Here is a 57671-nt window from a genome sequence, read left to right on the forward strand (position 1 = left end):
TAATCGGCGTAAACTCTGGTTCTCACGGCACCGTAACGGTGAGCGGAGCGGGATCCCAATGGCAGGCCACTGGGGAGTTCAAGGTTGGCAATGCTGGAACGGGTGATTTGAACATTGCCGATGGCGGAACCCTTGGTGGGGCGGGTACGATCAACGATTCAACAACAGTCACGAACGGTACCATCGCTGCCGGAAACAGCCCCGGCACGCTGACTATTGATGGCGACCTCGATCTTACCTTCGCATCAGTTATGGATTTTGAGCTTGGATCTCCATCCAGCACAGCGGGCGTAGACAGCGATCTGATCCGGTTGTGGTTAAGTTTTTCCGATTTTTCACTCTCCAGGGATAGACGCACATGCAACGCTTGATCTTTGCATACAAAAACACATCAGCCCTAGTTTCACATAGGCTTGCGATTTCAATCATTGCAGGGGCGCTGACGGCAACTCCCCAAATTAGTCGTGCAGATGTTGTCTTTACCGGCAAAAACTACGGCTCCTTTGGCAGTGGCTATATGACCCTCGGCGATGGGGGCATTGGCACGCTCACAATTTCTGGCGAGGACAAACATGGCGATAAAGAAGATAGAACCATTACCGGCGACTTGAATTTTGCAGAGCATTATGTTCTTTATCCTGAACCTGCCCGCGGTGAGCTTAACGTGCTTGACGGTGCGCGTCTGACTGTAAACGGCAATCTTGATCTTGGTCATAGCTTCGAAAGCCCACCAGCACCAACAGAAGGAGGCCGTATCCTTGTTTCGGGCGAAGGATCTATACTTTCATCTATAAAGAGACTAAACTTCCGAAATGGAACGAGTGCGCTCACCGTTTCTAATGGCGGTACTTTTTCCTCACCCAATTGGATCAGATTTGGTGATTCTAGCTCTTTAGATAATTCTAGCCATTTTGCCGTCAATATCGGTGCCGCGAAAGGTGAAGCTGCTCAGGCCCCGGGAATACTGGATATTCCAAGCATTTATTTTCGTTTTTCCAATGGCGAGCTGAACCTCAATCACACTGATGACGCCTATATTTTTGATGTCGATATCGGGTCGATTTCTAACACTCAGGGATATCGCCACACAATCAATCAGATCGCGGGCACAACGATCTGGACCGGCGGCGTGGGCGAATTCTATGGTAGTTACAACAGTTTTGCTGGCACGACGAATATCACTGGCGGTGCATTGATCGTTAATGGCGAGCTGCCTGGGCAGATCAAGCTGACGGGCGGAACACTTGGGGGCACGGGTACTGTCGGCAATGTCGAGGCTACAGGTGGCACGCTCTCTCCAGGCTATCAAGGGAGTGGCACTTTGATGATCGGCGGCGATCTTGTACTGGATGAAAATGCGACACTCGCTTTCGGTCTAGGCACACCTGATGGCACTGTTGGCCTCGATAGCGACCTGATCACCGTTGGTGGCGACCTCACGTTAGATGGCACGCTTGATGTAACCGATACCGGCACGTTTGGTGTAGGTGTATATACATTAATCACCTATGACGGGGGCCTGACAGACAATGGCCTCACAATCGGAGATGCCCCGCTTGATTACGATTTTGCCCTGAGCACCACTGTAACGCCTGGCACTGTGTCATTATTGGCGTCGACGCGGGATTTACTGTTTTGGAACGGCACTTCAACCGCTGACGGCACCGTGCATGGCGGCGCGGGCACATGGAATAGTTCAAGCCGTAACTGGACCAACTCTGCCAGTTTCACAGATCTGGCCTATGACCCTGATAGCTATTTCGTTTTTCAAGGTACGGCGGGTAATGTCACGGTCGCTGTTGAAGGTGTCTCGGTTGCATCTGGCCTGCAATTTGCTGTCGATGGCTATCAAGTCGCAGGTGGCGAGATTGCGCTCGATGGCAAAACCTCGGTCCGTATTGGTGATGGCACGAATGCTGGTGCAGACTTCACTGCGACCATCGCTTCTGACATTACAGGGACCGGATCTCTAGATAAAACCGACCTAGGCACACTTATTCTAGAGGGCAATAACAGCTATGCAGGTGGCACAACCCTGACAGCGGGCAAGCTGGTTGTTAATGGTTCCATCGGTGATGTTACAGTCAATGGCGGTAGCCTTGGTGGTTCGGGGATTGTAGGGGCTGTTGCTTTCAATTCAGGTGCTGTGGTTGCACCTGGAAACTCCGTCGGGACTTTGAGTGCGACTTCTCTCAGTTTCAATAGTGGCTCAACCTTTGAAGTTGAGTTGAACGATGGGGGCAACGCGGCAGGCATCAACAACGATCTGCTGGCTGCCAGCGGTATTGTGACTATCAATGGTGGTACGGTGCACGTTAAGCCGGAAAACGGAACCGACGATGGTTCAACCTATGCCGCCAATACGGTTTATACGATTCTGAGCGCTGTAGGGGGCGTCTCCGGAATGTTTGATTCGTCCACCCCAATAGATGACTTCGCATTCCTTGATTTCGCGCTCTCTTATGATGCCAACAATGTTTATCTGGGTTCCCAAATGGCATCCAGCACGTTCTGCATTTCCGAGATGAGTGCTAATCAGTGCGCTGCGGGTGAGGGTGCATTCTCACTTGGCAGCGGAGGCTTGTTCAATTCCGTCTTGAACCTGTCCAACTCAGATGCACCAGGAGCACTCGATCAGCTTTCAGGCGAAGCCCACGCCTCAATAAAAACAGCGCTGATTGAAGATAGCCGCTTTGCCCGCGAGGCTGCCCTCAGTCGTGTGCGCATTGCAATGGATTCCGTTGCAGCGGATGGACAAGAGCAAGTGGAAAAGCGTGTTGGTGAGAGTTTCGCGTTCTGGGGGCAAGGTTTTGGGTCCTGGGGACACTGGAATGGAAACAGCAATGCTGCAGGGCTTGATCGATCAATTGGCGGTTTCCTTCTTGGTGGAGATGTCCAGATCGGCGAAAGTTCCCGTCTTGGCTTTTTCGGAGGCTATGACAACAGCAGTTTCGAAGTGAATGGCAGAACGTCCTCTGCGACGGCAGACACGCTGCATCTTGGTGCTTATGGTGGCACAGAGTTTGGGCCTCTGGGAGTGCGCGCAGGTGGTAGCTATGCATGGCACGATATCGACACGACCCGTTCGGTTGCCTTTACTGGCTTTGCCGAGAACCTGTCAGGATCCTACACAGTGCGAATTGCGCAGATCTTTGGTGAAGCGGGGTATCGTTTTGATTATTCTGCGACCAGTCTTGAGCCTTTTGCCAATATATCCTACATCCAGTTGTCCGGCGATGGGTACTCCGAAACCGGTGGCTCTGCTGCGTTGAAGGCTGGTCGCCAGACAATGGACAGCACCTTCACCAGTATTGGGTTGCGTGCAGAGACACGGGCGAACCTTGGCCAATTCACCGCGAAGCTCTCAGCTCAAGCTGCCTGGCAGCATGCGTTTGGCGATGTAACACCTGTTGTCAATCACGCCTTTGCCGGAGGCGATGACTTCTCCGTTGCCGGTATCCCGATTGCCAGAGATGCTCTTCTGCTGAATCTGGGAGCATCGGTGGATCTGGGATGTAACACGACCTTGGATCTGGCATATGATGGCCAGTTTGGTTCCGGCTTCATCGATCAGGGGCTCAAAGCAAACATTGCTCTGAAATTCTGACGGCTCTCCTGCCTGCGTAAGGCCACCTACCCAACATAAACCTGCCCGCCACCTGAAAACTTAAGTGGCGGGCAAATGCTCTCCACCTGTCGAAAATCCATATGCACCAATCCCGCTAATTTATCCCCGCCCAGAACACGGCCTTCTGCCATCTAGGCTGCCTCAACTATTGATTGATCTGTGTGAATGTCCGGTAATGGCCCTCGACGCTGGCAACGGCCTCTCACTTGCCGGAGTTTTCGCAGTGCATTGAACGTCAGCAAAGTCCGCATCTTACCAGTTCATACTCCGAGTTACTACCGACAGCTACCCAGCATGTTCTTTAATTGTTCTGATTTTTGGTCACTTTTCAGCTTGGGGCCTTTAAGGTCTACGCAGGAGCTTTTATGACTTTCGCAAAAATGGTATTTTTTGCCCTGCTTGGGATGAGGTAATCAAAATGCCAAGCCGTTTCAGCCGTGTTTCTTCTTTCTTGGCACTCATGACCCACCAGATAGAATCACGTTTATAGGAAGGTGCCAAACTCGTAAGGAAGCTCCAAGCAGAATGGTTAGCCTTGATTTGATCTTCATAGGCCTTTGTAAGCGGCACACTTCGATCCTCTGAGGTGTAGCCTTGTGCATCTGATCTGTTGTTAAAGACTTCCATCCCGGCTGATTCCATCTTTCCCAGCCGTATGAGTGCATTGACCTTCTTCACGTTCACAGCACTCCAAACACTTTGTATTTTGCGCGGCGTAAAACGGATCTTATAGCTCTCTTCGTCAATGGTTTTTCGAATGCCGTCGATCCATCCAAAGCAAAGTGCGACATCGACCGATGAGGACCACGTAAGGCTAGCTCGCCCCGAACTTTTCCTGAAATAGCCCACCCAAAGTTCACGAGCTTCAGGATGTTCTTTCAACCAATCGCTAAACTCTTCCTGTCTCTTGAAAAAGATTACTTTGACCATCCTCTACGCCTTCAACTCAAGCCATTCTGATAGATTTTAGGGGAACACCCTCCGACATGGCCGGAGGGCACGCGTACCTTGAAATATCGAAGGGACTAGGCGGTAGCCTGTTGTTCCAGCCATTTCATAATTGCTTGGTTTGTTTCCTCCGGCATTTCCTGCTGTATCCAATGGCCGCAGTCCAGATTGACCTCGTCCACATTCGGCACAAACTCCGATAATCTCTCAAATTTTGGGATCACGTCACGGTCACCATAAATCATGAGAGCAGGCTGTTTTATGATTGGGTTCGCGTCCGCCAATATATACCAGTTGCGATCAAGGTTTCTGTACCAGTTTATGCTGCTTGTGAACCCTGTGGCTTTGAAAGCGGAGACGAAGACGGCCAGTTCGCTGTCGCTCATAATTGGCTCACCAAGCGGTGCTTTTGCTTTGGCGAGGTTGAGCACGTCTAAACTCAGCTCGGGCGGTACATTTTTGCGGAACAAGTTGCGAAGGAACTGGGATGGATTTTCGTCTAATACAGCATCCGCAATGCCTGGCTGCCGGTTGAAGTGAACCATATAATAGTCGCTTCCGAGTAATTCTTCCAAGAACTCGGTCCATAGTTTTTCTCCGCGCTCCTGGTAGGGCAAGGCCAGATTTATTAGGCTTTTGACCCGCTCTGGATGCAATAAAGTCAGCCCCCAAACGACAAATGCCCCCCAATCGTGACCGATAAATGTAGCGGTTTCGTACCCGTAGTGATCGAGCAGTGCGGTGAGATCCCCCGTCAAGTGCGCAATGTCATAATCTGCAACTTCTATAGGGCGCGATGAGTTGCCGTAACCGCGTTGGTTTGGGGCGATGACATGGTAGCCAGCTTCGACAAGAGCGGATATCTGATGACGCCAAGTATAGGCATGTTCTGGCCACCCATGGCAGAGTACGATGGGGTTTCCTGCATTTTCACGACCTGCTTCAAAGACTTCGAGTTCCACACCGTTGACGGCGATTAGGGCGGGTTTGGGAAAATTGTCGGGATCAAACATAACACTCTCCTTGTAGACATGTTCAAGGATCGTTTAGTTTTCAATAGTGCCAAATTCTGTCACCATTGAATGGTAGCTTTGCAAAATGAACACTCGCCTCCGTCATGACGCAATCGTGCGCAGCCTGCGCCGGAACGGTACTTCGACAATTGCTGACTTAGCTGAGGAAGTTGGCGCATCCCGCCGCACCGTTTTGCGTGACATTAGGGCCTTGCGGGATGAGGGCTTTGTCATTCATTCTGAACCTGGGCGCGGCGGTGGCCTGCAACTCGATCCACGCTCAGTTCAGACCACAGCGCGGATTTCGGTTGCTGAAGTATTTGCACTTCTTATCAGCGTGGCGTGCATGCGAGCCGTTGGAAACCTGCCTTTTTCGGCTCTTGCAGATGCCGGACTAGCCAAAATTGAGAAGGCTCTGCCGTCGGACAGAGTCCGAGACTTACGCCGATTTCTGGATTGCTTGTATGTAGGGCAGCTTTCACCGCAGGTAGATATATCCGATATGGGAGCAATGGAGCCTGCGCTGCTGCCTGCATTCGAAACAGCTTTTCTTCAACAGCTCCACTTGCGTTTCCAGTACTGTGACGCAAAAGGGGTAGTAACCAGCCGAGTTGTTGAGCCGCAAGCTATGCTGATCTTGCCACCACTATGGTATCTGGTGGCCTGGGATCCTGCGCGCAAGGACTTCCGTCATTTTCGAATGGACCGGATTTGCAGGCCAAACTACGTCCAGAACACAACATTTCGGAGACGACATGTGCCGTTTGAGGATAACGTTCGCCCAATTCGCGATTCACCTCGCTGACCCTCATAGATAAAGTACTATTTCTCTTTGCGTATTTACGTTTGTACCTGCAAATATAGCGGCCATCTGGTCGGCTTCGACAAACCCGATAATTGCTGCGGTGCTAAAAATCCGCAACTTGGGCTCAGCGAACTCACCTTGTGGCCTGCTTGACTGATCGCCTTACTCGATGAAAAACTGCCCACTCGGATACTCAAAAAATCCGCTATGTAGATTGTATCAACCCTTGATAGAAATATTCAAAGGTTCGCAGTTGGTCACGCGCGACGCGTCAGGAATGGCTAGAATTTCGGGCCATTAGCCGCCGTTGGGGCGTTTTTAGCAAGGGTTGAACCAGTTCCACCAAGAAGCTTCTGTAAACGATCTGTAACTACTCAAACGGCCCCTTTGCTGACATTCAGCCCACTTCAAAATCTACTTACTCGCCTCCCGAAAGTTAACATTGGTCGATGGCGCAGCATTTCGGGTTCGTAAGTGACTGTGAAGCGGGACAGATAGCTAACGTTCGCATCATACTTTCCAATAAGCGTTTAGTGACCGAACGCCCCGAACAGTACGGCCTCCAATTTTCACACATTTTTGGATGTTTTCTACTTTTTAGAACTAGGGGTGGAGCCTAGGCTAACAAGGATCCGCCGGTTGAAAGATTTTATTGATCACCTGATACCCACAGCGCCAGTTTACCCTTCACATGTCCTGTCTCCAGCTTTTCATGCGCACGAACCACATCGCCCAATTCGAAAAACTCGGTATGAGGAAGGCTCAACTCGCCAGCCTCAACCAAATTAACGATTTCCCGAATTTCCGCGCCGAAACTTGCATCGTCGACAAAAGCCAAAATTTTCTCGACACCGCGTTCTTTCGCTTCAGCGATTTGAGCTTCGACATCTCCGTCATCCGTCAATGTTGCGATATTAACGAGCCGACCGCCTCGCTTTAACAAGGCCACAGGATCAGCAAGCGAGTCGGCGCTTATGGTGTCGACGATCAAATTCAAGCCATTTGGAGCCCATTTGGAAATTTCGTCGCTAATACTTTGAGTTTTGTAGTCAATCGGGAAATCGGCTCCCAGGGACTTAACATAGTCCAAATTGGCGCCACTGCAGGTGGTGGCTACCTCTGCGCCAGCCCATTTTGCCAATTGAACGGCAAAACTGCCCACACCACCCGAAGCACCATTGATGAGTATCTTCTTGCTCTCACCCTTCCTGAGCGCACCTTTTTCAGCCCCGAACAGTGCCTGCCAGGCCGTCACACCTGCAGTCGGAATGGTCGATGCAGATTCCAAGGTCATATCTGCAGGGATCAGCGCAACCCGGCACTTATCGACCACAAGGTACTCTGCATAGGACCCAGGTTTCCCCGCAGAAAACATATTGGTTGCGGAAGCAACTCTATCGCCCTCAGAGAACTCGGTTACGTTTTTGCTTGTCGCCACCACGACACCCGAAGCGTCCACCCCGAGAACCAAAGGGAACTTGGCGTTTGGCATCGCCGAGGCGAGGTGTCCTTCTCGCATTTTCCAATCTGCCGGATTGACCCCCGCGTAGGCCACTTTGATCAGCACGTCGTCGGCTTCAAGGTCTGGAATGGGGAGTTGCGCGATTTCGAACATTGCTGCACCGCCCCATTGCTTAATTACTGCTGCTGTCATTGATTTTGTCATATGTCTCTCCGAACATTATTCATCTCGATCTCCAAGGGGATTGGTTTCAATCAACTGAATTTTCAATTGGGTCTGTGATTGCGCCAAGGGTCCGCTGGTGATCACGTCGAACTAGCGGTTCTTTCCTTGGCGCATTGTGACGGTTACCTGTCAGAACCGCGTCAACCACTCGGCTAGAGCCTTGCCGATTTCATCGGGATAGTCCTCTTGAACGAAATGCCCCCCTTGGCCAAGAAACGCCGTCTCAAGATTTTTCAGGTTCTTCTGCAAATACTCGGCTTGGGCCATCGGAAGTATCGCGCCTGGATCGACGTGGAACATCAATTTCGGCAGATCACTGGCCAGCAACCACGCGTTATTTGCCGTCGCCACCTCATAGACATCTGCCGGTTCGCCAGCGATTGGAATTTCGCGTGGCCAGTCTAACAATATTTTCCGGCTCTCGGCTGTTGGGTAATAGCGGTTATACTCTGCCATAACTTCATCCGAGAGCGGTCCATTCGGGCTGCCGTATCGCATAAATTGATCCAGTAAAATGTTCTGGTTCATAATCATTTCTTCGCCAACACCGGGCGTGTTCACATTGCGTACGAATTCCGCGAAATCGCCCAGTGACTCGTAGCTTTCGTAGGGAATAAAGCCCGGCGTCATCGCCTCCATAAAGGCAATTGCGGACACACGTTCGGGACGCGTGCGCGCATAGTGCCAGCCCAGACCCGACCCCCAATCATGGATCACCAACACGGCATCCTTCAAATCCAGAGCGTCAAGAAAGGTGAACATATATTCCGCGCTGTCGGCATAGGTATTTTCAAGTGCTGGCTTGTCGCTATCGCCCATTCCGATCAGATCAGGTGCAATCACGCGGTGTGTGGCTGACAGGTGCGGGATGATGTTCCGCCAAAGATAAGAAGAGGCAGGGTTGCCGTGCAAAAGGACAACGGGGCGCCCTTCGCCCTCATCAACATAAGCGATCTTCTGGCCCAGCACTGTCATATAACTTTTGTCCTGCGCTTGATGAGTGTCCGCGAATGCGGGCAGCGACATTACGGATGCGGCTGTAACCAAGGCGGCAAATTTTAGTAAGGTTCTGCGTTTCATAGATATCTCCAGTTTTCTGTTGAGCAATATCTATGTTTCAATTACCTCTTTATAAATTGCATAATTTCGAACATAGTGTTCGCCTGATGAAACATAGGGGATGCGAAATGCGGTCCATCGACTGGGAAATGATGCCTTTTTTTCTGGCTGTTGCGCGCAAGGGAAGCCTGCGCGCTGGGGCTGAGATGCTGAACGCCAATCATGTTACGGTGAACCGCAACATCAAGGTATTGGAAGCCAGCTATGGCGTTCAGCTTTTTACCCGTTCTCGCCGCGGTTTTGAGTTAACCGAAGCGGGAGAGGCTCTTTTGCCAATGGCGGAAGAAGCCGAGCAGGTATTTCTTGGAGCGCGTCGCCGGGTCGAAGGTTTGGATAGAACCGAAACTGGAACGATTAAATTTTCTCTGCCGCCTGCTATGGCCCTTGATGTCGTCGCGCCGATACTGGCGCGGTTTCATCAGGCCTATCCAGGCATCGATGTGGAACTGCGATTGACCGACGCGCAAGAGGATATCAATCAAGCGGAAACGGATGTCTCTCTTCGAGCGGCATATGAGGTAACCGATGACGTCACCGCGCGCAAACTTTACCCCATGGCAATCGGGATCTACGCCAATCAACAGTATATTGATGAGGTTTTACCCACTGCCGGACCCGAGGGTGCCGGATTGAGTTGGGTTGGTTGGACGAAATCACGTGAAAATCCGGCGTGGCTGAAGCAATCTCAATTTCCTGCCGCCGATATTCGCTACTCCTCAAGCGAAACATATATGCACATAAGCCTTCTAAGGCAGGGATGTGGAATGTCATTTCTGCCTGTTGTTTTTGAACATATTTTCCCCGATTTGCGCCAAATGCCAAATACCGAGATTGAATTTGATCGCACCCTATTCATCTTACTGCACTCAGAATTGCGACGAACAGTTCGGGTTCGCAGGTTCGTGGATTTTTTGGCGGATGGGCTTGACGAACTGAAGCCCAAGATGCAAGGGGCACTTTATCAGAAGTAGACCAAGCGCTACGAACCTGAAAACGGCAATCAAATCTTTGCCAATGACCGGCCTGTGCGATGGCCAAAGTGCAGCTTCGGATAACAGGTCTCAAACCCGACCTTGGATGCGGCGTATCATTTTATGATACAGGCCCAACTGGACCGAGCGTGCACATTTGGGCGTTACGAACAACAACAAGGGAGCATTGAATCTCATTCACCCAAGTTTGGTGATTTTGAACTGGTAAGATGCGGACTTTGCTGACGTTCAATGCACTGCGAAAACCCCGGCCAGTGAGAGACCGTTGCTAGCGTCGAGGGCCACAAGCGGCCATCCGAGCGGTTCCAGCTGAGGTTGAGAGCAAATATTATAAACTATTATGAAACTGCCATCAGAACCGGATATCGTCCTTATCCAAGCACATGGCCGCCTTCGCCGGGTGACCCATGTTTGCCGTTCGGGCCAGTTGGAAATGTTGGCAGCAGATGGCACTTCGCAACTTCGGACATATACAGAGCATGCATTAACTGGCGATCGTTCGGCCTACGCGAAGAGCGCAAACTGGCAGGTCACTTCTGATTTTCTCCATATTCCTGAACAGCTACAGCAGGCCTCATTTCAGCTCAGGGCATTCTAAAGCCTGATTCACGGTTCGGCTGACTAGTAACTTTGGCGGATTACGCAGTGTTTGAAGTATAACGCAGCTCTTTTCAGCGGCATTGAGAAGCACTGCCAGAGATTTATCGGGAACATCTGATGAGGTTTTTATGTCAACCTCGACATGAACGCTCTGGAATCCAACAGGAATCTGATCGTTCATCATTAGTGTTCCACGGACGTCGGCCCCTAAGCTAACCTTTACCTCAAGATTTTTGAGTTCCATTTTCATCAGATTGGCGATCATTCGGATCGCGGTATCCAGACAACTCGCTAGAGCCGCTGCTAAAATCTCGCCGGGGCAAGGAAAGTCACTTTCCCCGCCAACAGCCTTATGCACAGAGATTGGCAAGTCGATGGGAACATCAACACCGCAAACAACATGGCCATGGATCGGATGGCATGCCCTCACCTGTCGGTCAATGGTTCTTGCGTGATCATCCACCCACGCAGTTTGAGGAGCTTTGGCATAGAGCGCTCGCAATCGGGCTTGCCGATCACGCACATTAATGCCTTCAGATGCCTCAAAGGATCGGATATGGTTCAAGTGTTCCGCTTGCAATGCCATTTTTAACGCTCCTTGCCAATGCCAGGGATAAAGGGACCGACCTCCCGGCGATAGGACTGATAGTCCTCGCCTAGTTCAGCAATCAGGTCTTTTTCTTCCAGTAAAAGAACGGCCATTACAACATAGATTGTGGTGACAACAGCGAAGAGCAGATGGCCAATACTCATTAACGGAGTTGCCCAGAACGCTAACAAAAAGCCAGTCATTAAAGGGTGGCGAACCAAGCGATAAAGAGCCACCCGTCTAAAACCACCTGCCACAAACTCGCGATTTCTAAGGTTCGCTAAAACCTGATTGAGGCCTAATAAATCGAAATGACTAGTCATGAAGGTTGAGCTTAGGACAATAAGCCATCCGACCCAATAAATACCCACAAGCGCTAGGCCCAATGGAGTTCCAGAAACATCCCAGACGACCCTAGCCATCGGCTGCCAATAAAAGAAAATCAGGCACAAAGCCAGAGAGGACAGCAACACATAGGTGCTCCGCTCTATAGGCTGGGGTATAATTTTCTTCCAGATGAGTTTGAAACCGGGGCGCGCCATCACACTGTGCTGAAGTGCAAAAATCGTTAGCAGCAGTAGATTGATACCAAGGCTCGGTAGAAAAGCCCCAGGCGATCCTGAATCGATCCCCTTTGGCACAACAATGTTGGCTACAAAGCCAATGGCGTAAAGAAAGGTGAGAAAAAAGACGATGTAGGATAATATTCCATAAGAAAATGCAAGAGCGCGTCCCATATTAACCTCCAGGTTCCGTACGCCGCCTTGATCGCAGACGTTGACATAAAGGTGCGCTTGCTCTCTTGATTAAGAAAGTTCGGCTTTAATAGTAATTCACTACGGATTCCATAGTTGTTTTGTAAAACGGAGTTCATTACGTTCAGATTATGAAAACTTCCCGTAAGATCTTGCCCGGCAGCTTGTGTCCTGCGATAGCTTCAGCCGATGTTATCGGTGACAAGTGGGTTCTTCTTATTCTGCGTGAATTGTTTCTAGGATCTACGCATTTCAGTGACTTTCAACGGGCAATACCACGCGTGTCACCTTCGATTTTGAGCAACCGCCTCAAGTCGCTAGAAGACGCAGAACTTATTCTACGCAAAACCACTGAAACTGGCCGAACAAAGGAATATCGGCTTACCAGATCGGGAAGGGAGTTGGGGCCGATCATCGATGCCATGGCTGTTTGGGGGCTACGTTGGCGAAGTCGCCGTATAATGGAGCAAGACTGTGATGTTGGCGCGTTCATGTGGGACTTCCATCGAACTCTGGCAACAGATGCGATGCCGGGCGGCGAAACAGTGATCCACGTGCACATTATCGATCAAAGCAGGCTCGGTAGCTGGTGGATTTTAGCGAATGGCAAAACCGTAGATCTATGCACAGATGATCCGGGCCACGATGTGGATGTCTATATCAGTGCGCGGCTTGAGTGCCTAGTATCCATTTGGATGCGCGATATTTCAATCAACAAAGCAAAAGCGAATAACGATTTATACCTTGAGGGCTCCAGAGAACTGGTTCAATCTGCTCAGGACTGGTTCGCCTGTTCTCCTTACTCGAAAATTAAACCTGCCCCGAATATTTGATCTCGGTAAACCGCTACTGTTCAATACCTGCTGGTCGTTTAAGCAGGGTACTGCAAGAAGGCGTTGAGACCTACGATCACATTCTCCACCTCCACAATCGCTCTTAATCGGCAGGAGCTTGCTTTGCGTGTATGTCTTCAAGGTTATGATTGCTGCAGCAACATTGGTAACTATCTGCTCCCCGCCGAAGCCATATGGATGAGATATGGGGCTAAACACCTCAGCAGCGAGTGCCGCTGCTGAGGAAGCGTTCAAAGATATCCCTAGCAAGGCCCGCAAGCGCTATTCCGCAGAAGACAAGATCCGTATCGTGCTTGCCGGATTACATGATGAAGACAGTATTGCTGAGCTGAGCCGGTAAGAAGGTATCTCGCAGAGCTCTACTACAATTGGTCCAAGGAAGTTTCTTGAAGTAGATAAGAAATGGCTTGCTGGGGACACCGGCAAGGGCCCTGTTGCAAAATACCTTAGCGCCTACAGAAAAAGGGCCAAATGCGGCCATTCGAGCTGTTCTATCAATGGTTGAAGCGGCCTGGATGGCAGGCTGTCAGAGTTCCCGAGACTGCTTTCATTTCCTAGACAAAGTTCACGGTACTAATGAAAAAGGCCGTGCTCAGGATGGGGGCAAATTAACAGAGATGGCGCATATGAATTTTTGATGATTGGAGAGCACTTGCCCACCACCTAAGTTTTCAGGTGGCGGGCAGGTTTATGTGGGGTAGTTGGCCTTGCTCAGGCAGGAGAATGGTCAGAACTTCAGAGCAATGTTCGCTTTGAGTCCCTGATCAGTGAAGCTGGAACCGAACTGGCCATCGTATGCCAGACCCAAGGTCGTGCTATGTCCCAAATCCACCGATGCTCCCAGATTCAGCAGGAGGGCATCTCTGGCAATCGGGATACTGGCAACGGAGAAGTCATCGCCTCCGGCAAAGGCCTGATTGACAACAGGTGTTACATCGCCAAACGCATGCTGCCAGGCAGCTTGTGCTGATAACTTCGCGGTGAATTGACCAAGGTTCGCCCGTGTCTCTGCCCGCAGCCCGATACTGGTGAAGGTGCTGTCCATTGTCTGGCGATCAGCCTTCAGCGCAGCAGAGCCACCGGTTTCGGAGTACCCATCGCTGGACAACTGGACGTAGGATATACTGGCAAAAGGCTCCAAACTGGTTGCTGCAAAATCAAAACGGTACCCTGCTTCACCAAAGATCTGCGCAGTGTGCGCCGTATAGGACCCTGACAGGTTCTCAGTAAAGCCAGTGAAGGCGACCGAACGGGTCGTGTCGATATCATGCCATGCATAGCTACCACCTGCGCGCACCCCCAGAGGCCCAAACTCTGTGCCACCATAAGCACCAAGATGCAGCGTATCTGCTGTCGCTGAGGACGTTCTGCCATTCACTTCGAAACTGCTGTTGTCGTAGCCACCGAAAAAGCCAAAGCGGGAACTTTCACCAATCTGGACATCTCCACCTAGAAGGAAACCGCCGATTGACCGATCAAGCCTTGCGGCATTGCTGTTTCCACTCCAGCGTCCCCAGGACCCAAAACCTTGCCCCCAGAACGTGAGGCTTTCGCCAACGCGCTTTTCTACTTGCTCTTGTCCATCCGCTGCAACGGAATCCATTGCAGCACGCACACGATTGAGGGCTGCCTCGCGGGCAAAACGGCTATCTTCAATCAGCGCTGTTTTTATTGAGGCATGAGCTTCGCCTGAAAGCTGATCGAGTGCTCCTGCTGCATCCGCATTGGAAAGGTTCAAGACTGAATTGAACAAGTCTCCGATGCCAAGTGAGAATGCACCCTCACCCGCAGCGCACTGATTAGCACTCATCCCGGGCATGCAGAACGAGCTAGATACTAATTGGGAACTCAGATAAACGTTGTTGGCATCATAAGAGAGAACAAAATCAAGGAATGCGAAGTCATCTGTTGGTGCGGGTGAATCAAACGTTCCGGAGACGCCCCCTACAGCGCTCATAATCGTATAGACCGTATTTGTAGTGTAGGTTGAGCCATCGTCGGTTCCGTTTTCCGGCTTCACATGCACCGTACCACCATTGATCGTCACAGTACCGCTGGCGGCCAGCAGATCGTTGTTGATGCCTGCCACGTTGCCCCCATCGTTCAATTCAACGTCAAAGGTTGATCCACTATTGAAAACAAGAGAAGTCGCATTCAGAGTCCCAACGGAGTTTCCCGGTGCGACTACAGCACCTGATTGGAAAGCAACAGCCCCTACAGTCCCCGAGCCACCAAGGGTGCCGCCATTGACCGTAACATCGCCAATGGTGCCATTAACAACCAGCTCGCCACCGGAAACAATGGTGTCGCCGGTATAGGTGTTGGTGCCGGTTAGGATAGTGGTGCCTGCAAGCTGATTGACACTGCCAGTCCCGCTAATATCTGCGGAGAAGGTGTAGTCACTATCCGTGTGGTTGAAGTTGATTACCCCGGTACCGTCACCAAATTTAACTGCTGTGGCATCCAGACTGCCTGCGGCCTGCGCGGTGTCGCCAGCGGCAGCCCCAATATTGAGCGTGCCATGAGAACCTGTCACCCTGCCCAGATAAACGCTGTTCTCCACATCAACCACGCCACCATCTGAGATCGTTAGGGTACCGTTTCCGAGCAATCCGATGTTCATATAGTGGCTGTTTTCCCAGAGAGAACCAACTCCGGTCACGACTACGTCCCCCGAAGAACCAGCTTCAGAACCGATCCCCCCTTTTTTACTGGTCACCCGACCACCTTCGCTAATGGTTAGAGTTCCGACCCCATAACGTCCCACGTAAAGGCTAGTCCCGCTTGCATCCAACCCGAAATCGTTCTTCCAATGCGACCCTTCTCCGATTACCTCCACTGTTCCGGTAGAGCCTGCAAAAGTGCCAATCTGGCCATGCATGCCGGAAACTAAACCGCCCTCCAAGATATTCAGGGTTCCGTTTCCAAAGCGCCCGACATAAAAGCCGTTGGTAGTTTGCAGGCGCGAAGAAGGCCCTGTCACTGTTGCAGCCCCATAAGAACCTGAGCTTTTCCCGAGAAAGGTTGAAAGACTGGCGGACACATCGCTGCCATCAACAACGGTCAGAGACGCTGTTTCAGGTCCACCAACGCTAATAGTTCGACCGGCCAGAGTGGCGCCATCCCTGAACTCCAGCGCTCCTTCTGAAACAGTGGTGTCGCCACTATAGGAGCTGTCACCCGTCAGGACGAGTGTTCCAAGACCAGTTTTGTCCAGTGATCCAGTCCCGGTCAGGTTGGAGGTAATGGTTGAGGTCAAACCGGTGCCCGAGCTGGTTCCGTCCCCAACCCTGAATGAAACGGTATCAGCGCCAGCACTTATGATGATATCGCCTCCAGTTATGCTGTAACCATCGGAGGCAAACTGCATGCCTTTGGAAATTGAAACTCCAGCACTATCCACTGTGACTATGCCCGTTGTTCCCTGGAAAATCAGTGTGCTGTCCGGTTGATAAGGTGCGCTTGCTGAGCCAGTGGCATCGGTCCAGTTGGTTCCCGCAGTGCTCCAGGTGCCAGAACCACCATGAACGGCTCCATCAGCACTTGTTACCGCTCCGTTCCAGAAGCTCAGCTGGTCCGGGTTCACCAGAAGGTTGACCTGTCCGGCTGTTGCTGTCTGCACGTTGTAAAGCAAGCCCGTGGGCGCGGTGCCCACCACCAGACCGTTATCGGTCAAACTGCCACCATAGGTGATCAGGTTATAGACCCCGGCGTCAAAGCCACCTGCATCGGTAACGTTGAGCGATCCATCCAGCGTCAGATCACCGCCAACGGCGATGAGGTCACTGTCTACGCCTGCTGTGCCGGATGGAGATCCAAGCTCAAAATCCAGAACGGATGCGGAGGTCAGATTAAGGTCACCGCCAATTGTCAGCGTACCCGGACTGTTTCCGGCAGAGATGGTTCCGCTTGTGACTGTTGCCGAACCATTGATCGTGCCCGAACCGCCAAGGGTGCCGCCATTGATTGTCACATCGCTAATCGAACCATCAACAACAAGCACGCCTTCCGAGACAGTTGTACCACCGGTGTAGGTATTGGCACCGGAAAGGGTGAGCGTGCCGTAATCAGTTTTTTCCAGTGAACCGGTACCGGTCAGGTTAGATGCAACGATTGCCGAATATCCCGCGCCCGCGGAGGTCCCGTCTCCGACGCGGAATCCAGCTTCTCCTGCCAGTGTAATATCGCCACCAGTCACTATATAGCCATCGGCAGCAAACTGCATGCCCTTGGAAATTGAAACCCCGGCACTATCCACTGTGACTGTGCCCGGTGCTCCCTGGAAAATCAGCGTGCTGTCTGGTTGATAAGGTGCGCTTGCTGAGCCAGTGGCATCGGTCCAGTTGGTTCCCGCAGTGCTCCAGGTGCCAGAACCACCATGAACGGTTCCATCAGCACTTGTTACCGCTCCATTCCAGAAGCTCAGCTGGTCTGGATTTACCAGAAGATTGACCTGTCCGGCTGTTGCGGTCTGCACGTTGTAAAGGAAACCTGTAGGCGCAGTGCCCACCGCCAAACCATTATCGGTCAAACTGCCGCCATAAGTGATCAAGTTATACACCCCGGCGTCAAAGCCACCTGCATCAGTAACATTGAGAGATCCATCCAGCGTCAGATCACCGCCAACGGCGATGAGGTCACTGTCTGCGCCTGCTGTGCCTGACGGAGAGCTGAGTTCGAAGTCCAGAACGGATGCGGAGGTCAGATTGAGGTCACCGTCGATGGTCAGTGTGCCAGGGCTGTTGCCTGCAGCAATCGTTCCGCTTGTGACTGTTGCAGAACCGTTGATCGTGCCCGATCCGCCAAGGCTACCGCCATTGACTGTAACATCGCCAATGGTGCCATCAACAACTAGCTTGCCTCCTGAAACGGTAGTGCCACCGGTATAGGTGTTGGCACCAGTCAGGGTCGTGGTGCCCGAAAGCTGGTTAACCCGGCCGTCTCCTCTGATCTTTGGCGCGAACACGTAAGCGGTATTCGTGTGGTTAAAGTTGATCACCCCGATACCGTCACCAAATCTAACTTCCTCTGTATCAAGGGTGCCTGCCTTCACAGCCGTCTCACCTGCTGCAGCGCCAATATTGAGTGTGCCTTGTGAAACGGCATCGTAGGCCAGCTTGACTTCACCATCTACATCCACGGTGGCGCCATCCGCGATCGTCAGCGTCCCGGGCGCACTATCTCCGATGATAATACGATCGCGACTCTCCCAAACGGAGCCTTCTCCCGTCACTGTAACAATACCCGAACTGGTCCCACTGAAGCTGGTACTGTCAAAGCCAATGGTGGCGCGACCAGAAGTGACCTTGCCGCCATTCTCTATTTTTAGGGAGCCGGCACCATACTGGCCGACCAAAAGAGAGCCTGCCTCCCAGATGGATCCGTCATCCGTCACAGTCACGGCACCTGTGGCATTAGGTCCACCTATGACGCTGGCCCGACCACTGGTAGCCCTGCCACCATCGGAAATGGTCAGCGTTCCGGTCCCATACAAGCCAATTATAGAGTTAGTAGCAACATTTAACGAAGCTCCTGAACCCGTCACTGTCACGCTGCCCGACACACGGCCAATAAACATATTTTCGCTATTAACCTCACTGCCCTCTGCAATGGTTAATGCGCCGGTGTCGGCATAGCCGACCCTCAGCTCTTGAGTGTCGGTCAAAACACTCCCGCCGCGCAACTCCAGCGTACCGCCGGAAACTATCGTGTCGCCGGTGTAGGTGTTGGTGCCGGTCAGGATCGTAGTACCGGAAAGCTGATTGACACTGCCATTCCCGCTGATATCCGCGGAAAAGGTGTAGTCACTATCCGTATGGTTGAAGTTGATTACCCCAGTGCCGTCTCCGAACTCAACAGTTGAGGTATCAAGCGTACCGGCCGTAGCAGCCGCATCACCGCTTCCCGCCCCGATGTTCAAAACGCCAGAACCCGTTGAGTTAGAGCCCAGCTTTGTCACCCCGGACACGCTCACTATTGCATCCTCTGAAATCGTCAGGGTACCATCGCCGTCGCGCCCAACAAACAGATTGCTCGAATTGCTCCAGGTTGACCCGGTGCCGGTCACTTCAACAATGCCGGTTGAGTCTTTGTAACGGCCGATAAAGCCGGATATATTACTCACCGTGCCGCCATCAGACACCGTCAGAGAGCCCCCCCCATCGCGACCGACACTCAGATTGCCCGAATTGCCCCAAGTTGACCCGGTGCCGGTCACCTCAACAACGCTGGTTGAGCCTTCGTAACGGCCAACATAGCCGTAGTTACTATTCACCTTACCGCCATCAGATACCGTCAGAGTGCCATTGCCAGATCCTCCAACAGCTAGAATGCCCGAATTGACCCAGATTGATCCGGTACCAGTCACTTCAACACTGCCGGTTGAACCGTCGCTATAACCGATGTGGCCGTAGTTGCCTTTCACCTTACCGCCATCGGATACCGTCAGAGTGCCGTTACCAAAGTCACCGATACTCAGATCCATTGAATTATCCCAGGTTGACCCGATGCCGGTCACTTCAACGGCGCCGATTGATCCACTGTTATCTCCGATATAGCCGTAGTTACTATTCACCACGCCGCCATCGGATACCGTCAGAGTTCCTTCGCCGCTGTAGCCTACCCTCAGATTATTTGCCCTTGCAGTTCCGTTGGTGGTTTTATCCGTTACTGAGGTCGGATTGAGTGCTGTCGTATCGATGTAAACACTTCCTGCCCCATTCGGGATAATGTCATTAGTCCAGTTCTCGCCAGTAAACCAATCGCTTGATGCGCTTCCGTCCCATGTTTGGCCAAGCGCGTTGGTTGCTCCGGACAACCCCAAAGGCCCTGATGCAATTAGCGCAGCCGCAAGATGGGGCGCTCGACTTGCTATAACACCAGCCACTTTGGTCATGCGTCCACCGCGCCGCAGATGGTTCAGAAAGTGCTCAAAACATGTTCTTGTAGGGGGAATAGTCATAGGGCTGTCGGAACTCTTGGTTCAAAATTTTTGATGTACCCATCTCACTCCAAAACCTGATTGTTTTGATGTGAAATGACGCGGAACTTGTCCGTGACCAGCCCAGGAACGCTCGTCAGTTAAACGCCCCCTTAGCTAAGTCGCTACAGATCTCTCTTCCCAATCTTTCGCTAGGCGGCACGCCGATACCGGCGGCAGCGGTCAAAATGCTGACACTTGAATATCAATGGGATAAAATTACAGAGGGATTGTACGTAGTCGGCAGAGCAAAGAATGCTAAGAACTTAGCAATCTGGCTATTTACTCAGATTTGTGCACACGGCATGAGCGAGCAGACCTCAGAGAGACAAATGCTCGGCTCTGGCGGCATCAATCCAGTCTGACAGGGCTTGTTCATCCGGCACGGCAATTGCGCCATACTTCAGTACGATCAGGCCATTTTTTTCCAGCTGTTTGAGCGCTTTACCCATAGAAACACGTGAGGTGCCCACAGCAATAGCCAACTCAGACTGGTTCCAGTTGAGCATCCCTGGCACTTCTGAAGCTTCGAGCATATTCTGCAAGAACACCGCTGTATAAGCGGGCAAAGGCAGCAAACGCAGATCGTCAAGCATGTTCAGCGCCACATTCAATCGGCTTAACGTCGCTGGCAAAGCTGCGCGGGCGATTTCTGGATGAGTGTCCATTAGCGTCAGAAAATCAGCTTTGTGAACATAGCCGATTGTTGTTTTACCAACTGCTGTAGCATTTTGTGTCCGCTTGCGGCCGGTCAGCACACCTATGATGCCAATGAAGTGGCCCTCACCAAGCACTGCAAGAATTGTTTCCCGACCACTGGGGCTGAAACGCCCCATTCTAACTGCCCCTGAACGCACTATGAGCAGGCGATCACCCTCATCGCCGGTCGAGAAGATCGTGCGGCCGTCCTGATAGGTGTGGCGCTGCTCGACAGCTGCAAAAGCGGCCTCGACCTTTGGACTAAGCAGGTCAAGGAACTTGAGGCTCCCGTGATCCAGCAATCCTGTCATGGACAAGGTTCCTTAAAATGCGTCGAATGCGTACACTTCATCACGTATCCTGAACATCGCCCTTGTTGTCAACACACCATACTGTTAGTTGCAGAGCTTCAATCGTGGCCGCAGTTAGCGATACTCACGAATGTCCGTACATGGTCATGAGTAATTGCAGATCGCCAATAAGAGTTATTGTAGAAGCCTTCGGGTGAACGTGTCTCAACCCATGATGGAAATGTTCAGATGTTCGGTAATTGCCCTTAGCATCAAGCTGATTGAGGTCAATTTCAAGTTGCCGTCTCGCTCTGGATGGAGCTGCTCCGTAACCAGGCAAATGCCCACTAAAGTAACACTGAAACATGCAGTTTATTCGGACATCCAAATACTCAATTGTAGCAGCTATGCAATTCTTATTCTCCTCCCTTCAACCCCGCCTCAATCCTCTCCCCGACCGTTTCTGAGAGCACCCGTATCGGATGAGCATCATGGTTCACATAGCGGTTGGTGATGGTCACGTTGCGGTGGCGCAGAAGATGACTGATGAGGAAAGCGTTGCTACCTGATTGCGCAGCAAATGTACCAACCGTATGGCGTAGATCATGAATGCGCACATCTGGAATGTCAGCATGATGGCGCACCCGCTGCCATGCGTTTTCCACCAGCTCCTTGGTAATATGCCGTGTGGGATCGTTGATGCGGGCAAGTACATAGGGAGAGCCATCCAAGCGCGGTATATCGGAGAGGATATCCAGCACATTCCCACTCACCGGATGAGGTTTGCGGCCATCCCCTTTCTTTGAAGGCAAGGCAATGGCCCCTTCATCAAAGTCCACATGCTTCCATTCAAGAGAAGCGATCTCCATCAATCACGCACCTGTGTAGAGCAGTAGCTTAAGGCAGTAGAGCGCCATCGGGTTCACGGGTGTACGCCGTTTCTCAATATCGTTGCGCAGATGCTTTGTGTGCTCCGGCTTGGCCTTGATGATCCACGGGAGCCCCTCTTTCTCTGCAAGCTCCAGCGTCTTACCCAAGCGCTGTAACTCCTCACCAGATAGAAACCGGTCACGCTCATTTTCCTTATAGCGTCTGATCAACCTCACAGGATTACTGTGCTCAGGTCTCAAACCCCAAACCTCGGCCAGATTGAAAGCCTTGGAGATGATCGCCAGAACGTGGTTTGCTTGTCGCGGAGTTCTGCGCATAGAACGATGTAGCTTGGAGATATCCTGCCGGGTGATTGATGCTAGCTTCGCTTTGCCCAAAGGCTTGCGCACACACCGTTCAAGAATTCGCCGTATCTCGATAAGAGACTTTGGCTTGTTGTGCACCTCAACATGCTCGCTCAGATACATATCAAGCAAGTCGTCAACCGTCGGCGCGTTGCGAATGATCTTGCGATTAACGGTCGGGTCTTCCCCATTGCGCACCTTGGCCAGAATATCGACAGCCAGCCCCCTCGCCTGATCTGGTGTTAGCTCCCCGTATTTTCCGAGGGTCATCCGGCGAGAGCGCCCTTCGAGTGTGCGATATTGAACAATGAAGGTTTTGCGTCCGGTTGGCATCACCTGCAGCCCAAATCCCGAGAGCTTACCGTCCCAGACGAAGTACTTCTTCGCTGTTGGCTTGGCTGCATCGACCGTCCGTTTTGTGACATTGGGCATCAGGCAAAACTCTCCCGCTGACGACCCATGACAAGAACCGCCCACATGCGAAAATAGAAATTAAAATTAGTCCCCGAATGCTACTGTTTCTGACGGCCTGACAGCTTGTGACGACCTTTTGGGCTTCTCTAATGGCCCTGTGCAAAACACGGCCTCATCCCCTTACAGATCGCTTGCGCTATGCCTACCGTTTCTTGTCAGCATATTGTAAGCAAATGTACGAGTTTCGCAGCGAAATGCAAGGTAGGCAGGAGCAAATAATTTTCTACAACTCATTGATTCATAGTACTGAATCGTAGTAGAGTGTAAGTGGACGTGAGTTGCAAATTGCAACTTGTAATCAGGGGGGTGCGGGTTCGATCCCTGCTGCCAGCACCATTTAACCTCGTGTCAGCGCTATGAAAGCAAATGAGAGCATTTGAAAGTGCAATTTCACTCCTCTTTTAGCTCTAGTAATTGTCCTTTCAAATTATGAAAATCAACACTGCAAAGAGAACTTCAATGGTCTGTTTGCTGATGCATTTTTAAATGCCAGTTGGCGCTTTGAAGTAACCCGGTAATTAAATTGGATTAGCTACAGAACTTAATTGAAACACCTAGAGTAGCCGATAAAATATTTTACAAAGAAATATACTAAACTATTATATCGACAAAACTCTAAAACCACGTATTTAAGTAAGCTAAATTAATCTAACTCTGCTACTGCGGGATTTGCTAAATAGTATTCAGAAGTTGCTCTTCAAAATCTGCTCTCCCTATTGTCAGCAAGCATATCTAGTTCATGCATGATGCGACAGGAGTTACAGATGCCCAAAGGACAGTTTCAATCTCATCATGAAAATAGGCCTGGTGTTATTGCAGGTTTTCTCCCGCGGGACTCAAAGCTTCTGGGGAAGTGGCTGGATCATATCAGTAAAAAATCCATATCAGCGTATGGAGAGCAAATTGAACGAGGCTACTCTTTTTTGGAGCCTTCAGTTCAAGCCCTAGCCTTTTTGCTGAATGAAGGTGATCACCTTCATGGTCTTGCGAGCGAGATGATTGAGCAAGGCTGGCAAGTTCACCAAGAAGAAGAACCCAAAGTGGCGTATGGAATTAAATCCATCAACAATATGCTATGCGCGCTCAATTACATTATCAAACATGCACCAATCTTTGATCCGGACTTGCCGCATTCAGCATTTCCAATGTCAGGATTGTTTGTCTACATGATGTGGACACCCGCAGGGAACTTTATCTTTAAAAACAAGCTTTTCAATGATGCCCTGAGAAACATCCTTGATGCCTGGTGTGAGTTTTTAGACTCTCCGGCCTCACTCAGTGTCGTTGTTACCTCAAAGGATGGTTGGCTTTCTGAAGCCTCATGGAAAGCGAACAGCCTGGATCAGTTCGTAACGAAAGAACAGATCGAGAAAGACCCTGTGCATTGGGGATACACGTCGTTTAATGACTTCTTCCATCGTCAAATCATTGCGATCTGCCGACCAATTGATGGGCCGGACAATGATCGAGTGATTACATCTGCTAATGATGGCACCGTTTATCGCATTGCACGTAATGTAAAACTGGACGACGATTTTGAGACGAAAGCCCAAAACTATTCTCTCAAGCAAATGCTTGACGACAGCCCTCTCACAACGCACTTTGTTGGCGGAGATGTCGTTCAAACGTTCCTGAGCGGCAACGACTATCACCGGTGGAGAGCTCCTATCGCCGGTAAGGTTGTCGAAGCTCGGGTCGTAAACGGATACATGTTCTCTGAGCTTTATTCAGAGGGGTTTGATCCATCAGCTGGAACTAAGTCTCAAGGATACGAGGCGATGGTAAACACCAGGGCGCTTATCTTTATCGAGAGCGAAAATCCGGCAATCGGTTGCGTATGCGTTATGCCCATCGGGATCACTGAAATCTCATCTATCTCAATTCAGGTCAAAGTAGGCGATAATGTTCAAAAAGGACAAGAACTTGGGTGGTTCAGCTACGGGGGATCCTCAATGGCTCTTGTTTTTCAGCCCAAAGCTATCAAGCAGTTTACGATTGTAAATCCTCTTTCAGATAACAACTCCGACAACGGGCCATTTGTCAGAGTTGGGGCACAAATTGCGATCTCAACTATTTAAGTCAGTCGTTGTTTTTCTCTTCAGCGCCTGGCGATAATGAAAACCAACGCTAGGTGTGCTTTCGCTAAACCGAAGGACACAGCAATGAAACACCCTCTCCTAGAACTGACTGATAGCGCCTGCGCGGCTCTGGTCGATGCATGCACAGATCGCGACCCCAAGTACATAGATGACGACCTTTCCTGTGTTAAAGCCATCGCTCAAGCAGCTATCAATGTAGAGTTGTTTACAATCCCCCTCTACATGACGGCGCTGTATTCAGTCCAAGGTACACATCAAATCAATAGTAAGGGCAGTAAGCTTTATGAAGGTCGCTGGTGGCCTGGCTCTGGTCCTGCCGCTGACCCTGACACAACAAACAAGCAAGTCTTCAATAAAGTCTACAGCGTGTTTATTGAAGAGATGCTGCACCTTCAACTCGCTTCAAACATGGCAACTTTGATTGGAGTGCAGCCATGCTTCACAAGTCCAGCCTTACAGAACAAAGAGTTTGGATGGACCTGCTATAAGCATGGCAACACCATGATTCCGCACATTTTGGATTTTAATAATTGGATAGATCACCCCGTCTTATGTTCATATGATCCCGACCTAATGAATTTAAAAGGTATGCAAGTGATCCTGCGCGCCATGAACAAAGATCAGGCAAAACTGTTCATGGCAATTGAAGAGACCGTTGAACTCGCCAAGCTCAATCTGGAAAATTCTGAAGTTCCCATACCTGATCCTCAGCCCGATGGTGATAAGACCCGACCAAAGTACTTTGAACCTGCACCATTTGATTGGTTCAAAGCCAACATGACGGAAGCAGATCTACCTCTGTTCGGCTCAATTGGGCATATGTACTTATGTTACTGGAGCTACCTTGAAATTACCTACTCAGATGGAACCAGTTTGCTTGGGCGTCTCTTAGGCTTACAGCGAGACCGGTTCAATAAGCCTGAACAAACGGCTTCACAATATCCGATGATTGATATGAACCTGGAAGAGCTCGACAGCCTAAAGCTCAAGCTCATTAACAACATCAATGCAATCACTGATCAGGGTGAAGGCGGGGATGTTGTCAAAGACATTGTGAGGGTTTGGGGCTTTAAGTCATGGGCCAACACACTTGCAAAAGGCTCAGAAAATCCTCTTGGTTGCGTGAAGGAAAAGTTCCAGCCTAACAAAGAAGCATTGATTGAAGATTATCCTCATTACGATGATCAGGGCAATCAGCTCCCAACGCTATCTGGTATAGCCCGCGCCAGATCTGATGCAGCGGATAAAGACCACTTCGAACTGTTTTCGGAAGTGCTTCAACTCGTACAAAAGCATGATTACATGACATGGGAGAAATGGCACAACCAAAACCATACTTGGACACCAGATATGCTTGGTACCGATGGAGCCCCCAACGTGCCATGTACTGAAGACATAGCAACAGCGCTCAATAAGTTAAAAACCAAGCCTAATACCTACCAAATATTAAGCCAAGCTGCGGTTGGGACGATTAAGGGCATCACTACAGTCTTGAACAGTTACTGGAATAATAGCGATAACACCGAATTTCCCTCTCCTGCCATGGATGGGTCTGGTGATCGGGTTTCTATATGCTGGGCTGTGACCGGAAAAGTGCCCGATCTTGTGACTGGCATTGCCTCACAAAAGGAACATGTTCTTTATCATGCTTGTCAGGATATGGCCTTAAACGGTTCAGATACCGAGACTTGTGCCAGTGTTTTAGCTTACCATAGCTGTAAAGGTTCAAACGAATGCAAGACCCAGGGTGGGTGCGGGTTTGTCCAAAGTGCCAGCGGTGGAGGTAGCTGTGGAGGTTCCGTTGCCAAAGATCTAAAGAGCGCGCCAGCGGACAATAAATGCGGTGGTTTTGGAGGGTGTGCAGTACCAATTTCAGCCTCTCAGCTTTACCCGAAACAAGACGATGGTTGCTATAAGATGCAACTCTATAAATTTGGACCTGCTCCTGATCATAATTCAGAGGCTTTGAAGCAACATCTCCCCTACTCTGAAGGGGATGCCGTTTACGACATAGCATGGCAAGCTTACAGTCATGCGAAGGGGCTCGACCCTGATGCGCATAAAGCACCAAAAGCCAATGATTTGCGGCTGGCGATGCCACCAAGCACATAAACGGGGTCAAATGAGTTCATCTGCTTCATCGAAACAAGGAGCCGCAGATTCAGCGGCTTCCGAATTGAACGAAAATACTGATTATTTAGGATTTGGGGTTGGCCTGCGTTCTCAGCACTTCCCTGAGATTATGGCTTGCGAGAATTTACCTGTCGACTGGTTTGAGATCATAAGTGAAAACTTCATCGACAACCACGGATATGGTCGCAAGGTTCTCAAGGAGCTCCGCAGCAGATGTCCGATTGTGATGCATGGTGTTTCCCTCAATGTAGGATCTTCAGATCCTCTGAACTGGGAGTATCTTCAAAAGCTCAAAGAGCTGGCTGAATTTGTCCAACCATCATGGATCTCTGACCACTTGTGCTGGACAGGGATTCTTGGACACAACACTCATGATCTTCTGCCAATGCCTTTGACGGAAGAGAGCCTCAATCATGTATCCGAGAGGGTGCTGCAAGTTCAGGCCTTTCTTGGACAACCAATCCTTCTTGAGAACCCATCCACCTATCTTGAGTTTCGACAAAATGAGCTCAGTGAGTGGGAATTTCTGTCGTTACTTGTCAAAAAAACAAACTGCCTTTTGTTGCTTGATGTAAACAATGTCTTCGTCTCCTCCTTTAATCATGGCTATGATCCTCTGGAGTATCTGAGGAACATTCCTCACAGCAGCATCCAACAAGTGCATTTAGCTGGTCCTACAAGGGCTGGTAACTGTCTGGTGGATACCCACGATCAACCTGTCCCAGATCAAGTCTGGGAGCTTTACAAAGTGCTCCTAGAGAAAACCGGCCCCGTCTCCACGCTACTGGAATGGGATGCAAACATCCCGGGCTTTTCTGAGGTTGTCGCTGAGTTGAACAAGGCACGGCTAATTTTTGATGGAAAGCCTTACCAGCGACTGGAGAGTGTCGACATCAATCAAGCACCTAGTGTATTCTCGAGCCCGGTTGTTCGATGATGAAGGAAAGTTGTCTAAAGAAAGATACCCAACTAAGGCAGCTACAAAAATGGCTGCAGGAGGTCCTGATAAACCGTGGCGACCTCTATCAAAAACTCTTAGGAGCCGAGCACCAAACAAACCTTACCCTCACAGAAGCTATAAAAGAAACGGACCAATTTCCTGCAATCGAGCGCATCAACATTTATGCCTCAGGATACATTATGCGCTTGGTCGAAGCGCTAAAGGCAGAGTATCCGCTGCTGTGTAAGTTTATGGGAGATGAAGTCTTTGAAGGATTCGCAAAGGCTTACATTGTCACCCATCCTTCGCGTTATTCCAGTTTATATAAGTTAGGAGCTAAACTCCCTGAGTTTCTGGAGGAGACACAACCGAGGGGAGCCAATTGCGCTGATCAAGTCGCTCTATTTAAGATTCCAGCTGAATTGGCGCGATATGAGAGAACGCTATCCGAGATCCTGCTCCATCATGGTATTGAAGGGTATTTTTATTATACTTCAGAAACGTCGATTGCCTTTTTGACATCAAACCACTCTGAGCTATTACAAGCATCGCCATGCCTAAGAATTCTCAAGCTAGAGTACCCAATCCGTTCACTCGCCGTGTCACTACATTTGAACGACACAGTGACAACACCACAGCGAACTGAGAACTGGGTAGCTCTCACACGAAAAGACTACAAGGTCGTTTCATTGCAGATCAATGATTGGCAGGCTGAGTTGTTGGAAGCTTTGAAGTCTCCAACGCCCCTTTATCGAGCGCTGGAAAATGTTAAATCTACAAATATGGCTGAAGTTTTGCTTTGGCTTCCAACTGCGCTGGATTTTGGATTGGTCTATTACCCAAAATAGACCAATCTCAACTATATAAACAATGCATAGTTTTGCTCACCCAGCCGGTATGGAATAATTTGCGACACACCTGTTGCCGCGGTAACAGTTGCTTCTGTTGTCCAACCCATGCAATCGCCGTGTACGCGATTTAAAGTCACCTCACCATTACTCGCCATATACGTCATAAAGTAAGGGTCACCCGGCCCAACCATAAATGGATGTACAATATCCAGCTCTTGGTCATCCTTCAGATGTAAGTGTGAACCGACCTCATTGGTCCCTTCGCTTAGATCATCTGAGAAGTGATCTATATTAACGTTGGGTTTCCATGTATTGGTTTTCAGGAAGAAGTTCTCCTTGCCCCAGGTAAAGAAGGCAAAACGTGTCCAGCCTTTTGCCCATTGGTGAGCCCAGACATTTTCTACAACAAGCGGAGGGCTTTTCCCACCGGACTTTGCCGTGGCTGATATCGTCCAGGTATTCACGGCGCCATCTGTGTTGTTGTAACCAAATACAAAATTCTGCCCCAGATCGACAGCGCATTTTACTTCGCTCAGGTTCGTCGTATAGGGATAGCGTGTATGATAGAAATGCAATGGATATTCGGATTTTAGATCCTTAGTCAAAAGGAAGAAATACATGTGTCCGTTTTTGGCCTGATAGGCGAGCAGATGAGGCTTGTTCATCATGTAAAACGGCTGAATCGAATCCCAGTCTTTGCCAAGCTCAAATGTATTAGGCACTTGCTTGATCCAAGGTTCCTCTTCAAGGAGCTCAAATGTGTCGCAACTTCCACTCCCCTTATTGTATCCCACAAGGACCGTGGTACCGTAATTATCATAGGTAGTGATTGCATCGTAGTTATGGTCAAAAACAGGCTGTCCGACCTCAGACCATTCCATTACGCCAGCTTGTTGGGTTGGTGTCATCGTGTAGAGCGTTGCAGTCATTATTCCCGTCTCCTAGCGTATATCTTCGCTGTAAATTTTGAAGGGAGCCGGATCTACGCCGGCAATCTGATAGTAAGTGCAATGAGCAGGTTGCCCTGCTCCGTTCAGCTTCAAAATCTCAAACCCTCGATTGTACCATTGCTCGACCATCTGCAGATGCGTACCAGGTATAATCGGGACCGGATACACTTCCTCATAGGGCGTTTCTTTCTGCTGCACCGGAATGGCTGAGTGACCTATGCAACGACCTTTTGCGAGCGTTTTGAGAGGATTATCCGGTTCTGAATTATTGGGAGGCCAGCCAGTGGGCCTGAAGTTATCTTCAAATATGCAAAGGTTATGTTCATGCCCCCAGAACCATGCAGCGACCTTATCAAAATATGGTCCAAAGGCTTGCCAAAGAGCGGTGTTTACGCCGGGCCGATTGATGTCACCTTCATAATCTGGAGTCACACCTACAGCAAAACGACCTGAGTAAAGCTGATGGTGCCCGAATAACAATGTACGGCCAGAGAATTGGCTGAGGTGGTGTCGATGCCAGTCCACTTCATCAGGACGCACATACACCATGGGCGGTGGGTTTTGCGGGTCATATGCATCACTCGGATTGACTTGAAGTACACCCAGGGCTTCATCCAGTTTGTCTCCAGCCACCTTCAGATAGTGCCCATGATACCCCGTATCCATGCCTAGGATCTGCCAGGCCCCGTCCTCTGTGGTTAGACGGAAATAACTGGTTTGCTGCTGCTGACTGGGATGGGTTACGAGCTGACCTTCATCAAGGCACCTGAAGTACGGAAATGCTCCGCAAAAGTATTCATGATTGCCAGGCAACGTGTAAACGGGAGGACGGTGCCCTGCAGCTGTAAAAGCCACATTAAGGAGCCCAAGGAAGTATGTATCAAACTCCTGTTCTGTACCGGAATAATAAACATCGCCGACGTGCAAAATCACATCTGGCTTGAACGAAAGTGCTGACGCTAGAACAGCAGCTGCCACATCCGTTCCTGTTCCGATATCACCGATCAAAGCAATGGTCGCGTCCGATGGAAGTTGCCAGGTCACGCAGCCATAATCATAGCTCCCGCCTCCATACTTGGGATCTCGCCAACTCCGGTAATCCAATTTCCCTCCTGAGTGCCCCGGATAGGCCCAGAAGTATTTCACATACTCATCAAACATCTGCTGCCAGGCCGGGTTGCCAAAAGTGAAGTTGTCCAGCTGTGTCTGCATCTGCGCTTCAATTTGCTTATTCCCGCTAAAAACCGCGTGAGCTTTATGATGTGTCAGATAAGCGAGGTATTCTGCTGCTTCCGGGTCACTGGCATTTCGCGTGGTCGGGATCTCAGGTGCTTTACCTTCCAATGCTTTATGTGCGTATGCATCCACGCCCTCTAACATAGGATGAGCGACCGGAACCCCTTGGCGCGGGTCATGATCTGTCATTTTTGAAACAACGCTCGCAGCAGCTGATTTCAACCGAGCCAGATCCGCATTCTCATAATTGACAATGGGTTGCATCATATATCCAAAGTTCGATGAAGCTGAATGTTGAGACTGTTAGGTGCTGTCATGGGTATCCCGGTCCAGTCCTCCCACAACCCATGACCAAGTTCAAAATGCTCGGAAGCTCGGTCCAGCCACATTGTCGTGAAGTCCTTCAGGGGAGCAAAGCAGGTTGAGCTGCCTTTTCCCTTAGGCCAAAGTGTCCACGCGACCAGGTAATTCTCGCCAACGCACAACACCCCCCCCTCTAGCCCACTCATAGGCTGCAGGTTCTTCGCCCATTTCAGGATGTGTGCTCTAAATATTTCTGGTGAGACGTTCTGATTGCGCGCGCCAATATAGTGCACCACATCGCCGGACATCCAATCAGCGGGCGCATCTACAAGGAAATACGGTGTTTCTACTAACAGGTCGGTCTCTGGCAGCAACACTGGAAATTCAGCGGCGCTTCGTGATGTGTCATATAGATCACCATGCAAATTCGTGTAGCAGCGCACAGCGACACATTTGAAAGCATCGTGATAAGTTTGTTGCGAGGTCCAGAACATTAAGGCGCTTTGATCTGGCACCGTTGGTGGTTTGCCTTCATTTTGTGGCAAAGACGGTATGTAAGCATGCAAGCCCGCATTGGGCTGTAACAAGGAGCATCCTGGCACAAACACAGAGCCTAGAAACTCTTCAAACTGCTGCTGTGTCTTATCTTTGCTTCGAAACCCTCGCCAGACATGTACAGCATCGGGTGGGACCTTACGAATTTCATTCATTTTCGGAAACCCTTGTGAACTGCATATTGTATGTATCACCGGGCTTTACGTTTATGCCTGGCCAGTCATCCCAAAGGGCTGCTTGCGGTGGCAATGTTGTCGGAACAGGTTCAAAAACGTGAGACCAATCACAATGTGATTGCAACTGTTCAAGCCCAGGATCAGTGCCGTCACCCAGTTCCCAATACACGATATAATCTGCTCCGATGCAGATAATGCCACCTTGTATTTTTTCGCGCGCCTGCGTTTCGGCAAGGATACTTTGCAGGTTCTGAAACAACTCTGCAGTGTTTGCGCCTGCCGGTAGGCCGCCCACCAGATGCCTTATCTTGCCTTTCATCCAGTCCTGAGACGTGTCGATAAGGTAGTAACATTGGTTTGATACCAAATCTCCGGCAAATAAGAGTGGGAAGTCAGCGCCACTTTCCGGAGTGTAGCAACCACCGTGGGTCAATGTATATGTACGTCCGGCCAGAGTTTTAAAACCATCCCAGTAGGTCTGCTGAGAGTTCCAGAACAAGATTGCAGTTTCATCAGGTACTGTGTCTGGCTTGTTGGTCATTCCGCATGGAATGGTCGGAACATATGTGTCCAAGCCATTTTCGATCTGCATCTGCACGGTTGAAGGAATGAATGTTTCTCCAAGTCTTTGAAAAAACTCTTCTTGCGGAAGGGTAGACTGGCGAAATCCTCGCCATATCCGGACTGCATCAGGAGGTATCTGGAAGGACATGGATCACGCTCCTTCCGACAGGATCTGGTCTGTCACCTGATTTAGAAAGCCGATTGGGAGTGGCTTTTCCTCTGGTTTGCCATAGGGGCAACCGAGAGGAAACTTCCAATGTTCATTGACACAGAACTGACATGGGCCTGCTGACCGAGACAGGTAGTCTCCTTTATCATCCCACGTCAACTTGCCTTCCCGGTACATATATCCGAGCACATCGGCCATGGTGGCATGAGCATCGTAAAAGCTCTTTTCCAGATCAGGCCACACTTCAGGCCATTGGGATTTTATTGTCTTCAGTATTTGTGGTGCATTTTCTGCAGAGAACTGGAAAGCATCATATCCATCGCCGTTACCGGGAACATATGTAATCTCTGGATTGGTCTCCAGATAATGCACACATTCAGGAGACTTTTCTTTCAGTTCAGAAAGCCAATCAGGGCTTAACCGGAACTGAGGCAGGAAGTTCGTATCGTAAGAAAAGTGCGGTGTTACAACGATCCGGGTGTTGATGGCATAAGGTTCACCGTCAATCTCAGTAGAGAATTCAAACATGGTCGGATTGTCATTCTCTGTAGTGAGAGAAAACAGTGTGAACGCGTTGTCATAAGGATCACTCGGCAGTTCAGGTGAGCGCTTTATATGATCCTTGAAGGCATCCCGGAACATATCCCAGGAACTCTCCCCAACCAGAAACAGAACTGCTGGGTTGGTCATAACCAACTGCTTTAAAGCCCACGCATTTTTAGTCACACAGTTGGAGATGATTATATCTTCGCTCTCCTCCGTGCCCCCCAGGAAAGCGGGTTTCCAATGAGGAGAGGCGCAAGCCACCATGTCTAACTGACAGACATCTTCACCGATCTTCAGATCAGCACTCTTATGGCCTTTCGCTCGTAAATAGTCCGAGAACTCGTTCAGGCTTGGGACGAACTGCTCGTAATATGTCTGAAGTTCCTGATAAACTTCCAGATTAACACCGGCAGGCATTTGCATCTTGGAGATGACAATGTCGCCCTTTTCGAACTTGTTGTCCGGACTATCATGATTGAAGAGAAGCACATAACGCGGCGTACCAGTGGGACGCTCTAATGTGAGTGTAATTTCTGTACCGCTGTCATAGTCAATAATCACGTCATAAGGAGAGCCAGCATGGTCTCTCTCAGCTGATTTAATGATGCCATCTTCAGCTGCAATTACTTGATCCGCAATCACAACTAAATCGGCTGTGGGTGTCACAGAGCTTCCTGCGATCAGATATTTTTTGACCTCTTCAAAGGCAAATCGTTCCTGGTACACATTACGGTAGCGATAGTAGTACGCATACTTGTCATAGCCATCGGTTCCATCATCACTGGTAAAGTCGGGATAGGCCCAGGACGTTCCAGTAATGCCCGGACTAAACGCTGTCAGGTTCGGGTTGATCCCTAAAGTCATGATGGGAGCTTTTCGGCATCCATCCATGATCTCACCATTTGGAAATCCGGAGTTTCGCGTGATCCCTTTCACCCAGGGATACATTTCAGGTGTTCCGGAGGGATCCGCAGTTTTAGGAAAGTCCGACAAAAAATCATAGGTTGGATAAGGACCGTAAACCTGATCCTTGGGATTTGGAGGCCAAAAGAATGAACAGGTGCCGCACGGGCGAACATTAAAGACCAGCTCTACCTCCATCGGATTCTTTGGCTGGCGCGGATTGGTTTGCCGCGGTGGCGTATAAGAACTGGTCATCACGTGCCCTTTCCAGTGGCTGTTTGCCCCTTCAAATCAGTATCAGCTGCAATGGTTCCCCAAGTAAGCAGAGCACCATTCATGGAAGTGTAGAAGCCGTAATGCTCATAGATTTCGCTGGACCAATTCTCGCGCAGCTCTTGCGGAATTGCTTTACCAGAAGGCGTTTGTGTTGGAATTACGGTGTCAGACATATTGCGGACAAATACATAGTCAACGTGATACTCCCCCGCAGCATAGCCAACCACAGCGTCATCCATCTCCAGCGCACTGTACTGCGCGGTATCGTCTCCATCTGAGATGAAGTAATAGTCCGTTGTGAGGAGCGGAATCCCCTTCTTGTCGAGACCTTTAGGTGCCCCCAGTTCTTCAAGAGCTGCGTTCATCATGTCGGCAACGGTAAACTGTCCTGCCCAGTCTGGATTGCCTTTGTCTGAATCGTAAATAGCCTGACACAGAAGGTATTCAAGATAAGGCTGTGTCACGACAGAACTCAGCTTGAAGAGCAGATTCATTTCAATGATTGAGTTCATTGAAAGGTCCGGATACCAGTTGGTGCAGGCAACTGTTTTGTCATTCAATCCGGAACCAGTATTTTCAGACAATTTCAGCTTGATTTTGCCTGTATTTGTAATCGCCGCATCGCCGAGCTTTTCGCTTATGGTCGCTCCGCCAGCGGTGCCAATTGAATAAAGCCGTTGAGGGGATGCCTCTTTTAGTACGAAATGCACCATTGCAATCAACCCATCTGCAAAAGGAGGATGCGACAGGTGCGCATCTGACTTCCAAAGCAATACCTTCAAATCTGCTCCTGCAGCGTTTCGGATAGATACGACCCGATAGAACCCCCAGAGATTGTAAGCTCCCTTCACGTACTCATCATTGGATCTTAGGAACCACCCTTTTCGGAACTCATCTGATGAGACGTAGGCCTCCTTATCAGAAGCCACGAATACATGATCCAGCGCGTTCCACTCAGTATCTGTCCAGGTCATCACAACGATATCGACTTTAGGCAGTGGCGAATTCTTGTCTGGATTGCCAATATCCACGTTTGCAGGAGCGCTTTGCTCTACTTTTGACCAGTCAATAACGGGAAGTGGAGGTAAAGTTCCCGGACTTGAGCAAGCTACACTTTTAGCGTCCGTATAACGGTTTTTCATAGCAAAGCCTCTCTAAGCGTTTTGATTTATAAAACGGGGACCGTAGAAAACCGGAGCAGACAAATCTGTGTAGCGTGCCATGATTTTGGCTTCATCACCGTACAGCTCTGGCAGTCGAGCAATCAGGTTTGCAGGAACCTGAGAGCGCATGATGTTGAAGCAGGAAAGCACGCGTAAATCTGTCATCGCAGCAACAGCTTTGCCAAATGTTGGCCAGGACTCTTCAGCTGGACCATTCCACATCAGATCCAGATCAGTCATGATCTCAGTGTATTTGTCATCAAACGCACAGAGGTTGGATTTGACCGATGCTCCCTCTGGATCAAGTTCGAGTAGCTTCTTATAACCATCACGAGGAACCGCGAGCACATTGGTCACGTTTGGCCAGGGTATTTGGTGACCCTTGAAAAACTCTGTTTCTGTCTCAGGTGTGAGTTTGGGCTCGGGTGTTGGAACGAGAAGTTGTGCACCGTAGTAGATCTCAGCAAAACGCGCATAATGGCTCCCCTCGCCATCAAAGTTCTGCGCGTAAAGATCCTGAGCATTGCTCCCTTCGCCTTGCTCAATGATCTCGTCAATACCGTCGAGGAATTGCTGAACAGGCGTTCGTTTATCCTCGATAGAAAAGACGGTGAAGCCAATGTTGTCTCCAACTTGGTTAGGAAAGGTATTGGCCTGAGCTGAGAGCACCTTTTGAGCGGAGGCATTAATTTCATTCACATTTGCGGTAATTGCTGCTTTTATTTTTGAATAGAATGCACCAATGGAAGGGTATTTCTCGTCTCTATATTTTTCAGCTAACAGACTGATCGGCGTCTCAAGTCGTAAGAAATTCCGCAACTGGTTCTTACTTAACTGCGCAAAAACAATCGGCAGATCAGGCTCCACACCACCAGGCAATCCTTCAGAGGGAGAGAGAGGATCCAGCTTCTTAATTGAAGGCTTTTCCCCGAGAGCTGCCAATATATTACAACCGATGGCCATATGAACCATCTCTTCCATCACGACGGAACGGATCAGGTTGTAAGTTGTGTAGTTTTGAACCTCTAAGGAAAACATTGCGGCTAGATATAGCGGCAGGGTTGCATGCTCCAAAGCAACGGCTGACTGCAGCGAAGCTTTAATCCATTCCAAGTCTCGATCTTGCGGGGGAACTGAAAGCAGTTGTTGGTCCACAAGTGGCCTCCCTCTAATAGCAAAAGTAATGCATACGAGAAAAGCCGCACCGCTCCTCTTCGAGGATGACTAATAGTCCTCGAATAAAGCAAATTTCCTTGAGCTGGGTGCATTCTTTTCACGTGGCCGGAAATTGTGCTTGCAAAATACGTGACTTTAAAAATATAAATCAATCATGCAATTGGAACGTGACAGTTATCACAGCTTTTATATTTCATTAACTTCAAGCAATTCATCATTTACGACTAAAAAGGCATAATAAATTTTGAAATTACTTTTAATAATCATAAATATAAAAAAATATTACTTGTCACTATCAAAAAAAAGATTAGTTGAGTTCAGCTGTACTTTATTGCCCCCGATGACATGCAGCATAAAACTCGCATAACTCCCTGCACCACATGTTGCTATCATCTTTAATCGACGCTCATACAGCCAGATTACATACAGTTAATTGCCCCATCTCAAGCACGTATCATCGCAGTTGAGCCTATGATGCCTAGTCAGAATTTCCTCTGACAGGAAGGAATTCCGCGTCATTTCTTTATAATGTATTACCTATCAAACCGGAGTACATTACTCAGATCTTAATTCCCAGACGTCATCTAGATTGAGCGCCTTGGACATGGCCACAGAGGCTTCATTTGTTTGCCGAGGTCTGAAGCTCAGCGCGGGTTGAAAGTTCGCAACATCCCTTATCACCGTTCTCACTACATTTTCGGTTCATCGAAAATTTATGAAGTCAGCAGAAATCATGACACCATCCAACACAGCCCGAGGGCAAGTGTCAATAAGACTATGAACACGGTTCAATATTGGAAACTGGTTTTGTACGTTCCATGATTGCGGACTGAGTGAAATTTCACAAGTCTGCTACCCGAACCATGAAAGCAAAAGCTCAATGAAAGAGAATAGTCCCATGAAACAACCCTTCCTCACGACTTCGGTACTGGCCTGTCTGACCTTGGGTTCTCTGGTTCAGGCGAGCTTCGCGCAAGAAGCTTCCTCAAACGACTGTTCTGTTGCGGAGTTCACCATGGGCTTGCGTTTCCAGCAGCAATCAGCGGAAGTTCGGGCACTACAGAGACAAGCCTATAACATTGCTACGCAGAAACTTGCAGCTGTAGTCGAAGCGGCAGATGATCCTTCGAAACTGGCAATTGTTTCAGATCTGGATGAGACTGTGATTGATAATAGTGCCCTGTTGGCTCGTGATCTGAAGAACTGCCATACATATGATGTATGGGACACTTGGCTCCCCTGGGAGCGAGATGGTAAGCCGACATTGATCCCTGGAGCAAAGGAATTCTTAAACTACGCAGATGAACTGGGGGTTGCTATTCGCTATATTTCAGACCGCTCGGACAAACAGAAAGATTACACACTGGCCACATTGAATGAGCTGGGTTTACCACAGATCAGCCCCGAGACTGTTCTTCTGCTTGGACCACCCAAAGTGGAGCGACGTGAGATTGTCCGGAAGGATCACCAGATTGTTCTGATGCTGGGAGATACATTGCATGACTTCGACGGTGGTTTCCGCAAAACTCCTCTGGATCACCAGAAATCTCTTGTCGATGAGAGTGCCGCTAAATGGGGTACAGAGTGGATCGTTTTCCCTAACACCGCATACGGCACGTGGTCCGAAGCTCCTTTGACCACATGGAGCGATGAGACCATCATTGAAAAATGGTGACTAGATCCATTTATCTTTTTCAAATCGCTAGATTTTCCGGTGATTGATTGGTCTTAATGCCCAACTAAAATGCGAACAAGTGGTGTCAGCGACCCATGTCTTTGTTGGTTTGCGAAAACATTCGAAGGTCTATGAGGTGAGCATGGCACCACTTGTACAGCCTTGCGCAGAAAGACAAGCTGGGAAGTTCGTTTACGGTGCAGGATTTTCTTTTACCGAAAAGGAGGATTGAAACACCACATGTGTTGTTCCCGGATTAGAAGCGCATATTAAAGCTGTATACCCGCAGTGTCTGACTGTTTTCTCAGAGCATGATGATGACTGCACTAAGTGATTACTCAAGCCCTTTAACGTATAAAGGTCAGGCAACACAGTGCCTCAAAGGCATTGGTAACCCGACCCTATCTCTTGAATTCTATACGTTTACACTTGAAACTTCAGAATGAGCTGCGTCGAAGGCTTCACGAAGGGAGCTTTCTTTGGAGCGATCAAGATTTGTTCGGATGATATGACCGCCCTGTTGACCAAGCTTTTCAATGACTTTGTCGGATACTTCCTTGCGGACCATCATAAACAAAGCTGCCTGCCCTGGTTTTAGTACAGAAGCGACGTCCTTCATGAACTTGTCGTTGATACCATAGTCACTGAGCGCCCCGCCAAGTGCTCCGGCTGACGCCCCGGCAACGACACCTAGAAGAGGGTTCAGGAAAATTAGACCAATCAGCAATCCCCAAAATGCGCCTCCAGCGGCTCCGGCAGTCCACATGTTGACCATCTGGTTTAGCTTTATTTTTCCATGTTCATTTGCTTTGGCGACAACTGCATCTGCAATTTCCACCATATACTCGTGTTGTAGTTCTAACAGTTCTTCGCGTGCTTTTTCTGCTTCTGCTTCATTATCGTAGCCAATGACGATCAATTCAGACATTTCTATCACCTTGTTTTAGTCTTTAAAACAAGCAAACAGGCTTGAACATCAATCATTGGGTTTGGTCGATCGCACAGGCCTGTGTTGTTTGCTGGCAAGCTATGGAGCAGATGAAGGTGCTGTGTCTGTTAGCTGGTTAACAGACTGCCGAATATTTTAGAATTATGTTGGGAGCTTTGGAAAAGCGTGTTTTTCTAACAGAACTGTATTGAAGAGTGTGCATCTGTTTATTCTGCGTAACTCGGAGTAGCGTCGGCCAGTTCTTCAAGTTTGTTGAGCTTGATAATGCTTAGATAGCCATCTTCCAGTTCAATTATGCCTTGTTTTTTAAAGTCATTGAGAGTGAGGTTGACTGTCGGTCTTGAACACCCAACGAGGGTTGCAATTTCGCCTTGTGTTAAACGCACATTGATGCTGATGCGATTGTTTTGTTCTTGGCCAAGATCATTTGCAAGCAGGCCTATCATTTTTGCTACACGCGATGTCGCACTTTTAAAAATCAAATCTTCAGCTCTGGTCTCAATCCGTTGCAGGCGCTTTCCGACCTGTTTGGATATTGCAAAACTAAAACTGGGAGCAGTTTGCATTAGTTCGATGAAAACCTTTTTGGGGAGTTTTAAAACACCGCATTGATCAATTGCGACTGCAAAGCTTTCCCGAGTGTCATTGTTAAGTGCTGATAGCTCCCCAAAGACTTCTCCAGGCTCCACAAAGCCAAGAGTGAATTCACCGCCGGAGTTCGAACAGCGGTACAATCTCGTTAAGCCCTTTTCCAGCAAATATACAGTGTCAGGCTCGATCATAGGAGAGAAGATCGTTTCCTTGTCCTGAAACACCTGAGTTCTCGAGGCTGAACGAATACTTTTGACAGTGTCATCTGGTAGTGCGTCAAGCCAGTTAATCGTTGCAAGATGCCAGTGCGACAACTCCCCCCCCTGTCATCAATAGACGAACATTCAGTAAAAATAACTTCTGAGAACACATTTTATCTGCACTCAAGTGTCTTGTTATCTGCCATTTGGGACGAAAACAACAAATTAAATAATGTTAATTTTGAGCGGTTTTAAGAGCAACTGTTGGCCAGCTAACAGCGAGCGCATGGGCGGGCTGCTAATGGTTTACCTGTAGGTTTGGAGTTCGACCTACCTATTAGAAACATTAGATAAGTAGCCTTGAAGGGAACGTTAGCTCATGCTGCTTTTGGGTATAACACTAGCATTATTGCTTGCAGGTGGAAGCAGCGTCTACGCAGATGAAGCTGCCACATCAAAGCGCGATATGTCAAAACTCACTTGTGGTGAGTTTTTGGAGATGAGCGCGCCTGATGCGGTTGTGACACTTTTCTGGATTGATGGATACCTATCCAGCAAAAACGATGCGCCAGTATGGGATGCTGAAACTTTTGTGGAGCATCGCGACAAACTCGTAAAAATTTGCGCCTCAGAAGATGGCAAGGAGAAATTCCTCTTCGAAGAAGTGGAAGAACTAAACTAGATCTGCCGTGAAGTGGGACTGCCTAGCAGTCTCACTTTTGGTAAACTGATGCCTCCCGTTTCGGGACGTTGCTCCTTGAACACCAATCAGTGATGCAACTTTCCCTCGCTTCTTGTCCTCTGATACAGCATCCCACAATATGAAAACTCAACGCGCCAAAGGCGTGCAGCAAATAGGTGCACTTACGCTTACTTTGACCACTGCTGCTTTGTTTATGACACTTCGTAATATGCCGATGATGGCTGAAACCGGGATGAAAATGATCCTCTTCAACCTCATCACCATTTTCGCCTATCTTATTCCTGTGGCTCTTATCTCCGCAGAACTTGCTACAGGATGGCCAAAAAACGGAGTTTACCACTGGGTAGAAGAGGCATTTGGATCACGTATGGGCTTTATTGCTGTATGGATGCAATGGGTCCAGAGTATTTTCGGGATAACGTCTATCCTAGCCTACATAGCGGCTTCACTAGCATATGCTTTCGACCCAGAACTCGGTACCAACAAGTACTTCATAATATTCATTATCTTGTCTGTTTACTGGTCTGCCACCCTTGTCAATTTCCGAGGCAGCAAAGGCTCAGGCATAATAAGCTCTGTCGCTGTTTCCGCAGGAGTTTTATTGCCTTCTGTTCTCCTGATTGCATTGGGTGCGATCTATGTAAGTTCTGGAAATGAGCTCCATCTAGATACGACATTGACTGCCAAAAATCTGGTCCCATCAGTTTGGGAGACAGGGAACCTGGTTCTCTTCTTGAGCTTTATCTTTGGTTTTGTTGGAGTTGAAGTATCAGCCAGCCACGCTCGAGAAGTTAAGAATATACAACGTGTCTATCCCATCGCAATTTTCAGTGCTGCCGGGATTGGGTTTGTAACAACTTTACTGGGTGGGTTGACGGTCGCTTCAGTGTTACCCGCGGGGTCCATTGATCAAATCAATGGCGCGATGCAAGCGTTCTCTGCTTTGCTGACACACTTCAAGCTACTGTGGTTCTTACCGATAATAGCTGTTCTTGTTGCATTAGGTGCTGCAAGACAGGTGAGTACTTGGATTGTGGGTCCGGTGAAAGGGCTTTTTGCTGCAGGCCAAGCTGGAAATTTACCCCTCTGGGCGCAGAAGGTGAACCATCAGGGCGTGCCTACTAATCTTCTTGTTTTGCAGGCTGTACTTATTTCGCTTATTGCGATGTTCTTCATTGTTGTCAAAGATGTAAATACGGCGTTCTTGATACTCACCTCAGCCGCAGTCCTCATATACTCACTGATGTATATATTGATGTATGCCGCAGCAATACGCTTGCGATATACACACCCAGAAGTTGAGAGGGCCTATCGAGTTCCTGGTGGGAAAAAAGGCATGTGGCTTGTTGCTGGAACCGGCCTAGTTGCTTCTACCGCATGTTTTGCAATTGGCTTCATTCCCCCGCTTCACAGTGGTTTTGCCATCGAAACCTTTGAACTCTTGATGGTTGCAGGTCTGGCAATTGTCGTTGCTGTTCCAGTTCTAATATTTTCAATTCGCCGACCATTTTGGTCACTAACAAAAGCGATCAGTTAAGAAGGACCCGAATAATGGGTAACACAAAAACCGATATGTCTGATGTTGATGTATCTTCATCTATGTTGATGCCCTCTTATGGCGGGCGCGTGATGCGGGAACCTATCCCTAAGTTCAGTCTGCCTGATGGCCAGATGGAAGCTGAGACTGCGTACCGGATCATCCATGACGAGCTTATGCTTGATGGCAATGCCCGACTTAATATGGCAACTTTTGTAACAACCTGGATGGAGCCTCAGGCAGAGCGCCTGATGGCTGAAACCTTTGATAAGAACTTAATTGACAAAGATGAATATCCAAACACAGCAATGATAGAGGAGCGCTGCATCAAGATTGTAGCGAACCTCTTTAATGCTCCAGATGGGTTTACTGGTTCGTCAGCGATCGGTTCGAGTGAAGCTGTCATGTTGGCGGGCATAGCATTGAAGTGGAAGTGGAGAGATCGACAGAAAGCTAAAGGCAAGCCCACTGACAAACCGAATTTGATCCTTGGAACCAATGTGCAAGTTGTCTGGGAAAAGTTCTGCCGTTATTGGGATGTTGAACCACGGTTTGTTTCAATGTCAGCAGATCGATATGTTATCGATCCTGACGAAACTGTTGCGAAAATTGATGAGAACACCATTGGTATTGTTACAATTTTGGGAACGACTTATACCGGCGAATATGAACCAATCAAAGAAGTTCATGATGCGCTGGTGATATCCAACGAACAGACTGGTTTCGAAGTTCCTCTTCATATTGATGCTGCAAGTGGTGGGTTTGTTGCACCGTTCTTGCAGTCTGAGTTGGAATGGGACTTCCGCTTGCCACTGGTTAAGTCGATCAATGTCTCAGGCCATAAATATGGCTTGGTTTATCCTGGTGTTGGTTGGGTCGTGTGGCGGGACAAAAGTGATCTGCCTGAAGATCTTGTTTTTCATGTAGATTACCTGGGCGGTAATATGCCCACCTTCACCTTAAACTTCTCCAGACCGGGCAATCAGATCGTAGGCCAATACTACAACTTCCTCAGATTAGGACGGGATGGTTACACACGGATAATGGAGAACTTACGTTCAATTGCCAGCTATCTGTCCCAGAACATCGCGCAAATGGATCAGTTTGAATTGCTCAGTGATGGAAGTACCATCCCGGTCTTTGCATTCAAAATGAAAGATCCGAACAAATACACTGTGTATGCTGTTTCCGAGCACCTGAGAGTTCATGGATGGCAAGTTCCTGCGTATGCAATGCCCGAGGGAGCTGAAGATATACACGTGCTCAGGATCGTTCTTAGGGAAGGATTTAGTCGCGATATGGCAGAGCTGCTTCTCAAAGATCTAGCGACCATTATTGAAAAATTAGAACGAGAGTCAAAGAATGGACATGAGACACCATCAAAACACTTTGCTCACGTGTAACCGCCTTACCAAAAAATTATTAACATGCTAAGCGTATCAAACCAGTATTTCTGAGTGCGAATGGACTAGCCTGAGAACTGCAAGGCTAAACCTATCGGCTTTCAGGTAGGTTTGATATGCTCCTGCATCCAGTTCATTACTGACGGATAATTATTGACATGTCAGTGAGCCCTCAATTTGATGCTGCCCACTATACTCACTCACTCTTTTAGGTTTGTTTGGAGGCATTATCAAAACTAGTTATGGCTCAATAAGTTTACTTGATTTTCTCAGCTCTGAAATCTTTCATCAATGAATGTCCTCACTCGAATGATCCAGATTGAAAGCTATTGCATCGTTGGTCTTTGGCACCATCGATACTATGACCTTTGGCGCAGATGGGTGTTAGCTCAGAGCACTATTGAGTTGTGCAGTGTTGTAGTGGCTCCGCCATATTTCGATGATTATTTGGGCTTCGCTCAGTGAGTGGAAGATTTCACCGCTCAGCATTTCTTCCAGCATTCTCCCGCTGAAGTTTTCACAGTACTCATTTTCTCAGAATGGTTCAGGCTCAATAGCCTTGAACAGCTCCTGACGATCTTTGCTATGAACTTGGGCACAGACTACCCTGATATAGGCTGGCACAACTAGCAAGATGAACACGTCTGACGAAGCATTAATGATCTCGGTCGAGTTCGACTTTTACTTCCTCCAGTTAGCTAAACATTCCCAGCTACGTCCATCCAAGATGTTGAACGTTCTGAGGGGTCAGCCGTCGACAGTTCAATGATGTGCGAAGTCATACAACCAGATATTTTTGCAATATTCCGGCCGTAGGCGGAAACACGATCCATCGTTGAGCCAGAGCCGTTCTTTCTTTGGCAGTTTCATGGGCACTTTAAGCTTCTTATATCGCCATAAACGCTCAACCCGCCGGCGTCTCTTAACAAGGCAGTAATTCGGTTCAATCATATCCGCAATCAGGCGTTCTTTGTCAGCACGCCTACGTGGCAATTACCGCAGCGTTGATCGATGTTGCGCCAGAAAACGGCAAACCCGAACCTTGTATTGACTACGCACATGGTCGGTGCAGTCCAACGTACATCAAGGATTCCGAAGTTTCTCAGTACTGCTTCCTTCAAAATCAGAGTATCCCGTGCAATATCCCAAACCAAACGCCGCGGGTGCTTATTCTCTTTCTATAACCGTTTCAATTACTTGAGCTGGTCCAGGCTCATTCTGCTGTACTCCTTACAGCGATAAAGGCTTGTTCTGTCACACTGATCTGTTTGATCGCATAGATCTGAACCATGCGTTGCCCATTAGAACATCAAAGACCATATGAAGTTAGTAAATCAGTAGTATTTTACTTCTAACTCATACAGCGACAGTGTCAACCGCCTGGTGCTGGTCATTAATCCAAACCACAAGCAACTTCATTTAAAGCTCGGATTAGTCACTAAGCATTTTCAATTACATTAATGAGGATGGAAGGTTGGAACCGCAATTTCCCTAGTTCTAAGTGAACTAGCAGCACCTTTGCTTAATTCCGAACCTCTTTCATCACTCAACAAATCATTTAAGTGAATTAGTTTCACTTCGGCCCTTCAAACCCGAGAAAAGTGCATTAAGTTCGGTATGCACAATTCAATTGTCCGGGCAATCAAATGAAATTCAATTATCAAAACCCAACTAAACTTTTGTTTGGTCAAGGGAAAATATCGGAAATTAGGGATCAGATCCCGACTGGAAGTCGCATTTTGTTGGCCTATGGTGGTGGATCGATCAAAGCGAACGGTGTTTACGAGCAAGCGTTAAGCGCGCTTGAAGGTTTCACCGTGGTTGAATTTTCTGGCATCGAAGCCAACCCACACTTCGAAACCCTAGAAAAAGCCGTAGAGCTGGTGAAAGAACAAGATCTGGACTTCATCCTCGCAGTTGGGGGCGGATCTGTTGTCGACGGCTGTAAGTTTGTAGCAGCAGCTGCACACTATGACGGAGATCACTGGGACATTCCAAGCGGTAAACATCGCATTCAAAAGGCAACACCACTCGCGTCTGTATTGACCCTTCCTGCAACAGGCTCTGAATCCAACGGCAACTCAGTCATCACCCGCAAGTCGACAGGTGAAAAACTCGCTTTCGGCTCTCCTCTTGTTTTCCCTGTGTTCTCGGTTCTCGATCCTGACACCATGAAAACACTGCCAGAACGCCAACTCAGGAACGGGCTGATCGATGCCTTCGTGCATGTCTGCGAGCAATATTTGACCTTCCCGACCGGCGCATTGGTACAGGATGGATATGCGGAAGCATTGCTACGAACGCTCGTTCAACTGGGCAAGAGCTATCCCGAGCGCGATACTGATGAATGGCGCGCAAATCTGATGTACGCAGCAAACCAGGGCTTAAATGGCCTCATCTCATCTGGTGTGCCGCAAGATTGGGCAACACACCAGATTGGACATGAACTGACAGCGTGTTTCGGCATTGACCACGCCCAAACACTGTCCATCATTCAACCAAGCTTCTTGCGCAGTCAGATTGAACTGAAGCGCGCAAAACTGGAGCAAATGGGAACAGCTGTGTTCTCACTGCCTCCATCTGAAGATCTGGCTGAGAAGACGATTGATGCGATCGAAGAGTTTTACCAACAACTGGCCATGCCAATACGTCTGTCAGATGCCAACATCACAGATCAAAACGACATCGACACGCTCATGCACATCATCGAAAGCCGCGACTTTTTAAAAGCCATCGGTGAGCATGGAAAGATCACGCCGAATGTCATCAAAGACATCGTGTACTCAGCACGCTGAGCCAAAAGACAGCCCGCCGTTTGTACGGCGGGCTTTTTTGTGCATACAACCCGTTTCTCGCGAAAACTCAAGTGACAAACACATCCGTCGCCCGCTAGTCCTGTGAGATATCAGCGCATCCTTTCGCAAATTATAAGGGAGAAACGGGTATGTTACAGTTATCCGATACCCAAACTAAAAACGCCCTGCCCTTCCGACCACTGGTCGAGGCTTTGAGATCAATGTTCAAAGAAGGCTGCGAAATGCCGGTTCGGCACCATCACACCATGGGCGTGCCGGATAAAGCAGATGCCACCTTGCTGCTCATGCCTGCCTGGCAATCAGGTGCCTATTTCGGCGTAAAACTCGCAAGCGTTTTTCCAAGTAATGCAGATGCCGGTCTTCCTGCAGTCTCCGCCACTTATCTGCTCTCCGACGGCAAGACTGGTGCACCGTTAGCGTTGGTTGATGGCGGCGAGCTTACAGCGCGTCGCACAGCGGCAGCCTCCGCCCTTGCTGCTGATTACCTTGCTCGCAAAAACGCAACATCCCTGACAATGGTCGGCACGGGCCGTCTCTCCGCAAACCTCATTGAGGCGCATTGCACAACAAGACAGATTGAAACTGTAACCCTCTGGGGCCGGAACTTCGATAAAGCCAAGGACAATGCGCAAGAACTAAGCGCAAAACTTGGCGTCAAGGTTGTAGCAGAGCAATCCCTTCCCAAAGCTGTTGAGCAGGCTGATATCGTTTCCGTTGCAACACTGTCTAATGATCCCCTCATACAAGGTGAATGGTTGTCCGATGGCTGTCATCTTGACCTTGTGGGCGGGTTCACTCCAAATATGCGCGAAGCTGATGACACGACTATCTCCCGCTCACGAATTTTCGTCGATACGCGCGCAGGTGCTATGAAAGAAGCCGGGGACCTGACCATCCCGCTTGCGAATGGCACGTTGAAGCCTGAGGATGTTCAAGCTGATCTTTATGATCTCACCAGAGGCAGCAACAATGGCAGAACAAGTGAAAACGAGATTACGTTCTTCAAATCAGTTGGAGCTGCATTAGAGGATTTGGCAGGAGCAATCCTTGCCTATGAGAACTCAAAAAAGTTGCTAAACGCATAGACAAATCCTCGCTCAGCACGGTTATCCATTCCTGTACTGAGCCCAAAACCGTTGCCGCATCTCTGCTGTCCTGAAGTGTGTAAAGTGCAGATCCCGTTGCATCGACACCAATGGTTGGTAATGAAGCAGGTCGATCTCCTTGGTCGCAACTGGCCTTAAACTATCCAGCACATAACACGCGCCTTGAAACTGAACCGTGGTCACTGCATGTATGACTTGTCTTCTGCTATCCTTCAACACAACAACTCGCAGATCCGTTTCTTCATAGCCCAGCGCTAACAAACTGAAATACTTGGCAATCGCGTAGTCCTCACAATCACCTCGCAAGCCCAGAAACTGCAAAGGCGCGCGCCAGACGTCCGCCTGCCCAGCGGCAACCGCCTGAGGATCGTATCCGGCACTTTCATTGATGTAAGAGTTGAGCAGCGAAAGCTGCCGCAGTGATTTATTGATCCCGACACCCCGGACAATGCGTGACCAATAATCAACGGAGCCTGCACACCGCAGATTTCCGGCAAAGCACTCTTTCAAGGAGGCCAGTTGTTGGTCACATTCAGGCAGTACGGCCTGCCATTTCCTGAAAGCCTGGCTGTTGCCACCACTAATTTCAACCGAACCAAACAACCCAAAGCTTTCCCTCTTTTTTGTAGCGTTTGGCCCCGTAAACCTCATTAGGGAAAACAGACGGCGGCGGCGCACTTTGCTTTGATAGCTGAACCGCAGATTATGAGCTTGCGCAGTGGACATGCTAGCCACAATACCAGTCAGAAAAGCGGCTTTGACCACCATCCCTACAAAGCTTCGTCGCAACAAACCACGTTTTCTACGGTGCTTGCCCCGGTATTCCGGAAGAGCCATAACGCATTACCGTTCTCTTAGCGCCTCCTCACGTGCACGATTAACTGGCTTAAGAATGTAAGAAAGCACACTCTTTTCTCCAGTGAGTATATCGACGGAGGCGACCATCCCCGGAAGGATGGGAAGACTCTTGTTGCGACTTTCTAACTCCGTTTGTTTCGTTTTGATAATTACGGAGTAAAACTGCTCACGAGTATTTTCGTCGTAAACAGTGTCTGCAGAAATTCCCTCAACTTGCCCATCCAGTCCGCCATAAATGGAAAAATCATAAGCACTGAGCTTAACAAGCGCCTGCTGTCCTTGGTGAATAAAGGCGATATCCTGAGGTTTCACCTTTGCCTCAACAAGCAAAACATCTTCAACGGGCACGATGGTCATAAGCTGCTGAGAAGGTGAAGCCACGCCGCCAATTGTGCTCACATCAATCGTGTTGACGATGCCATCCATGGGGGCGCGAATATCTGCGCGATCGACTTTATCACCAGCCCCTTTGGAAGCTTCTGCAATAATATCCAACTGAGCCTGCACCTCGCTCAGCTCTGCGCGGGCTGCCTGCCGGAACTTGGTGTAAACACCTTCAATTTCCTGTTCAGCCTCCTCAACAGCTGCCTGCAAACGCCCTGCTGTAACCTGAAGCGTGTTGACCTGCCCCTCCAGATCACCAATCTCACGCTGAAGTTTGAGCATATCTGTACGCGGAATGATCTGCTTTTCAGCAAGCGGCGCTTTCAACTCTTTTTCTTCATTTGCAAGACGCAATAAATCAAGAACCTTCCGTCGCTGGTTCTCAGAGGCTTCAAGTTCCGCCATACGCTGTGCAACGCGCGAACGATTGATTGCAACTTGGCCCTTCAATCCTTCCAGATTGGCCTGAAAAAGAGACAGCTCCGAAGCAACAATCTGCTGAGCATTCTCGTGATAGTGGTCGCTATAAGCTAGCTCCTCTCCACGCTCCGGCCAGACGGACTGAAAGTCCAACCGTTCACGAGCGATCTCCAGTGCCAGTTGTTTTGCCACCAGTTCACCCAGGTTGGAAGAAAAACCCGTATCATCCAAGCGGATCAGGACATCTCCCCTACTGACGAGGTCACCCGTTTTCACAAGCACTTCTTTAACAATCCCACCTTCAAGGCTTTGAATAACCTGTATCTTCGCAGATGGAATGATACGTCCATCTCCACGGGTAACTTCTTCCAGCTGCGCCCAACCGGCCCAAAGGACAAACGAAATCAAAAGCAATCCGATCATCAGGACTAATAAGCGTGTGCGTGCAAAAACGGCATTTTCCAAACCAATTGACACCTGCGCAGCACCACGCGGAAGCCGTGTGGTTTCAGATCCAAGCCTCATCCAATTTGTGACCCGTTCCATCAGATGCAATAGGCGCAAAGATAATCCCCCAAGAAACTCCCCAACAAGTTCCAGAGGCACGCGACCAGCCGGAATCAAGTTATCCTTACCAAAGGTAACTCTCCTTGGTTTTTCTGAATACTACGGGGATCTATTGCGGAGAATTGCAGGTTGGAACTGACAAAAACGGCCAAGCCGAAAACAAGAAAAGAAAAGACGCCACCTTCCGTAAACGAAGAAGACACAACGACGACTAAAATATCTTCCACGCATGAAGAGAGTGACCCAGTCATCGAAGCCTCAGTTTCGACTGTTACGCCAGATGAAAATCAAGAAGCAAAACGGGAACCTGAAAGCACAAAACCTGCAGAGGACACTACATCAAACGCTCAACTGTCAGATTTAATCGAGATTGATCCACTGCGGGGATGTCTCGAAATTCTGCTGGTTCAACACAACATGCCAGCAAATTCAGAAAACCTCATCGCAGGTCTTCCCCTGGAGAAGGGCAAACTCACTGCTGACTTGCTACAAAAAGCTCTCAAACGCGCTGGCTTTTCGACCAAGGCTTTCCATCAGAAAGTCACAGATCTCTCCTCACTTTTGTTTCCTGCAGTTTTACTCCTCAAGTCCGGTGGTGCATTGGTCATTCTGGAAAAGTACGATGAAAAATCCTATGCAGTCGCCCTCCCGCATGCAGATGGCGGCGCCGTTCTGGCTAAGGTGGATGAGCTTCAGGCACTCTGCAGCGGAGAAATCATTGTTGCAAAGCCCTTCTACAAACCAGAAGGTTCACAGGAGCAAACAGCTAAGGAAGGCAATTCCCATTGGTTTTTCAGTGGCATTAGAGCCGTTGCACGAGACTACGCTTTCGTTGCGCTTGCTGCAGCCTTCATCAACTTGCTAGCGCTGGCCTCACCGCTCTTCACCATGAACGTATATGACCGTGTCTTACCCAACTCGGCCTTCCCTACACTCTGGGTTCTCACTCTTGGCGTAGCGGGCGCGTTACTATTTGACCTGCTGTTGAAGTCACTGCGTGCTTCCCTAATCTATTTTGCAGGCAAACGAGCTGATCTGATAATTTCCTCCAGACTGTTTGATCAGGCCATGCACTTGAAAATGGCGCATCGCCCTGCAAGCACTGCAGGCTTCCTCAACGAAATGCGTGAGTTCGAAACCATTCGCGAGTTCATGACGTCAGCAACAATCGCTGCCATCGCAGACCTTGCCTTCCTCGGTATGTTCCTAGGCCTGATCTGGTATATCGGTGGCCCCATGGTTTATCCGCTTCTTGCAGCAATCATGAGCGTGGTCACAATTGGACTGCTAATGCAGTTCCCTCTCAAAAAAGCAGTAGAGGCAACAGTTGCTGATGCTACTCTGCGCAATGCACTGCTGGTAGAAAGCCTCTACGGCTTGGAGACAATCAAGCTCCAACGCGCAGAAGGACAGCTTCTTGGCAAATGGGAGAGTGCCACAGCCGCAGCAGCCTCAGCACAAAACAAAGTCAGATCGCTTTCTACATGGGCTTTAAACCTAACGGGCTTTTTGCAGCAACTCACCACAGTCGCACTTCTGGTCACAGGCGCATATCTGTTCTCAGAAAAGCTTATCTCCATGGGCGGCATTGTCGCCTGTGTGATCCTTGGGGGACGAGCTGTTGCCCCACTAGCAACACTTTCCAGCTTTCTCGCACGGTTCCAACAGGTCAAAACCGCTTACAAAAGACTGGATGCCATCAATCAATTGCCGCGAGAAACACCATGGGCCTCCAGACATCTAAGCAAAACCATTGATCACGCTCAGGTTTCTCTAAAGAACATGAGTTTCACCTATCCGCAGGCTGCAGAGCCAACATTGAAAAACCTGAACCTATCCATTTCCGCAGGAGAGCGCATCGCCATACTCGGTCCTGTCGGCTCTGGCAAATCCACTCTGGGCCGAATATTGAGCGGTCTTTATTCTCCAGAGTCAGGAAGTTATGCCATCGACAATTTGGATCATCAGCAATTTGCACCCACGGAACTGCGAAGATCCATATGTTACATCGGGCAGGATGCTAGCCTTTTCTCTGGATCCATCAGAGACAACATCAAATTAGGTCGCCCTGAAGCCTCAGATGCAGAGCTGGTCAAAGCAAGTGAGCTTTCCGGAGCATTGGAGTTTATCGATGCTCATCCGCACGGATTTGCCAGATTGATTGAGGAAGGTGGCCGTGATCTATCATCCGGGCAAAGACAAAAGCTCATCCTGGCCAGAGCATTCATGGGCTCCCCAAAGCTACTGTATCTGGATGAACCAACAGGTATGATGGACGGCCAGACCGAACAGCAGTTCATCAATGCCCTCTCATCCTCGGTCACCCCGCAGCAAACTTTAGTCATTGCCACACACCGCACCGCGCCACTTTCTCTGGTTGATAGGCTGATCATTCTGGATAAGGGCCGTATTCTCGCTGATGGCCCAAAGGAAAAAGTCATCCATATCCTTTCAAAAGGAACTGGATGACCTGAAGACTTAGTACTCTCTCATGTATTCGCGAAAACAAAGACAGCGATTGACGGCTTCATCATCCCAAACCGCATCTTTCATGTAGCCAATGGCAACTCCACACCAGTCTCTTGTTTCCAGCGCCCAATCAAATCGCAACTGCACGATTGAGCTGTGCTGCGCGGAAACAACAACGGTATTTGCCTCCTCAAAATAATCACGCACCCGAACAGAAACCTCGCTGTGCAGCTCCTCGGGGTGTCGCAGATTGAAATTATAGCATACACCACCGCGATAATAATCGGAGGTGGCAACGGCAAGGTCCGCGCTGACAGCATCTCCTGCCCATACCGAAAGAGACATGGCAGCCCCCCAGATGAGGAGTGCAGGACCGCTCATGCCCGTTGCAAATTTAAGTCTGCCCAAAATCCCCTCCCTCATTGTTTCGGTTTAGGCATGGCAACAGGTGTCCCACGCGCCCACTGAGCTGAAACGCCTGGCAACACTTTCCCCGGCAGCCAGCCCTCTGTTTCCTCATCGTCTCGTACTTTACGATAGCCCGCTTCGGCTTGGGCAGGAGGTTGAACATCAAACGTTTCCAGCAAACCGCCCATTGCCGCCAGCAATCGGTAGTTGGCAAAGGTTTGCGCATAGCGGGCAGATATCTCGGAGACTTCAGTAAAAAAGACTGTGTTTTGTGTATCCAAAACATCCAGCAGAGTTCGTTGTCCAACGGTGAACTGGCCTTCATATGAAATGAGAAGCTGTTGTGATGCTGAAAGCTGTTTTTTGATGATTGCAAGCTGCTTGGAAAGCTCAACACGCCGGATCCAGGAAGCACGCGTTTCCCGCTCAACTTCACGGAAAGCACGCGCCGTTCTCATCCGTGCCTCACCTGCCCGCTCAACCTGCTCAGCACGCCTGTTCTTCGTGATATTACCATTAAAGAGGTTCCAACGCATAACAACCAGCGCTGTTGCTTGATTATTGACGCCGGGAAATCCGTTCAGGTTTTCACCAACACGCGAGGAAAGCTCCAGATCCAATCTTGGATAATAGTCTGCCTCTGCAATCTTAATCTGCGCATTCGCAGCATCTACATCGGCTTTGCGCAACGCGATCAGTGGATTGTTCCGCCGTGCTACATTCAAAACATCAGGAAGCGTGCCAGGAATGCGTCGTGAAACACTGGGGACGCCCCCCAAGCGTCCTACTGGCTTGCCCACAACCTCAATAAACGTGGCTTCAGCAAGTTCAAGTTCTTCAACAACCTCCTGTAATGCAAGCCGTGCAGCAAACACCCGTTCACTTGCCTGTTGAACGTCTGCAACGGAGACAACCCCGCGAGACAAACCTGCTCGCATATCCGAGGCCACTTTGGAGTGATAAGCAATATTGCGTTGAGCAGACTGTTTCACTTCAAAAAGACGGGAAACTTCCACATAGGCACGCACCGCACTCAGACCGATGAACTCAGACCGCTCCCAAACTCTGAAAGACGTGGCATCCAGACGAGCTCTCTGACGCTCAATCTCATAGGTCGTCGCAAATCCATCAAAAAGCTTTTGCCGACCTGTCGCTCTCACTTCATAAGGGCCATAGAAGAACTGATCCCGCTGACGGGTAAAACTACGATCAGCCCATTCGGCACCCCCGCGAAACTCAAGATCAAGACGCGGCAACCATTCGCCTTTAGCTTGTTTCAGCTCAAAGCCAATCGCATTGCGGTCAAAAACCGCTTCTCCAATTTCAGGATTGCTATAGACAGTAAGGTTAACTGCATCTCTGAGAGACATCGCGTGGCCTGCTCCGCTCAACAAGCCAACGGCAGCAACGCCAAGAATAAGTGGCGCAAACAACTTCATACACACGCCCTCTACGCAATACTTGAGACAACCGGGCAACTGAAGCTTTAATTTACTTTATTTTAATATAATGTCATTCCTCACGCAATTAAGTGTAATAAATATCAATAACTCAAAAAGTAATATCAACATCAACTCAACAGACGCGGCCTCTAATATTGTCAGTTATGCGTATTGTATAATGTATATATAAATTTGAACTCCATTTGATTTAGAATTCGTCAGCACAATTTCAGCGAGACGTTGTCTTCTCACTCAGAAAAGGCGCGCTAACGTCCTGTTCCAGTTTGCAAAGGGAGCCTTGCATGCCGAATACCAGAACCGGTGAACCTCAAGCGCTTCCAACCAATCAACCAACACCTGAACAGGCCCCTGAGCCGGAGAGTAGGCCTCAACAAGAAGCCAGCTCAGCAGCGCCAAACATCAGCCAGCTTATCATCGAACTTCCTGATAACATTGAAACAACGTCAGAAACGCCGTTAGATGGCCAACCACGTGGCATGAACCTGCTTCTGAATGAGGTGGAATGGGATCCTGTCAGAGAAATTCTGCTGCTGCCATCAGGCCTGGAGCTTGCAAACATCCAGACCGCTAGTGGCACCACCGAAATCACCCTGGCAGATGGCACACGTCTGATCATTGAAGGTCACAGCAACAATCCACCTTCTATTGAGATTGAAAATCAACTCCTCACCGCTCAGGAAATTCAAACAGCATTTGCAGCTGCGCGAAACGCAGAACCAAGTGCAGGTCCAGAGACCTCATCAGGTACATCAAGCGCCTCTGAGCCCTCAAGCGGCAACAATGAGCCTCAGTCTCCATTACCTGCCAACGATGAGCTCATTGGCAGCGGAAATGATTTCGAACCAATCTCAATCGTCGTCCAGCCGGCTTTCCCAATCACACCACTCCTGTTGCCCTCAGAGCGCGATAAAGAGGTTTTAGAACGTGATTTAGGAGACGGCGCCTTCGAACCTGACCAACAAACCACATCCACGCCAGACCTATCCGATCCGCAAGTGACACCTGCTTTTTTCGCAGGCAACACTGATGATGTATACGAATCCGGCCTCGCGTCTGGCACCGAAGCTGGACAGACCATCACTCAAACTGCCGGACCGATGAATATCCAGAGTGGCTCTTCCCCGCTCCAGACACTCGAGGTTTGCGATCCCTCACAAAATATCTGGATAGATGTCACCAGCGGCGGTCAGATCACCACGCCCCACGGCACCTACACAATCACAATTAATCCAGACGGAACCTACAACTGGGCCTACACGCTCAACGCATCAGGTGATCACAGCAACAGCACACCGCAGGATCTGCTGAAAGTCCGCGTGACCAATGAAGAAGGCAATCAGGCAACTGGTGACATCACCATTAACATCATCGATGACGCACCTTTGATCGACATCACAGACACACCAGCCTCAGTCGCAGAGGGCAACACTTTAAACGGCACGTGGTCACTCAACCCGGGCGCTGATGGCGTCACACAGATCACTATCTCAGTGCCGGGAGAAGCCAACCAAACTATTTCTCTTTCCGGCAACACATCTGCCATATTCACGCTGCCTAAAGGTACGCTCACCGTCAATCCGGATGGTACTTACTCCTTTGAAGCTGCGACCAATCTGGATAACGATGATCCGCAGAAGCAAGCCTTCACCATCACCGCAACAGATAGCGATGGAGATACAACAACTGACACCCAGACCATCACCATCACCGACGGAGCCTCACCGACACCACCAGACAACCTACCCGGTGAGACGATGGATCTGATCCTCACGGTCAACGAAGCAGCTCTTGATACAACGCAGGATCAAAATGATCTGGCTGTTGGCAGCACCACAGGCTCTGATCCAACCAGCACAACTGAGACAGACATCTCCAGTACCCTCACCTTCACGGCAGGATCAGACGACCTCACCACATTCGCATTTGGTGATCCCTCAGGCATTATAATCACCAATGGAGATGTTGCTCTTAACCTCAGCTGGGCAGTCTCAAATGGCCAACTTATCGGTTCAATCAACGGCACGCCTGCAATCATTCTGGCACTGGATGCTTCAGCCATCCCAGCAGGTCAGCAAGGCTCCGTACAGATCACAGCCACACTGACGGATGCCTTTCCCCATGATGCAAGCGGAAATCCCATCAAGATCAACGGCATCACCATAAACGCCTCAGATCATGACGGAGACACAGTCACTGCCGACATTCAGGTCAACATCATTGACGACTCGCCACAGCTGGACATAGCAGACACGCCAGCCTCAGTAGCAGAGGGCAACACTTTAAACGGCACGTGGTCGCTCAATCCAGGCGCCGATGGCGTCACACGCATCACTGTCTCAGTCCCTGGAGAAGTCGACCAGACTATTTCTCTTTCCGGCAACACATCTGCCACCTTCACGCTGCCCGAAGGTACGCTCACCGTCAATCCGGATGGTACTTACTCCTTTGAAGCTGCGACCAATCTGGATAACGATGATCCGCAGGAGCAAGCCTTCACCATCACCGCAATGGATACTGATGGAGATACAACAACTGACACACAGATCATCACAATCACCGATGGCGCCTCACCGACACCGCCAGACAACTTGCCCGGTGAAGCGGTGGACCTGATCCTCACGGTCAATGAAGCAGCCCTTGATACAACACAGGATCAAAATGATCTGGCTGTTGGCAGCACCACAGGCTCTGATCCAACCAGCACAGCCGAGACAGACATCTCCAGTACCCTCACCTTCACAGCAGGCTCTGATGACCTCACCACATTCGCTTTTGGTGATCCTTCAGGCATTACAATCACCAATGGAGATGCGGCTCTCAATATCAGTTGGGCAGTCTCGAATGGCCAGCTTATTGGCTCGATCAACGGCACGCCTGCAATCATTCTGGCACTGGATGCTTCAGCCATCCCAGCAGGTCAACAAGGCTCAGTACAGGTCACAGCCACACTGACAGATGCCTTTCCCCATGATGCAAGCGGAAATCCCATCAAGATCAACGGCATCACCATAAACGCCTCAGATCATGACGGAGACACAGTCACTGCCGACATTCATGTCAACATCATTGACGACACGCCACAACTGGACATCGCAGACACGCCAGCCTCAGTCGCAGAAGGCAACACACTCAACGGCACGTGGTCGCTTAGCCCTGGTGCCGATGGCGTCACACACATCACTGTCTCAGTACCCGGAGAAGCCAACCAGACCATCTCCCTTTCCGGCAACACCCCTGCCACGTTCACGCTGTCCAAAGGTACACTCACCGTCAATCCGGATGGCACCTACTCCTTTGAAGCTACGACCAATCTGGACAACGATGATCCACAAGAGCAAGCCTTCACCATCACCGCAACGGATACTGACGGCGATACAACAGCTGACACACAGACCATCACGATCACCGACGGCAC

40 protein-coding genes and 1 pseudogene (1 of these 41 running past the window's edge) are annotated in these 57671 nt (G+C 49.5%); 18 read left to right on the top strand and 23 right to left on the bottom strand.

Annotation, left to right across the window (positions count from 1 at the left end; translation table 11 throughout):
• Positions 1-371: pseudogene (locus PsAD13_RS17220) on the top strand (hypothetical protein); the annotation flags it as partial.
• Positions 359-3607, top strand: a complete 3249-nt coding sequence (locus tag PsAD13_RS17225; RefSeq protein WP_208986727.1) for an autotransporter domain-containing protein — start codon at positions 359-361, stop codon at positions 3605-3607. The pseudogene PsAD13_RS17220 and the gene PsAD13_RS17225, both read left to right, overlap by 13 nt.
• A 384-nt stretch (positions 3608-3991) precedes the next feature.
• On the opposite strand, the gene PsAD13_RS17230 is transcribed toward PsAD13_RS17225, so the two are convergent.
• Together PsAD13_RS17230 and PsAD13_RS17235 are read right to left on the bottom strand one after the other, a co-directional pair.
• Positions 3992-4558: a YdeI/OmpD-associated family protein gene (locus PsAD13_RS17230; RefSeq protein WP_063318969.1), complete on the bottom strand. Its 567-nt coding sequence runs from the start codon at positions 4556-4558 to the stop codon at positions 3992-3994.
• 95 nt (positions 4559-4653) lie between these two features.
• A complete protein-coding gene (locus tag PsAD13_RS17235; RefSeq protein WP_063318970.1) occupies positions 4654-5589 on the bottom strand; it encodes an alpha/beta hydrolase in 936 nt (311 codons plus the stop codon).
• An 85-nt stretch (positions 5590-5674) separates the two neighbouring features.
• Here PsAD13_RS17235 and PsAD13_RS17240 point away from each other — a divergent pair, with 85 nt between their 5' ends.
• Positions 5675-6394: a WYL domain-containing protein gene (locus PsAD13_RS17240; RefSeq protein WP_063318971.1), complete on the top strand. Its 720-nt coding sequence runs from the start codon at positions 5675-5677 to the stop codon at positions 6392-6394.
• 649 nt (positions 6395-7043) lie between these two features.
• On the opposite strand, the gene PsAD13_RS17245 is transcribed toward PsAD13_RS17240, so the two are convergent.
• The gene (locus PsAD13_RS17245) at positions 7044-8060 is read right to left on the bottom strand and encodes an NADP-dependent oxidoreductase (protein WP_063318972.1); all 1017 of its coding nucleotides are present in this window, start codon (positions 8058-8060) and stop codon (positions 7044-7046) included.
• A 150-nt stretch (positions 8061-8210) separates the two neighbouring features.
• Positions 8211-9161 carry a haloalkane dehalogenase gene (locus PsAD13_RS17250; RefSeq protein ID WP_063318973.1) on the bottom strand — a complete coding sequence of 317 codons (951 nt, stop codon included), beginning with the start codon at positions 9159-9161 and terminating at the stop codon, positions 8211-8213.
• A gap of 107 nt (positions 9162-9268) precedes the next feature.
• Here PsAD13_RS17250 and PsAD13_RS17255 point away from each other — a divergent pair, with 107 nt between their 5' ends.
• Entirely contained in the window at positions 9269-10171 is a 903-nt protein-coding gene (locus PsAD13_RS17255) for a LysR family transcriptional regulator (protein WP_063318974.1), read from the top strand.
• Between the two features lie 595 nt (positions 10172-10766).
• Here PsAD13_RS17255 and PsAD13_RS17260 read toward each other — a convergent pair.
• Both PsAD13_RS17260 and mddA read right to left on the bottom strand, forming a co-directional pair.
• Entirely contained in the window at positions 10767-11378 is a 612-nt protein-coding gene (locus PsAD13_RS17260; RefSeq protein WP_063318975.1) for an OsmC family protein, read from the bottom strand.
• A gap of 2 nt (positions 11379-11380) precedes the next feature.
• The gene (gene mddA, locus PsAD13_RS17265) at positions 11381-12118 is read right to left on the bottom strand and encodes a methanethiol S-methyltransferase (RefSeq protein ID WP_063318976.1); all 738 of its coding nucleotides are present in this window, start codon (positions 12116-12118) and stop codon (positions 11381-11383) included.
• A 149-nt stretch (positions 12119-12267) separates the two neighbouring features.
• Between mddA and PsAD13_RS17270 the strand changes: the two genes are divergently transcribed.
• Complete coding sequence (locus PsAD13_RS17270; RefSeq protein WP_057461930.1) at positions 12268-12969, top strand: helix-turn-helix domain-containing protein; 702 nt, start codon at positions 12268-12270, stop codon at positions 12967-12969.
• A gap of 205 nt (positions 12970-13174) precedes the next feature.
• Positions 13175-13330, top strand: coding sequence for a hypothetical protein (locus tag PsAD13_RS27850; protein ID WP_161831232.1), 156 nt, complete (start codon positions 13175-13177; stop codon positions 13328-13330).
• A gap of 387 nt (positions 13331-13717) precedes the next feature.
• On the opposite strand, the gene PsAD13_RS17275 is transcribed toward PsAD13_RS27850, so the two are convergent.
• The 4 genes from PsAD13_RS17275 to PsAD13_RS28140 all read right to left on the bottom strand — a co-directional run bounded on the left by PsAD13_RS17275 (position 13718) and on the right by PsAD13_RS28140 (position 22625).
• On the bottom strand, positions 13718-19885 hold the full coding sequence (locus PsAD13_RS17275) for an autotransporter domain-containing protein (protein WP_193777064.1): 6168 nt from the start codon (positions 19883-19885) through the stop codon (positions 13718-13720).
• A gap of 404 nt (positions 19886-20289) precedes the next feature.
• A complete protein-coding gene (locus tag PsAD13_RS17280) occupies positions 20290-20979 on the bottom strand; it encodes a Crp/Fnr family transcriptional regulator (protein ID WP_063318978.1) in 690 nt (229 codons plus the stop codon).
• Positions 20980-21374: 395 nt separating this feature from the next.
• Entirely contained in the window at positions 21375-21827 is a 453-nt protein-coding gene (locus PsAD13_RS28135; protein ID WP_208986729.1) for a site-specific integrase, read from the bottom strand.
• Between the two features lie 3 nt (positions 21828-21830).
• A complete protein-coding gene (locus tag PsAD13_RS28140) occupies positions 21831-22625 on the bottom strand; it encodes an integrase family protein (RefSeq protein WP_208986731.1) in 795 nt (264 codons plus the stop codon).
• A gap of 806 nt (positions 22626-23431) precedes the next feature.
• On the opposite strand from PsAD13_RS28140, the gene PsAD13_RS17290 reads away from it, so the two are divergent.
• The 4 genes from PsAD13_RS17290 (at position 23432) to PsAD13_RS17305 (ending at position 28687) form a co-directional block, all read left to right on the top strand.
• The gene (locus tag PsAD13_RS17290; protein WP_153040913.1) at positions 23432-24745 is read left to right on the top strand and encodes a phosphatidylserine decarboxylase family protein; all 1314 of its coding nucleotides are present in this window, start codon (positions 23432-23434) and stop codon (positions 24743-24745) included.
• 84 nt (positions 24746-24829) lie between these two features.
• A complete protein-coding gene (locus PsAD13_RS17295; protein WP_208986733.1) occupies positions 24830-26878 on the top strand; it encodes a ferritin-like domain-containing protein in 2049 nt (682 codons plus the stop codon).
• The gene (locus tag PsAD13_RS17300) at positions 26844-27836 is read left to right on the top strand and encodes a DUF692 domain-containing protein (RefSeq protein WP_343228958.1); all 993 of its coding nucleotides are present in this window, start codon (positions 26844-26846) and stop codon (positions 27834-27836) included. The genes PsAD13_RS17295 and PsAD13_RS17300 overlap by 35 nt, the downstream gene beginning before the upstream one ends.
• Complete coding sequence (locus tag PsAD13_RS17305; protein WP_063318980.1) at positions 27833-28687, top strand: DNA-binding domain-containing protein; 855 nt, start codon at positions 27833-27835, stop codon at positions 28685-28687. Before PsAD13_RS17300 ends, PsAD13_RS17305 begins: the two co-directional genes overlap by 4 nt.
• An 11-nt stretch (positions 28688-28698) precedes the next feature.
• On the opposite strand, the gene PsAD13_RS17310 is transcribed toward PsAD13_RS17305, so the two are convergent.
• Genes PsAD13_RS17310 through PsAD13_RS17335 form a run of 7 tightly spaced genes read right to left on the bottom strand, consistent with a single transcriptional unit; the run spans position 28699 to position 36686 of the window.
• On the bottom strand, positions 28699-29619 hold the full coding sequence (locus tag PsAD13_RS17310) for a hypothetical protein (RefSeq protein ID WP_063318981.1): 921 nt from the start codon (positions 29617-29619) through the stop codon (positions 28699-28701).
• A 12-nt stretch (positions 29620-29631) separates the two neighbouring features.
• On the bottom strand, positions 29632-31140 hold the full coding sequence (locus tag PsAD13_RS17315; protein WP_193777065.1) for a metallophosphoesterase: 1509 nt from the start codon (positions 31138-31140) through the stop codon (positions 29632-29634).
• A complete protein-coding gene (locus tag PsAD13_RS17320; protein WP_063318983.1) occupies positions 31140-31889 on the bottom strand; it encodes a hypothetical protein in 750 nt (249 codons plus the stop codon). The genes PsAD13_RS17315 and PsAD13_RS17320 overlap by 1 nt, the downstream gene beginning before the upstream one ends.
• Positions 31882-32622, bottom strand: a complete 741-nt coding sequence (locus tag PsAD13_RS17325) for a hypothetical protein (RefSeq protein WP_063318984.1) — start codon at positions 32620-32622, stop codon at positions 31882-31884. The genes PsAD13_RS17320 and PsAD13_RS17325 overlap by 8 nt, the downstream gene beginning before the upstream one ends.
• Before the next feature lie 3 nt (positions 32623-32625).
• Complete coding sequence (locus tag PsAD13_RS27405) at positions 32626-34347, bottom strand: hypothetical protein (RefSeq protein WP_084404758.1); 1722 nt, start codon at positions 34345-34347, stop codon at positions 32626-32628.
• Complete coding sequence (locus tag PsAD13_RS27410; RefSeq protein ID WP_153040914.1) at positions 34347-35510, bottom strand: hypothetical protein; 1164 nt, start codon at positions 35508-35510, stop codon at positions 34347-34349. The genes PsAD13_RS27405 and PsAD13_RS27410 overlap by 1 nt, the downstream gene beginning before the upstream one ends.
• A 12-nt stretch (positions 35511-35522) precedes the next feature.
• Positions 35523-36686, bottom strand: coding sequence for a ferritin-like protein (locus PsAD13_RS17335; protein WP_206599779.1), 1164 nt, complete (start codon positions 36684-36686; stop codon positions 35523-35525).
• A gap of 919 nt (positions 36687-37605) precedes the next feature.
• Here PsAD13_RS17335 and PsAD13_RS17340 point away from each other — a divergent pair.
• Positions 37606-38382, top strand: coding sequence for an HAD family acid phosphatase (locus PsAD13_RS17340; protein ID WP_153040915.1), 777 nt, complete (start codon positions 37606-37608; stop codon positions 38380-38382).
• A 415-nt stretch (positions 38383-38797) separates the two neighbouring features.
• Here the strand turns inward: PsAD13_RS17340 and PsAD13_RS17345 are convergent, their stop codons facing one another.
• Both PsAD13_RS17345 and PsAD13_RS17350 read right to left on the bottom strand, forming a co-directional pair.
• Positions 38798-39310, bottom strand: coding sequence for a DUF1269 domain-containing protein (locus PsAD13_RS17345; protein ID WP_063318985.1), 513 nt, complete (start codon positions 39308-39310; stop codon positions 38798-38800).
• 227 nt (positions 39311-39537) lie between these two features.
• Positions 39538-40236: a Crp/Fnr family transcriptional regulator gene (locus tag PsAD13_RS17350; RefSeq protein WP_063318986.1), complete on the bottom strand. Its 699-nt coding sequence runs from the start codon at positions 40234-40236 to the stop codon at positions 39538-39540.
• A 265-nt stretch (positions 40237-40501) separates the two neighbouring features.
• Here PsAD13_RS17350 and PsAD13_RS17355 point away from each other — a divergent pair, with 265 nt between their 5' ends.
• The 5 genes from PsAD13_RS17355 to PsAD13_RS17380 all read left to right on the top strand — a co-directional run bounded on the left by PsAD13_RS17355 (position 40502) and on the right by PsAD13_RS17380 (position 47666).
• Positions 40502-40804 (top strand): HdeA/HdeB family chaperone, encoded by a 303-nt coding sequence (locus tag PsAD13_RS17355; RefSeq protein ID WP_063318987.1) that lies wholly within the window; start codon positions 40502-40504, stop codon positions 40802-40804.
• A gap of 139 nt (positions 40805-40943) precedes the next feature.
• On the top strand, positions 40944-42362 hold the full coding sequence (locus PsAD13_RS17360) for an amino acid permease (RefSeq protein WP_063318988.1): 1419 nt from the start codon (positions 40944-40946) through the stop codon (positions 42360-42362).
• A gap of 14 nt (positions 42363-42376) precedes the next feature.
• A complete protein-coding gene (locus PsAD13_RS17365) occupies positions 42377-43765 on the top strand; it encodes a glutamate decarboxylase (RefSeq protein WP_063318989.1) in 1389 nt (462 codons plus the stop codon).
• Positions 43766-45411: 1646 nt separating this feature from the next.
• The gene (locus PsAD13_RS17375) at positions 45412-46560 is read left to right on the top strand and encodes an iron-containing alcohol dehydrogenase (protein WP_063318990.1); all 1149 of its coding nucleotides are present in this window, start codon (positions 45412-45414) and stop codon (positions 46558-46560) included.
• Positions 46561-46709: 149 nt separating this feature from the next.
• Complete coding sequence (locus PsAD13_RS17380; protein ID WP_063318991.1) at positions 46710-47666, top strand: ornithine cyclodeaminase family protein; 957 nt, start codon at positions 46710-46712, stop codon at positions 47664-47666.
• A gap of 21 nt (positions 47667-47687) precedes the next feature.
• On the opposite strand, the gene PsAD13_RS17385 is transcribed toward PsAD13_RS17380, so the two are convergent.
• Entirely contained in the window at positions 47688-48524 is an 837-nt protein-coding gene (locus PsAD13_RS17385; protein ID WP_208986735.1) for a transglutaminase-like cysteine peptidase, read from the bottom strand.
• A 6-nt stretch (positions 48525-48530) separates the two neighbouring features.
• Complete coding sequence (locus PsAD13_RS17390) at positions 48531-49874, bottom strand: HlyD family type I secretion periplasmic adaptor subunit (RefSeq protein ID WP_208986737.1); 1344 nt, start codon at positions 49872-49874, stop codon at positions 48531-48533.
• A gap of 171 nt (positions 49875-50045) precedes the next feature.
• Between PsAD13_RS17390 and PsAD13_RS17395 the strand changes: the two genes are divergently transcribed.
• Entirely contained in the window at positions 50046-52385 is a 2340-nt protein-coding gene (locus PsAD13_RS17395; protein ID WP_063318993.1) for a type I secretion system permease/ATPase, read from the top strand.
• A 9-nt stretch (positions 52386-52394) separates the two neighbouring features.
• On the opposite strand, the gene PsAD13_RS17400 is transcribed toward PsAD13_RS17395, so the two are convergent.
• Both PsAD13_RS17400 and PsAD13_RS17405 read right to left on the bottom strand, forming a co-directional pair.
• Entirely contained in the window at positions 52395-52793 is a 399-nt protein-coding gene (locus PsAD13_RS17400; protein WP_208986739.1) for a hypothetical protein, read from the bottom strand.
• Between the two features lie 11 nt (positions 52794-52804).
• Complete coding sequence (locus PsAD13_RS17405) at positions 52805-54232, bottom strand: TolC family outer membrane protein (RefSeq protein WP_063318994.1); 1428 nt, start codon at positions 54230-54232, stop codon at positions 52805-52807.
• 305 nt (positions 54233-54537) lie between these two features.
• Here PsAD13_RS17405 and PsAD13_RS17410 point away from each other — a divergent pair, with 305 nt between their 5' ends.
• Positions 54538-57671 carry the 5' portion of a type I secretion protein gene (locus PsAD13_RS17410; protein ID WP_193777066.1) on the top strand. 1294 nt of this gene lie beyond the right edge of the window, so only the first 3134 of its 4428 coding nucleotides appear in the window; it begins with the start codon at positions 54538-54540; the stop codon falls past the right edge of the window.

The organism is Pseudovibrio sp. Ad13, assembly GCF_001623225.1.
Lineage (GTDB): Bacteria > Pseudomonadota > Alphaproteobacteria > Rhizobiales > Stappiaceae > Pseudovibrio.

Coding starts and splice junctions, on each gene's coding strand:
- PsAD13_RS17240 (WP_063318971.1), top strand. CDS start 5,675: ATGAACACTCGCCTCCGTCATGACGCAATCGTGCGCAGCCTGCGCCGG.
- PsAD13_RS17305 (WP_063318980.1), top strand. CDS start 27,833: ATGATGAAGGAAAGTTGTCTAAAGAAAGATACCCAACTAAGGCAGCTA.
- PsAD13_RS17340 (WP_153040915.1), top strand. CDS start 37,606: ATGAAACAACCCTTCCTCACGACTTCGGTACTGGCCTGTCTGACCTTG.
- PsAD13_RS17375 (WP_063318990.1), top strand. CDS start 45,412: ATGAAATTCAATTATCAAAACCCAACTAAACTTTTGTTTGGTCAAGGG.
- PsAD13_RS17295 (WP_208986733.1), top strand. CDS start 24,830: ATGAAACACCCTCTCCTAGAACTGACTGATAGCGCCTGCGCGGCTCTG.
- PsAD13_RS17245 (WP_063318972.1), bottom strand. CDS start 8,060: ATGACAAAATCAATGACAGCAGCAGTAATTAAGCAATGGGGCGGTGCA.
- PsAD13_RS17385 (WP_208986735.1), bottom strand. CDS start 48,524: ATGGCTCTTCCGGAATACCGGGGCAAGCACCGTAGAAAACGTGGTTTG.
- PsAD13_RS17360 (WP_063318988.1), top strand. CDS start 40,944: ATGAAAACTCAACGCGCCAAAGGCGTGCAGCAAATAGGTGCACTTACG.
- PsAD13_RS27405 (WP_084404758.1), bottom strand. CDS start 34,347: ATGACCAGTTCTTATACGCCACCGCGGCAAACCAATCCGCGCCAGCCA.
- PsAD13_RS17230 (WP_063318969.1), bottom strand. CDS start 4,558: ATGGTCAAAGTAATCTTTTTCAAGAGACAGGAAGAGTTTAGCGATTGG.
- PsAD13_RS17320 (WP_063318983.1), bottom strand. CDS start 31,889: ATGAATGAAATTCGTAAGGTCCCACCCGATGCTGTACATGTCTGGCGA.
- PsAD13_RS27410 (WP_153040914.1), bottom strand. CDS start 35,510: ATGAAAAACCGTTATACGGACGCTAAAAGTGTAGCTTGCTCAAGTCCG.
- PsAD13_RS28135 (WP_208986729.1), bottom strand. CDS start 21,827: ATGGAGATCGCTTCTCTTGAATGGAAGCATGTGGACTTTGATGAAGGG.
- PsAD13_RS17405 (WP_063318994.1), bottom strand. CDS start 54,232: ATGAAGTTGTTTGCGCCACTTATTCTTGGCGTTGCTGCCGTTGGCTTG.
- PsAD13_RS17280 (WP_063318978.1), bottom strand. CDS start 20,979: ATGACAGGATTGCTGGATCACGGGAGCCTCAAGTTCCTTGACCTGCTT.
- PsAD13_RS17355 (WP_063318987.1), top strand. CDS start 40,502: ATGCTGCTTTTGGGTATAACACTAGCATTATTGCTTGCAGGTGGAAGC.
- PsAD13_RS17380 (WP_063318991.1), top strand. CDS start 46,710: ATGTTACAGTTATCCGATACCCAAACTAAAAACGCCCTGCCCTTCCGA.
- PsAD13_RS17260 (WP_063318975.1), bottom strand. CDS start 11,378: ATGGCATTGCAAGCGGAACACTTGAACCATATCCGATCCTTTGAGGCA.
- PsAD13_RS27850 (WP_161831232.1), top strand. CDS start 13,175: ATGGGGCTAAACACCTCAGCAGCGAGTGCCGCTGCTGAGGAAGCGTTC.
- PsAD13_RS17365 (WP_063318989.1), top strand. CDS start 42,377: ATGGGTAACACAAAAACCGATATGTCTGATGTTGATGTATCTTCATCT.
- PsAD13_RS17255 (WP_063318974.1), top strand. CDS start 9,269: ATGCGGTCCATCGACTGGGAAATGATGCCTTTTTTTCTGGCTGTTGCG.
- PsAD13_RS28140 (WP_208986731.1), bottom strand. CDS start 22,625: ATGCCCAATGTCACAAAACGGACGGTCGATGCAGCCAAGCCAACAGCG.
- PsAD13_RS17345 (WP_063318985.1), bottom strand. CDS start 39,310: ATGTCTGAATTGATCGTCATTGGCTACGATAATGAAGCAGAAGCAGAA.
- PsAD13_RS17325 (WP_063318984.1), bottom strand. CDS start 32,622: ATGTCCTTCCAGATACCTCCTGATGCAGTCCGGATATGGCGAGGATTT.
- PsAD13_RS17270 (WP_057461930.1), top strand. CDS start 12,268: ATGAAAACTTCCCGTAAGATCTTGCCCGGCAGCTTGTGTCCTGCGATA.
- mddA (WP_063318976.1), bottom strand. CDS start 12,118: ATGGGACGCGCTCTTGCATTTTCTTATGGAATATTATCCTACATCGTC.
- PsAD13_RS17235 (WP_063318970.1), bottom strand. CDS start 5,589: ATGTTTGATCCCGACAATTTTCCCAAACCCGCCCTAATCGCCGTCAAC.
- PsAD13_RS17275 (WP_193777064.1), bottom strand. CDS start 19,885: ATGACCAAAGTGGCTGGTGTTATAGCAAGTCGAGCGCCCCATCTTGCG.
- PsAD13_RS17250 (WP_063318973.1), bottom strand. CDS start 9,161: ATGAAACGCAGAACCTTACTAAAATTTGCCGCCTTGGTTACAGCCGCA.
- PsAD13_RS17300 (WP_343228958.1), top strand. CDS start 26,844: ATGATTTGCGGCTGGCGATGCCACCAAGCACATAAACGGGGTCAAATG.
- PsAD13_RS17290 (WP_153040913.1), top strand. CDS start 23,432: ATGCCCAAAGGACAGTTTCAATCTCATCATGAAAATAGGCCTGGTGTT.
- PsAD13_RS17315 (WP_193777065.1), bottom strand. CDS start 31,140: ATGCAACCCATTGTCAATTATGAGAATGCGGATCTGGCTCGGTTGAAA.
- PsAD13_RS17225 (WP_208986727.1), top strand. CDS start 359: ATGCAACGCTTGATCTTTGCATACAAAAACACATCAGCCCTAGTTTCA.
- PsAD13_RS17310 (WP_063318981.1), bottom strand. CDS start 29,619: ATGACTGCAACGCTCTACACGATGACACCAACCCAACAAGCTGGCGTA.
- PsAD13_RS17390 (WP_208986737.1), bottom strand. CDS start 49,874: ATGAGGCTTGGATCTGAAACCACACGGCTTCCGCGTGGTGCTGCGCAG.